This is a genomic window from Aliinostoc maniaoense, from assembly GCF_058172895.1.
On the sequence record NZ_CP187952.1, the window covers coordinates 5,015,393 to 5,073,063 of the forward strand.

Below are 57,671 nucleotides of genomic sequence, written 5' to 3' on the forward strand. Positions count from 1 at the left end.
GCTAAATGGCAAGTAATTCGAGATGAGTTTAGGGGATTTCTGAATCAGGCAACGCCGGAGGAGTTAAGGTTTACTTACGATGTTTTAGGGCCTAAAAGTAAAACGATTAAAACTAAAGGCAATTCTAAATATAGTGCTTTTGGGATTTTATTCCAAGGTTTATTAATTGAGGAATATATTCAAGTACATCACATTCAATATCCAGATTATGGAACAGATGAGGCGGCAGCTAAAGCATTGGCTTTAAGAAAGAAATATTTCCCTAATTTGGCTGAAGTTATTCAACAGGTGAATTTAATTGATGATGGGGTAATTAGAAATGTTTATTTTGGAACATTTCATCCGGGTTTAGATATTAAGCTTCATGTTAACTATAACCCGCACATGAATCGGGGTTATTTGGGGTTAATTGTGCCACAGGGTGATGTGGCTATGAAAATATGTCATGAACAGCTTTATTGGTATGAAGGGGAATTTATGGTTTTAGATCATAGTTATCCCCACTGTCCTCATAATTATACTGATTGCGATCGCACTGTTTTAGTTGTTGACTTTTTTAAAATTGATCAGTCAAGGGAGGCAGTGATGGGTTTTGAACAGGCGCAGGTTGCGGAACGTATGCGGGATAATCCTTATAGTTTAGGGGTTTTTGGGAAAAGTGATCAGGCGAAGGAGGAGGATTTTATTAAGTATGGTTTGGCGCATCAGTTGGAGTGGGATAAGTCTTTATGAGTTTTTTTAACGCAGAGTGGCGCGGAGGTTAACGCGGAGGAACGCGGAGGTTTTTTTGAGGTGTTTTGAAGATGCAAGGTTATAGGAAGTTGGTTGCTAAACGGCTGGCTCAAGATTTTAAATCTGCTGTTGAAATTGTAGAAGTTTCTATTCCTGAAGTTGGGAAAGGGGAGGTGTTGATTTGTAATAAGTTTGCGGGGATAAATGCGGGGTTTGATACTTTACTCTGTCGGGGGGAAGTTCCATATGTGAATTTGACACCGCCTTTTGATTTGGGTGTGGAGGTGGTGGGGGAAGTGGTGGCGGTGGGTGCAAATGTCTCTGATTTTCAGGTGGGTGATGCTGTTATCACTACTTTACGGGGTGGGGGTTATCGAGAATATCAGGTGATAGATGCTAGTCTGGCTGTGAAGGTGCGGGAAGCTACGCCGGAGGTTCTCAACCTTGTTCCTACTGGTGTTTCCGCTTTGGTGGCTTTGGAACAGGTGGGGGAAATGCAAGGCGGTGAGGTGGTGTTGGTGACGGCTGCGGCTGGTGGTACTGGCCATATTGCTGTACAGTTGGCGAAGTTAGCCGGAAATCATGTTATTGGTACTTGCAGTTCTGGGACGAAGGAAAAGTTATTACGGGAATTAGGTTGCGATCGCATTATCAATTATCATACAGAAAATCTCGCTCAAGTCCTCAAGGATGAGTACCCCCAGGGAATTAATTTAGTTTTTGAGTGTGTGGGTAAACAGGTGTTTGATACCTGCGTTGATAATTTAGCTATTCGGGGACGGTTGGTTAGTATTGGCTATATTTCTGAGTATGCCAAAGATGTGGAACAGGTGATGCAACCGCGTATTTATCACCAATTATTTTGGAAGGCTGCTTCTGTGCGGGGTTTTTTAATGCCACATTATCAAGAATATATCCCAGAGGCGCGCGATCGCTTATTAAATCTTTTCTACGCAGGTAAACTGAAAGTATGTGTAGACTCAACTCAGTTTCAGGGTTTAGAATCTATTCCCTCGGCGGTAGAATATCTGCTTAGTGGTCGTAATTGTGGCAAAGTAGTTGTCAAGTTTTAGTATTTTAAACACATGACACAAAATGCAGAAAATACTTTAAAAGTAGCTCACCAAGCATTCGAGCATTTTACCCAAGCTTTAGCTACGGGTGAATGGCAAGCTTTTCTAGATATGCTCACAGATGATTTTAGTTTTTGGTTTCCGGTAGGCAAGTTCCACGGTTTAAATCAAGGTAAAGCACGCGCCAAAGAGTTTTTTGAATATGTGTCTGCATCTTTTCAGCCGGGAATTAAACTAGTATCTTTAGATCACATTACTAGTAATGAGACAACTGTAGTCTTTGAATTTCGAGATGAAGGACTTTTATTGGGAGAACCTTACAAAAACCGGATAGCTGTTTCCTTTGATGTACGAGGAGATAAAATTTGTGGCTATCGAGAATACTTTGGTAGTGATGGTAAGTCTTATTGAAGATATTAGCAAAATTTAGGCTGCATCAGTATGAATAATTCTCGATATAGTTAGCTTTGATTGATTTTCTGGTGTTCCCTGAAAATTTTGATTTCATGTCCTAGAAATATTGATACTGATTCACTGATGTTAATTATTTTCGGCTTTTATTGTTTGGATTTCTTTGCACTTACTTGTGGCTGCTTGATAGGCTGCTAAATATTCCTTGCCTCCCAACATCACATCACCATAATATTCATAAGGTGCATCCCCATAAATAGGTAAGGGATCATCTTCTGGGTAATCTTCTTTTGATTCTTCTATGATGGCTTTTAATTTTTTCACAGTTAAACTTTGAGCCGCAAAATACCACATTTCTTGGTGGTTTTTCTTGATGTGGGGTAAGTTAGGGTCAATAATTTTATCTTCTACTTCAATCCAACTGTGTTCTAGTGGTTTGTATGGTTTACTTCCCGCTACTAAAAATCCTTGCACATATTTAGCACCCTCTGTAGCTAAGGCTGCTTTATAAGCATTATCAAATGGCTTTTTAGGTTTGCTTTTGATACTTTCGGCAGTTTTGATGGAAAGTTCTTGATCTAATACTTTATTCATGTACCAATACTATTAAAAGCACTATCTTTAATATAATATCATTTTATCAGTTAGCTGTTAATTTATCACTGCCGATAAGGATTTATATAACGTATTTCAAAGCGGCTCTGTTCCCAAAGTGGTAACAAAGCTTGTTTAGCAGCATTTAATTGAGCTTGGGAGTAGCTAGTTCTGCCATGTTCTATAATCCAAATAAAGGTTCTTGTCATTAAATCTGCTTGCCAGCTTTGTTCATATTGATAATTACTTATCCTACCTACTTGAGCATCTAAATAATACAGAATATCTTTAAAATTCCATTGAGTAAAATTACTTCTCATTCTATCTTTAGTATTACCTGCTTCCATTAAAGTTAAGTTACGGATGAGATAGTCCATTCCTGCTATTGATGAGTCAGTATTCCGTAATAAATTCGTGAATGTTTGATAATATGCTCTCAAAATCACCGCCGGAATATTTGCTAAATAATTATGTAACCAAGATTGTATATCTTGCAGATACGGGACTAATTCTCTAAGATCGTGAATTGCTGTAATTGCAGTATAATTGCTAGCATCATCAGTAATATTTCTCTTTAACTGTGACGCTGATAAATTGTGTTTTTCTGCGTAGTAATCAATAACTTTAGGAATAAATTTTTCTAATAACCATTGTTTTGTGTATGTAGCTGTCCAAGTACCTCGCGGGCCAATATCTTGTTTCCATGAATTAATTTCTCCGGTTTCTAAAGACTGGAGGTGAATATGATTAATTTGATAAACTATATTAATTATGCCTCTGGGTAATAAAGATAAATGATTGACAGGTTTAGGTAAAATAAACGCATGATCACGGATGCCTCTACTGATACGAATAGAGGTTTCCTCTTGCTGAAATAAGTGCCATTCTGTCTTACCCTTTACATAATTAAATTCATGGGCAAAATCGTACATCAATTGCCATAATTTAGCATCTACAGACAATAGATTTACACCACGACTACCTAAAAATTCAACAAATTCAAAATCCCAAGTTTGTAAAAGATTTTCGCATTCAATAATAGACTGTTTATATTCTTGGCAAATTCTATCAATACACAAACATAAATCTGCCGTTTCTAAATCAGATAAAATAATTGTTGTTTGACCTAAAGTAATTTCAAAAGCATTTTCATCAATATGTTTGATAAATCTGCGACATCCCCATTCAGGGCGTGTGTTTAACCCGGTCATTAATTGAGCTAAAATGTCCTGATGGTTGAGTTTAATTTTACATCCTCTTAAAATCACACCACTAAATTGAATTTGGCAATCTCCCTCTCTAAATGCCTTGGGTAAGTTGCATTCTATGACAACTTTAGGTTTAACTACAATTAGGCGATCGCCTGTTCGCAAAATTGCTGGGATAAAATCAGTTTGGGCGATAATTTCTTGTAAATTATGCCGTCTGAGAGATTTTTCAAGTAAGTTATATTGACTATATTTTAAGGTATTAATTGCATTTTTATTAATATCTTTTAGAATAAAATAATTAAATTTTCTATAAAAATCTAAAGCTATGTTATTACCCTTGAGGGAGTAAATATTTTTGTCAATAACACACTCTTCTCGGTGGTAACTTAAATATTTAAATAATTTTATTTGATAACCATTAGTAATAATAAAAAATAAAGGCTTTAAATAAATACTGTAGAATCTAGCTTGAGCGATCGCATCTTGAAAATTATTCGAGTTTGGCGGTAAATTAATCACAATTATTAATGCCGTGTCAGCATTTTGCTGCACAACATCATCAGTAGAAAAATATATTTGGACATTTTCTAATTGATTTGTCTGGTTACTATTTTTTTGAGAATTTAAACTAGATTTTTGAGAACAACATTTATCTGGATAACAAAGATGCTGAAACATTGGTGTAGTAAACTCAGTCTCAACATCATCCTGGTTGCGTAAAACCCGATAATCAAAAGATTGTATCCATGTTATAAATCTCTTTTCCGCATCAGCAGGTAACATTTGATCATCCAAGGGAATAAAGCTCTAATAAAATTAACTATACAGACTCAATTTATCTATGTCGCCTGGAGTTAACCTTCCTCAGCAAAAAAATGAAATTAATTTGAATTTTGGGCATGGGGCATTGGGCATGGGGCATTGGGGAGGCAGTGCGTTGCGGAGGTTTCCTCCGTTGTAGCAACTGCCGTCATCGGGCATTGGGGAGGCAGTGCGTTGCTTTGGTTTCCAAAGTTGTAGCAACTGCCGTCATCGGGCATGGAAAAGTAAAGATATATATAAAGGCACAGTTAAACTGTGCCTCGATAATTGTGGAAATATCATGACCATGCAAGTCAAATTTATGTCAAAGCTACTACCTTTTCTAGTAAACCTTGAAACAATCTCAAGCCGTCATCACCACCCAGCATAGGATCAGGTGCCCTTTCTGGGTGTGGCATCATACCAACAACATTACCCTGACGATTGCAAATCCCAGCAATACGATTAAGTGAACCGTTGGGGTTTGCACCTGCATAACGTAACACTACCTGCCCATGATCTTCAATCTGAGATAACGTTGCCTGATCAGCATAAAATCTGCCTTCACCGTGGGCAATAGGTAAAGTAATCAGTTCACCACTATTGTAAGCGCGCATCCAGGGACTATTGTGATTTTCCACTATCAAAGGGACGCGATCGCAAATAAAATGCAAATCCCGATTCCTAGTGAGTATTCCCGGTAAAAGTCCAGCTTCCGTCAACACCTGAAAACCATTACAAATCCCCAAGACTAACTTACCCTTTTGGGCATGGTTGACTACTTGCTGCATCACAGGCGAAAATCGAGCGATCGCACCACAGCGCAAATAATCACCGTAGCTAAACCCCCCAGGGATGACAATGGCATCCAAATCATCAATATCCGTCTCTTGATGCCATACCATACGAGTTGGCTGTCCTAGCAAATCTCTAGTGACATAAGCAACATCGCGGTCACAATTAGAACCAGGAAAAACTACAACACCAAATTTCATAATTAGTTAATAGTCAATGGGCATGGGGCTAATCAATTCAAAATTCAAAATTCAAAATTCAAAATTAAAGAATTTTGGGCATGGGGCATTGGGCATTGGGAATGGCTCAGGGTGTGGGAGGTGTGGGAGGTGTGGGAGGTGTGGGAGGTGTGGGAGGTGTGGGATGGTGGAGAACAAATCTTTCCCCCCACACTCCCCTCTCTCCCCACACTCCCCTCTCCCTTGTCTCCCTGCCCCTGCCCCCTGCTCCCTGCCCCCCACTCCCCACTCCCCAATCTCTAAAACACCCCCGTTTGGGTTTCTACTTCAATTAGCTCAAAACGGTAATTTTCAATGACAGGATTTGCTAACATTTGGTCACAGATGCGATCCATGTCTTGGTATGCCTTAGCTTCTTCATTGGAAGTAATGGTTAATTCAATATACTTACCAATGCGGACATTTTCTACATTATCGTATCCCATTTGCTGGAGGCCAGATTGGACAGCCACACCAGCAGGATCTAAAACTGAAGGACGAAGGGTAACGAAAATTTTGGCTAGATACTTGGTTTGCACGGGCTTTTGCTGAATGCTGCGATCGCTATACTATAACTTTCTGTTCCAACTAAGTAAGAATAAGATTATAAAGCCGTTAAAGTTGATTTATTAATTGATGTGTCTAACAAGCTTGTACTATTAAACAAATGTCTATGAGAGCCATCCGCACCCGCAGCCAAGAACGAATTTTAACCCTGCTACAAACTATCAAGCAAGGTATTTCCGCCCAAGATATATATGTAGAACTCCGAAATCGTAATCAGAGCATGGGTTTGGCTACGGTTTATCGCTCTCTGGAAGCTCTAAAATTAGAAGGGCTGGTACAAGTACGGACTTTAGCTAATGGGGAAGCTTTGTATAGTTTGGTACATCAAGATAAACACCATCTAACTTGCTTGCAGTGTGGTGCTTCGATTCCCATTCATCAATGTCCTGTCCATGATTTAGAAGATCAGCTACAAACTACCCATAAGTTTAAAATTTTCTACCACACTTTAGAGTTTTTCGGTTTGTGTGGTAAGTGTCAGATGAATCATGGTCATTAAGTTAACAGCGAAAGTACAGCACCTTCACCAAAACGTTTGGTGCGTTACGGCTTACACCTAACGCACCCTACATATACTAATGATTTTTGACTGACTACCTACCATTAACTATGGAATCAGTGGGATTATCGGAAACTATCGAGCGTATACCTTCTAAAGTAGCGGGGATAGTGCGAGGATCGATAAACATTACCTTGCTACTATCGCTCTTACCGATGGTAGAACCCATATCAAGATAACCCAAAGCTAACAATACCTCTAAGGCTGGGCGAGCGGTAGAATTGGTGTTGATTTTTTGGGCAATAATTTCTGCTGATTCTGCGATCGCTTGTGCTTTGAGAACTTGCTGCTGACGTTCCGCCTGTGCTTTCAAAACTATGGCTTTTTGTTCGGCTTCTGCTTGTAAAATTACCGATTTTTGTCGAGCTTCTGCATCTAAAATTTGCGCTTCGGCTTTACCTCTAGCACTATTAACAGCCGCTTCTCTCTCACCTTCAGAATTTAAAATTGCTGCCCTTCTGCGGCGTTCTGCTGACATTTGTAATTCCATTGATTCCCGCACCGCCTGAGAAGGAATAATGTCTCGCAGTTCTACCCGTGTTACCTTCACACCCCAAGGATCAGTAGCAATATCCAAATCTCTTAATAAAATTTCATTAATTTGAGCGCGAGCGGTGAAGGTTTCATCTAATTCTAATTGTCCCATTTCTGAGCGAATTTGAGTTAGAACTAAATTGGTCATTGCTGATTGTAGATTTTCTACCTTATACCAGGCTTTTTCCATATCAACAATCCGCCAATAAATCACCGCATCTACTTCAATACCCACGTTGTCACGGGTAATACATTTTTGTGGGGGAATATCTAAAACTTTTTCCCGAATAGTTTGTCTGTAGACAATTTTATCTAAGAAAGGAACGACAAAATTTAGCCCTGGTTCGAGTTTTTTGTTGTAACTTCCCAGTCTTTCTACTAAAGCTTCATTACCTTGGTTGACTACTTTCACAGAGCCAGCCACAGCAGAACCGCCTAATGCCAAAAATACTAATAAAAAAAATTGTTCCATTTTATTGATGCTCCTGAATATTTAACTCTTATTGACTCCGCAACAAATTTTCTGGCATCACAATCAATGTAGTTCCTTCCCTTCTGACAACATACACTCTTTCATGAGATGCGATCGCCAGGTGTTCATCATCGCACAACGCCCGCCAAGAATTGCCCTCGTATAATACACGCCCAGTTTTCCCGGCAGGAATTTCCGTTAAAGTCTCCGCTATAATTGCATCTTGAATTTTTGACTTGCGTCGTCGTGGTTGCAAAAACCGCCGAGACATGACAATCAATAAGGTAGAAAGCAACAGCCAAGCTACAACCTGCATCCATAAAGCCAAGCCGAATTGGGAGAGTATCGCCACAATTAAGGCACTAATCCCCATCATGAAGGCGACAAAAGCCGATGGTAAAAACAGTTCTGTTAAACACAAAGCTGCTCCTGCAAGTAGCCAGATTAAGGTAGAAATTGGCATATCGCCATCCTAGACACTACATTTACAACATACGTTTCTAAATATCTCAGAGTGGATACATACCGACACTAGCGGTTTACAGAAAAATTGACTGTTTTTAGGAAATAATTGTGATTAAATTCAGTAACAATCTCTAGTCAAATGTATACAAGTCCAGTCTATTCTAGCCGCTCTATATTTACTAACATTTGCTAACAAATACTTCTTGCTTCACCCTAGAAGTGTCGGCACTATCTAGTCCACAAGCTGTCACGGTCGAACTGACCGCCATCTTCACGCCACTTGCTACAACCAGGGAAACCCCGGCAACGCAGTGGCTCAAATTAATTGCCGCATTCAAATCTCTATCACACTCAAAACCACAGTGTTCACACCTGAAAACACGCTCTTGAAGTGACAGAGACTCTTTTTTTGTTCCACAGTGGGAACAGGTTTTACTGCTGGGATAAAACCTGTCTACAACTACTAACTGACTCCCGTAGAGTTGAGTTTTGTACTCCAACTGACGACGCAACTCATAAAAGCCCATGTCAGCTATAGATGCGGCTAGCTTCCGATTTGCTAACATTCCAGATACATTTAAATCCTCAACTACTATCACGCCGTGGTTCTTGGCTAAATACGTAGTGAGTTTGTGCAATGTGTCTTTGCGAATATTGGCTATGCGTTGATGTAACTTAGCAATTTTGATTTGTGCTTTGTTCCAGTTAGCTGAACCATATTGTTTATGACGATTGAGCCACTGGAGTCTGGATAGTTTCACCTTTAGTCTACGGTAGGATTTTGCCCCCTCAAATACCTCCCCAGTGGAAAGGGTAGCCAGTGATTTAATGCCTAGGTCAACACCTACAACATCAATTGTTTTAGGTGTATTATTTGGTTCTACTTCCATGCAAAATGAGATATACCAACTCTTAGCACTGCGGCTAATGGTGACTGACTTTGGTTGGACTTGCGGCAAGTCTTCATAGGTTTTCAGTACCCCTAGCCTGGGAAGTTGTATTTTGCGTGTCCCGCAGATTTTAATAGTTCCGTCTAACTCGAATGAGTCACTCTTGCCTTTTTTCTTAAATCTGGGAACACTCGCAACTTTCTTGAAGCATCTATCCCACGCTGTCCGCAAGTCACGTAAAGCATACTGCGGGGCGCACTTTGACACTTCAAAATACCAAGGATGTTCAGGCTTTACTAGTGCTACTAACCATTTATGTAAGTCAATTGCGGTAGGGAATTTAATTTTCTCCTCTGGCTGAGTTTTGTTGTGATTAAGTATTTGCTTGGTTAATGCTAATCCCCAATTCCACGCGTGACGCGCTACGCCACAGTGTTTTAGCAAGTCTGTGCGTTGCTGATTGTTGAGTTTGAGTTGTGTTTTAAATCCTAGTAACATTCGCATATGATATGGCATATCACTAGATATTGAAATATGAATGATAGCTGACTCTCAGGATTTTAGAGAAAAAATTGGACTCAACAGAGGCATAATTCGTGGGTTGTTAAGGAAAGTGAGCAACCGTGAGTGATTGTTAGCTTTTTGGCTACTGTTGATTAACCCTCAAGTGTTTGACTGCTAAATTTAATCGAAATTCACGAGTCGATTTATTTTTAAATAAATACTTTTATGATTTCTACTGAAAAAATAATTTATTGTATAAATAGTAACTGCAATAATCCGATAAATCCTGTAGGCGATGTTATCTGTGCCAGTTGCCAAACACCCTTAGTTTACCGTTATCTCTGGGCTACTGGCTCATTAGCGAATCAATTTCAGTCTGGTATAAAAATTGCAGATAGATATGAAGTGATAGCACCTCAAGTCTGGCTAGACACTCAGCCAAGACTATCCCCAGATATACCAGAAAAACTACCACCCGTAGTAATTCCTTATCTTCGCTTATATCCACAGCGTTTACATCTCCCCCAAGCCTATGGATTTGTTGCCTCTGGAGAGGATGAAAAAGTAGGGGAGCAGGGAGCAAGGGAGCAGGGAGAAAAATCACTCACACAGGGTGTTAGAGAAGGGGAACGTAGTTCGCCTTTAGTTCCCCATGCCCCCTGCCCTTCTCTACGAGAGGCTACGCCAACGGGTTCGCAGTCGCTCATGGGGGAAACCCCCAAGACCGCGCTGTCTCACCCCCTGCCCCCTGCCTCTTATCAAGAGGATATTCTGTTACTAGAGAATGTCCCCATTGATGAACAGGGAAATCTTTATCCTGCTCTGAGTACAGCTTGGGATGAAGCTAAACCAGTCAGACAAGTTTATTGGCTCTGGCAAATTCTACAACTGTGGACACCTTTATCAGAATTGGGAGTGAGTCAAAGTTTACTCATCCCAGAGAATTTGCGAGTTCAAGGTTGGTGTGTGCGACTGTTGGAACTCCACACCACCAAAGATACAACCCCGCCTAGTTTGCAAGATTTAGCTCATAGTTGGCAGCCTCTCATCACATCCGCCAATAAGTTAATCGCCCCAGCATTAAACAACATTATCCAGCAAATGAATAACTCTCAAGTAGAGTTAGATACCATTGCCAATCAACTCAATGCCTTATTACTCTCAACCGCCGCAGAATTACCCTTAACTCTCCAGGTAGTGGGCGCAACTGATACGGGAATGCAGCCTACACAAAATGAGGATACTTGCTTTCCTCAGAGTCTGGATGATGTGAATGATTCCTTGTTACCAAAGTTAGCAATTGTTTGCGATGGTATCGGGGGACATCAAGGTGGCGAGGTTGCTAGTCAATTAGCAGTGCAGTCTTTAAAATTGCAAATTCGGGCTTTGTTAACAGAGGTAGCCCAAGAATCAGCAATAGTACCACCCAAATTGTTACAAGAACAACTAGAGACTTGCTTGCGGGTAGTGAATAACGTAATTAGCTCCCGTAATGACGAACAAAAACGCCAAGGTAGAGAAAGGATGGCGACAACTCTCGTCATGGCGTTACAAATCCCCCAACGAGTATTGAAATTATCTGGTGGGCAGTCTGAAAATGCTCATGAATTGTATTTAGTAAGTGTGGGTGATAGCCGTGCTTACTGGATAACTCGTGACTATTGCCAACAGCTAACAGTAGATGATGATGTTACTACTAGGGAAGTCCGGTTTGGCAGGAGTTTGTATCATCAAGCACTGCAAAGGCCAGATGCTCACGCCTTAACTCAAGCCTTGGGCAGTCGAGATGCTGACTCTTTGCGTTTTGTGATTCAACGCTTGATTTTAGAAGAAGATGGCATATTATTACTCTGTTCTGATGGTTTGAGCGATCGCAATTTAGTAGAAAAATCTTGGCAAGATTACGCACTACCAATATTAACAGGTGAACTATCCTTAGAAGATGCGGTTCGGCAATGGATTGAGTTAGCCAACCAAGAAAATGGTCATGATAATATCTCCGTGGTATTAACTCTCTGCCGTCTCAGCAAAGATTATTTAGTCCCGATTCCTAAACCACAACCTCTAGCAGAGATTCCCCAAGAATCCGAAATCCCAGAAATCCCTCCAGAAACATCACCACCAGAAGAATACGCCTTAGCAGCAATCGAAACCGAATCAAGTTTGGCAGAAATAGAACCCCCATCAACTTTAGCCGAAAGTTCTCAAGCTCTGTTAGATTTAGAACTCACACAAGAACCCAGCCCAGCCCCCACCCCACCACCCAAACGCCAGCGTCAACCTTTATTAATGCTAGGTGTTGTAATAGTTATGTTAGTGGGTAGTACTGGGTTAGCATTATTAGCTTTGTCGCAAATATACCCACAACCTTTTCAACAAGCGTGTCAAAAGTTACCCCAGAGTTTACAGCAGTTATGTCCACGACAACAGTAATTTGTTGAGCTTTCCTCTTTCTGAATCAGGAGAGGGGCAGGGGGCAGGGTGCAGGGTGCAGGGTGCAGGGGTGCAGGGGAGCAGGGGAGCAGGGGAGCAGGGGAGCAGGGGAGACAAGGGAGCAGGGGAGCAGGGGAGACAAGGGAGCAGGGGGAGTAAAACTATTTAATTTTGAATTTTGAATTTTGAATTTTGAATTGATATGCCCAATACTGAGTTTTGAGTTTTGAGTTCTGATTGTTGTAGAATTGAATCTATCATTAAAAGCGCAAATCAAGAGTAAAGTCGGTTTTTCCTGGACTGTTTGCCCTTCTCTCCTCAAAAATGTGCTTCTAAGAAACCTTAGAAGTCAATAACTGCATTGAGGAGAAAAAAGTAGTATAGAACTGCTGCTTGGCAACAACTAGCTAACCTACAAGTAGCCGCAAAAGCTTTGATGTAGTTTGGGGCTAGTTGTGATCAGAGACTAGGAAATACAGGGTTTTTCTACGTATACCTGTGAAGAACATTATAAGTCTAATCAGAAATTCTGATGTTTCTGACTAATCACCCTAAAGCCTGCATAGGCAGGCTTTGTTTATATAACAGGTAAAAAACGTGAAATAAAGCATCTTTAGAGATTCGCGCCAGAGGAGTTATTGTAATTCAGAGAGGGTTGTTCGTGGAGACACTTGTGGAACAGCAAAAGCAAGGTGTAAAGGTTGATATGAAAGTAGGCGATCGCATTCGTGTAAAAGAGTCAGTGGTAGTGTACCATCATCCTGAGCATCGCGGTAAAGCTTTTGACATCAAAGGCACAGAAGGCGAAATTGTGGATATTGTCACCCAGTGGCAAGGTAGACCTGTAAGTGCTAATTTCCCGTTTTTAGTCCAAGTAAATAAAAAATTTAAAGTCCACTTACGCGAAAGTGAAATAGAACTAATTTAAGATGATGAGCGGCGAAACCACCTCAAAATATTGACTTCGCCGCGCATTTTTTGCAAGTCTTGGCGATTTTGTTCCGCAGTGACCGCGTACCATTCACAATAACGCTCAAACTCTAAGCGGCTTTGCACTTCATGATAAAATTGCTTAGTTGTTTGGTATACTCCAAAACCTTCTTCTACTTGGGGTGGTGGGGCAGGTAAGATGTGGGGGAGGTGTTGGGACATGATTTGTAATTCGTAATTCGTAATTCGTAATTCGTAATTCGTAATTCGTAATTTGTAATTAAGAAAGTGTGAAAAAATCCTTATTTCTCTTGGCGCAGCCTCTGTCTACGACACGCTCCGCTAACTTAGAGGATGTTTGGAAAGTCTAAAAAAACTCCAGTAACTGTATTCTGTCAGTAGATAAAAAAGCGACAGGGTTACTAGAGCAATGTCTACATCATATCCAACAGACCTGACAGATGAACAATGGGAATTGTTATCAAATCTGATACCGCCTGAAAATCTAGGGTGTCGTCCTCGTTGTGTTGATCTACGTGGGGTGGTTAGTGCTATCTTTTATATTCTTTGTGCGGGTTGTGCATGGCGAATGTTGCCGCATGACTTTCCGAAGTGGCAAACGGTCTACTACTATTTCCGCAAATGGCGAATGGATGGTACATGGGAAGGTATGAATCATAAGCTACAACAATGGGTGCGGGTTGTGGAAAACCGAGAAGCTAATCCCAGTGCGGCAATAGTCGATTGCCAATCTGTGGAGAATGGAACAATGGTGTCAAAGGATGTTGGTTTTGATTCAGGTAAGTTAGTAAAAGGACGTAAACGCCATTTGCTGGTTGACACCCTGGGATTGGTCTTAATGGTTGTAGTGACCTTTTTTAAATTCAAAATGCAAAATTCAAAATTCAAAATGAAGAAAACAAATTATTTTGAATTAATTAATTCGCTCGTTCAAGCCCCCGCTAAATTGAAAATTTAGCGGTCTACCCTTCGGGTTCTCCGCAGGAGTACAATTAGTGGCGGGTTCAAGCCCCCACTAATTGTCTTTAATTTTGAATTTTGAATTTTTAATTTTGAATTGGAGCGAAGCGACTTGACACGGTTAGTTTGTATTTGGGTTGATGCTGGATACCAAGGTGAGGGATTTATGAAATGGGTGATGGACACTTACCATTGGATTTTAGCGGTTGTACGTCGTCCAACTGATACCAAAGGCTTTGTTCTACTGCCAAGACGTTGGGTTGTTGAGCGCAGTTTTGGTTGGTTTAATTGGTGTCGCCGGTTAAGTAAAGACTACGAAATTTTACCGCAGACCCATGAAACATTTGTACAAGTCGCAATGATTCGGTTAATGCTGAGAAGACTTGCTTGATTGATTAGTTTCATACTTTCCAAACATCCTCTTAGAGAAGGTAAGTAGAAACTCCACAAAAAAGTGGGTGGTTGTATTTAATGCCAGAATTTGGAATTGATTCACAACCAACCTCTTACCCAATAAACAAAGCTGCCAATATATTCTTTGAGAGCGTTAGTGAATTGGTGTAAATTGTCAGTGTCGGGTAATAAATTTAAAATGGCGGCTTTGGGGGTGCTAGTAAGTTCTTGGAGTTCACCTTCACTAACTATAAAGTCTGTGGGTGCGGGGATGGCATTAATACCTTGACGTTGAAAAATTTTCAGCGATCGCGGCATATGTAATGCTGAAGTTACTAAAAGTATTTGGCGAATCCCGCGAGATTCTAGAATTTTTTTCACATTGACGGCATTTTGATAAGTATTGAGGGAATCTGGTTCTTGAATCAGTGCTGTAGATGGAATACCAATAGATGTGAGAATATCCACCATATCTGCTGATTCCGGTGAACCACTACCACGCCAATCAATTCTGCCGCCACTAAGTATGATTATAGGAGCTTTTTTTTGGCGATAGAGTTGCGCCGCATAAATCACGCGATCGCCTGCTTCACTCAAATCCACTGTCGGTCTAGGTGGAAATGCTGATTTGGTTGCTCCACCCAATACCACAATCGCCTCAGCATTAGGTAACTGCGGAGGTGGAATATTTTGCCATTCTAGCGATCGCACCAGAGACTTAGCAACCCAAGCATTACCAGATAATAATAATAAAATCAGCGACCAAGAAATAGCGATCGTAGCTATACGAGGTCGTTTCCACAAAGTGAATAAAGCAACTACTAAACTGACACAAGCCAACCCCAAAGGGTAAAAAAATAAAGGTAGTAACTTAGAAAGATATAAAAACATATTAGGGGAAGGTGACAGGTGACAGATGAGATTTTACCCCAATGCCCAATGCCCCATGCCCAATGCCCAATGCCCAATTCCCCATGCCCAAAATTCTTTAATTTTGAATTTTGAATTTTGAATTTTGAATTTTTATTGCCCCATTTTCACTTATCCCAAAACCTAAAACTGAAACTACCCGGTGTCCGACGATACCGACGGCTAGGTCTTCTTTTTTGCTGTCTGGTAATTCGACTAGTAGACTGTTGACCTTCTTCATCTTCTAGAGTTGCAACTGGTAATTGAGTTCTAGTTTCTTCCTTACTTCTCCACCAAGCAATAATCCAACCTCCACCGACAGCACCTAAACCACCAAGTAAGATGCTCATCAGTGCTGGATATCCCAAAAAGCCCAAACCGAGCAAGAAAAATAACCAGTATTTTAATCCGGCATCAATGCCATCAGAGGAGGGGACAGTGGGAGGTTGAGGGCTATTTTTATTGGCATTGGTAAACCAACCCAAAATGAACCAACCGAGAATACCGAAGAAAATACTTAGAGATATAGGTGTTCCTGTTGTGTTCAAGATAAATACTATAAATGCCCCAAATATAATTTGAGATAAGGAATCAGGAGAGAAATTGAATAAGTTGTTTTTGTTTGCTGCCATGAGAGAAATAGGGGTGTAAGGGTGTAGGGGTGTAGGGGTGTAGGGGGAAGTTGCCTTTACACCCTTTTCTGAATCAATAGGCTATGAGTTAATTGTTAACAATTGTGTTTGTAGTGGTTGAGTTGTGTCCCAAATGTGTAAGTAGGGTTTTTCCCTATCAGTAAAAGCTTCTGTTTGCTTGAGTTGGGAGGCTAATAAATCAACTGTCGCATCAGCAATATCACCAGTGCGGTTAGTCAGACGTTCTTGTATGACTTCTAAAGGTGCTGTGCAGTAAATAATTTGCAGGGGTAGTTGGTGTTTTTCGGCTTGAGCGATCGCTTCTTGTCTCAGTTCTTGTTTATCATACTTAGCATCTAAAATCACGGTGTTACCTTGATTAGCTAGTATAATCCCCAAATCCAATAACCGCGCATAAGTTTTTTGTGTCATTTCTGGGGTATATAAATCATTGCCTCCCCGCTCATACAGGGAAATTCCCCCTAGATGTTTTCTAACTGCATCCGAGCGAATGTGAATAGCTCCGGCTTGTCGTGCTATGTATTTAGCTGTCGTACTCTTGCCTGAACCAGACAAACCCGACATTAAAATCAGTTTTCCCTGTTTGGGTTTGGTGTATTCCCAGGCGAGTTTGTAGTATTGTGCTGCTGTTTTGCTGGCTTCTTCCTTGACTGCGGTAGGCACACTAGGATCATCTAACAAAAATGATGTCACCTTTGCGCGGACATAGGATTGACGATTTAAATATATTGGTAATACCTCTAATCCTTCCCAATCGCCAGTCTGTTCTAAATAAGTATTAAGATAAGCATTACTCAAATCAGGACGTTGCTGTGCTTCCAAATCCATCACCGCATAAGCAACATCAAACATCACATCGACAAAGCGAAATGGTTCGTTAAACTCAATACAATCGAACAGCAAAATTTTATCGTGCCACAGACAAATATTTCTCAGGTGTAAGTCGCCGTGACACTCCCGAATATAGTTATTTGCAATGCGGCGTTGAAATAAATCTTGTCTTTCAGCAAAGAAACGGTCAGTATAAGCTTTAGTTTCGTCAAATTGCGCCTGAGTTTGCGGGCCACCGATGTATTTTTCTGTTTGTTGATAATTTTCATCAAAGGCGGCTCTAACTTGAGCTACTTCCCCAAAACTGCGGATGTAATCATTGGTTTCTGTTTTGGCGTGGTATTGAGCTACTACCCGTCCTAATTCTTCTAAATCAGTTTCGTTTAACTTACCCTCAGCAAATAGTGAACTAAGTAGAGTATCTTGAGGAAACTGACACATTTTAATTGCATATTCCACAGCCTCACCCGTTCCTGCCAGAATGTATTGCTCATCCTGCAAAGTGATAGGTAAGACTTCTAAATACAATTCGGCTGCGCCTCGTTGGTTTAACCGTAGTTCTTCCTGACAAAAATGTTGGCGTTTTTCTAGGGTGGAGAAATCCAAAAAACCAAAATTAACTGGTTTTTTCAATTTATACACATACTCCCCAGTCAGTAAGACGTAAGAAACATGAGTTTGAATGAGTTGAATCGGTTCTTGTACAGGATGGGGATAGAATCCCGGCTGTAACATTTGTTGAATTAAGGCTGGAAGAGTTGCTTCGGTCATAATAATTTTGAATTAACCTGAGTTCAGGATCAGCTAAAACCTTGATTATGGTACTATTTTTAACAGTGTTTAAGCCTTATTCTTTGCTTCCAGTATTCAAATTTTAGTTAGAGCCATTTATAAAGTAAATATTAAGTAGTAGGTGGCAAGACTAAAGTAGTGCAATAAGAGAAGTTCTATCCGCGTTTATCTGCGTACCCTGCGGATACTCCTTTGCTACGCAACGCTACCGCGAACGGAGAACTCGTAGAGTAGCAAGCTACATCTGCGTTTAATTATATCCAAATTTGACTACTCCCCATGCTGAAGCACGGGGATTCTAAACTGTGACAAAAAGCGAGGTTAAAACCGTCGCTTTTTGCGTTTTACAGTTTTTTTCCCAAAGAAAGATCCTTGGCGGGACAGTCAAAAGCCCCCTAACAACCTTGGCTAAATCTAATTTTAGTTTTAGCTGTGTCGATGCTTTAATGAGCATATTCGCACTGGCATTAAGATCGGCTGATACTTTTTTACCAGTTGCAGTGACAAACAAACCACGTTTTACTCGTTTTCCTGAAGATACCCAACGCCAGTCGCTACAATGGGGGGAACCCCCACAACGCGCTGGCTCCCCTTCCGGTTTCTCACAGAATTTAGGTATTGTATCACCATCTAAAAACGAAGCAAGGCTTGTATAGCTCTCCTCAACCTCATGAAATTTGATCCTGTACAGTTGACATAGTTGTTTAATCCTCTCTTTTAGTCTTGCAGTTGGTATCTGTACGATAGTTTGATTATTTCTTTTACCTAATTCAATACTGTCTTTATGGCGTTGATTCCAGCCAAAAACTACATTACCAATCTTGTTTTCTAAACAGTGATTGATGACGATTCTGGCTGCTTTATTTACTGCATCTCGGATTTGACGGTTACGTTTTTCTGTGATGTGTGCAAGTTTTTTGCTCCAAAAACCTTGAGGTTGATTTGTTTTTAATCTGGCTACTTCTTTGTTGTACCATTGGTTTAAGCTTTTAACTTTGCGCCCATCTACAATCAAGCTAGTTCCTGCATTAGAAATACAAGTTAGCCAATTATCTATCCCATGATCTATCCCCAATGCTAACGTGTAGTCTAAATCGGGTTTTGATGGTTCTAGCTTGTAGACAAACTCAGCATAAAAACAACCGTTACGGGGCAATATCCGTAATTCTTTGATTTTTAGATAATCTAAATTACTGGGCATTGGTATGGTGAATGAATCAATACCAAACCAAGTTTTTACTAGATTGCCCAAGGGTATGCGAATTTGCCCGTTAATCAGTTTTAAGTGTTGTTTGGGGTAAGCGACTAGAGTTAAGCCACCTTTTTTTCTATAGTTAGGTAATCTAGGTCTTTGCTCTAGCTTACCTTCAAAGTGAGCTTTCTTGAGTTGTTTGAATGATTGAAATGATTCCCCTACTGTGGTTAATACTTGCTGTGCTGCTTGTGAATACAACGCCTGAAAGTGTTTATTTTGCTTGTATTCTTTGTGCAAGTCAAATTTAGTGATGATTTTACCAGTTTTTAGAAATACTTGTCTTGCCAAATATATGCCGCAATTAGTGAGTTTATTTGCCTCACTACAAATAAACTCAAGGATTGCAGCAAGTTCATTACTTGGCTTCATTAAAACTTGCTGGCAACCGTACATATTATGCAATTATCTCTAATTGTTACTACGCGCATATTTTCTGTATGTCAACTTTACAGCAATATCACAATTCTACAATATAGCAATGTATGATGCTACGGGCGGGTTAAAACCCGCACCTTCGCTTATATCCCCCACTTAAAAGACGTATGAGGTACAAAACTTATTGGTTTTGTACCTCATACTTGGGGGCTTTACGCATCACTCAGGTAATGCAACATTTAAGCCTTGTCACGCAACTACCTATCTACGTATCTACAAATCCTATATCAGAAGCTCCTCAGGTGTGGATTAAAATCTTGCGAATACATAGATATTTGTAGGGGCGGGTTCACCAAGATCAAAAGTTAATCATGAATGATGTTTGTTAACCCGCCCCTACTATTGATTGGATAGGTGGCTTTCCTAATTCACATCAGGCGTAAGTTATGGTTATTTACTCATTACTCATGAGATGACACCAAAACTGTATGAATCCAAAATGGTTGAGTTTTTGAGATTCATGTTCGGTTGCGCTATGCTTAAGCCAACCTACATCTAAGACTTACGCCGATCTAGTTATAGTAAATGTTATGGTTCAAATTCAGTCTGAAGTCGAACGCGCTCAAGAACTGCGCCAGTTGTTGCAACAAGCTAGCTATGCTTATTATGTCTTGGATGCACCAATCATGGAAGATGCTGTCTATGACCAGCTGTATCGAGAACTGCAACAATTAGAAATTCAATATCCACAGTTAGTATCACCGGATAGTCCGACTCAGCGCGTGGGGGAAAAGCCGGCTACACATTTTACTTCTGTACGTCATAATATACCGTTATATAGTCTAGAGAACGCTTTTAATATAGATGAGTTGCAAACATGGGAGCAGCGTTGGCGTAGACAAGTACCGCCAACAGACTCAGCTGAATATGTGACGGAACTGAAAATTGATGGTTCGGCTTTGGCTTTGACATATGAAAATGGCATTCTGGTGAGGGGTGCAACTAGGGGTGATGGGGAAATGGGGGAAGATATCACCCAAAATGTGCGGACTATTCGCTCTATTCCCTTAAAGTTAAATTTTGATGGCTTAGAAAATATTGCCAAAATAGAGGTACGGGGTGAAGCTTTCTTACCTCTGGAAGTGTTTCAATATATCAATGAACGCCGACAAAAAGCGGGAGAACAGTTATTTGCCAATCCTCGCAACGCCGCAGCCGGAACACTCAGACAATTAGATTCTCGCATTGTGGCACGGCGACGGTTAGATTTTTTCGCTTATACTCTGCACATTCCTGGGATGGATGACGCTAGTATTGCCAATACTCAATGGGAAGCTTTGGAATTATTGCAAAGGTTGGGTTTTCGGGTGAACTCTCAGCATCGCCTTTGTCGTTCTCTGGGGGAAGTGGCAGACTATTACAAATACTGGGACACAGAAAGACTCAACTTACCCTACCTGACTGATGGGGTGGTCGTCAAATTAAATTCTTATAAGTTGCAAGAACAGTTAGGTTTTACCCAGAAATTTCCCCGGTGGGCTGTGGCTTTAAAGTATCCGGCGGAGGAAGCACCCACCCGTGTAGAAAATATTGCAGTGAATGTGGGCAGAACCGGAGCTTTAACGCCTTTAGCAGAGATGCGTCCCGTGGAATTGGCGGGAACTACTGTATCAAGAGCTACTTTACATAATAGCGATCGCATTTCCCAATTAGATATCCGCATCGGTGACACCGTTATTGTCCGCAAGGCTGGAGAAATCATCCCGGAAGTAGTACGGGTACTCAAAGAACTACGTCCCCCTGATACTCAACCCTTTATTATGCCTAGCCATTGTCCAGTGTGCGGACAGTCTGTGGTTAGGGAAACTGGGGAAGCTGTAACTCGCTGTGTCAATGCTTCCTGTGCGGCAATATTAAAAGGCTCAATTGAACATTGGGTAAGTCGGGATGCTTTAGATATTAAAGGTGTGGGGGAAAAATTAGTCCATCAACTTGTGGATAAAGGGTTAGTGCATTCCGTTGCAGATTTATATGAATTGACAGCAGAGCAATTATGTAGTCTAGAACGCATGGGACAGAAATCAGCCCAGAAATTAATAGAAGCGATCGCCCAATCTAAAAATCAGCCTTGGTCTAGAGTATTATACGGTTTAGGCATCCGTCATATTGGCAGCGTCAACGCTCAACTATTGACTGAAAATTATCGCACAGTAGAACAGTTAGCTACAGCCAAGCAATCAGATATTGAAGGCATTTACGGCATAGGTGCAGAAATTGCTCAGTCTGTTTATCAATGGTTTCGCATAGATGCCAATCAAACATTAATAGAGCGTTTAAAAGCAGCAGAGTTACAATTTGCCAGCACACAAACAGCATCAACACCTAATAATATTAATCAAAAGATAACAGGTAAAATTTTTGTAGTCACAGGAACTTTACCGACTTTAAAACGTGATGAAGCTAAAGCATTAATTCAACAAGCCGGCGGCAAAGTAACAGATTCCGTGAGTAAAAAAACCGATTATTTAGTCGTGGGTGAAGATGCAGGCTCTAAGTTAGCTAAAGCACAATCCTTGGGAATTGTACAGTTAACAGAGGCACAATTGTTAGAAATGTTAGCTAATTAGATATAAGTAAGTCGGCGAGAAAAAAACAAACTACATTAAGTAATGTAAAATTTAATTAAATTAGCTTGTAGTAAGGGCTTTAGCCCTTAAGAGAGGACTAAAGTCCCTACTACAAACCTTGAATTATTCACGCCGTTCTACTTAAAGGTTGGGTTTCCTTACGTCAAACGCTACTCGCCCCAAGCCGGCAGACCCGTCCAAGGCGGTGGCTTCCCAACCTACAGTTTTTTGGTATTTTGTATTGCAACATTTAAGGCTTGCCACGCCACTAGGCATAAATATTGTAATTCGTAATTACAATTTCAATGGTTTTCTTTTTTTCTCCACGGCCAATGTTTCTTGATGATATTCCATATTTTTTGCCAGAAAGAAACTTTAGTTTTTGTCGGTGACTGGGTTTGAATATTGTCAGGTAATTTACCGCCAGATGTGAGTTTTTCTAGAAATTGGTTGTTGTCGTAGTAGTGTTCTAAAGAGAGAATTTTCATGTCTTCTCTAAGGCGAACTACACTAGTACCAATAATTTCAATAGTTTCTCCTGTGGGTGCATAATCTTTATATGCACCTGTAAAAGTACCCCAGTGTCGCCATTTAAAAACAATATTTGGTGGTGTGGAATAAACTGCTATGACTTCCCATAAAAAACCATCAGGGAATGCTGAATGAAAGAGATTAGTTGAAGTTTCAAAATTTTCTTCGCTGGCTTTGTAATGTTTGTTATCACCAATTAGGAGTTTATAAGTACCCGAATTAATCAAATCAGTGATGGTGTAACCATAACTGCCATTGGTACTCATGCGAAATTGATCTTGTACAACAGTTAGCCACTGCGCCGGATTAGTCTTAAAATTTGCCTCAATATCAAAGGCGCGTACTAAATTTTGAACTAATCTTTCTAGGGAATTTTCAGGATGATTTTGGATACTTTCTGCGGCTAGTTTTTCATTAGAACGGGTATAGTCTGGCTTTTCACCATAACGCCATTCTACATCGTTGCTATATTCCAAGACTGTATCTCTATCTTGTACCCAAAGATGAAGTTTACTGATGTCGATGAAATTCATAAATACCTACGCGCAAAGGAACTAGGAAGTAACTGTAAATTAAGATGAATGGCAGAATTTTGCAGCGATATCGCCCTCTAATTTAGCAGCAGCTTATACAGTTTTTTTCGGTGATCTTCATCAATGACCATTTGCTAGCACTAAAGCTTGAGAATTACTCATGTAGCATCTTCTATCATTATGCCAATCATGAATCAATGATGTTCGTCAACCGCAAATTTTATATTTTTAATAATTTTTGAATAATAAATAGACTTACCAACTGTCATATGTTTGATGTAGATGTAGGTTGTGTGACGCTGTGAAAGTATTTAAACGTAGTCATAAAACTGATAGCGTCACGCACCAACCATCGCGCTAAGTTGGTTGATTTGCGTCTAGCCAAGCAAATAAATCAGCGATCGCACTAAAATCTAATAAAGCTTCCCCTAGTGCTTCGAGTTGTTCTAGCGTCAGAGTTTGAATGCGTGCTTGAACTTCTGGGGGTAACTCTCCTACTCGTTTTTGTATTTGTCGTAGGATAAGTGTTTGCTCACCTTCCTGTTTACCACGTTCGTAGCCAATGCGCTCACCTGTTGTAATGTAACTCATGCTACGCTCCTGCTCAAATTGTTTAAACTCTTGCCAAAATTCTGTTTCCAAGTCTTTTGGTAAAATCATAACCCAATCGATAAAACGGTAGAGATTACGAATATCTCTTTCTTGCAAACCTTGTTCATATAATCGCCGAATTAAGCTAAATTTCCAAGTTTTGCGTTCTCCTAGCTGTTTAGTGGTTTGCTGTGTCTTGAGATGCGCCATTACCACTGTTGCAAAGGGGTTATTACTGGCTGCTAATTCTGCCCAGCGATTTTGATAGTCAAGTAGTTTGACTGTGCCAAATTTAAAGTCCAAACTACAGTCAGGATAATTATAACTGTATTGATTGGGTCGCCAATTTGAGTCGGTGTCACACAAAATTGCTAGACTGATGGCGGGTTGACCAAATTTGTCAAAGATTCGCAGGTTGTAACAAAACATTCTTTCGGCAAAGTTATCTTCTGGTTTGGCTTGAATTTCGACGTGAATTAATAGCCAAATTTCTTCTCCTTGCAGCAGCCAAACTTTAACCAATTTATCGGCGTATCTTCTTCCTAGTTCTGCTTCTCGTGCTATTTGTTGAAATTCTTTGTCGAGAAATTGGTGTGGGCGTTCCCAATTAATTAGGGCGGCTGTTTGGGGAAAGAAAAAGTGCATTGCTTGAGGAAAGTATGCTTCTAAAATTTCTTTCCACGGTGAATCATTATCGGCTCTTTGAAGTTCTTTTGTCATTACTTGATTTTAGCTGGGAAGGAGAGAGGCTTTAAAACCTTGATTTTTCCTTGATATATCATGCTTTTTACTCCCCTCTCCGCGTCGGAGAGGGGTTGGGGGAGAGGTCAGAAAAGACTTGTCGAACTCACGTTGAAGTAGATTCAAGCATCCTCTAATAAAGCTCTCCCTGCCCCCTGCCCCCTGCCCCCTGCCCCCTGCCTCTTACTCCCGCGCCTTTGCCTCTGGGTCAAATTGCAAACTCTTATCCCACTGCTGCGCCTGACGGAACTTAGCAACTGCGCCGGAAATATCACCATCTCGCGCCAACTTCTCACCTTGGATGACTAACACCGTTGCGGCTGCAACTAACCGCGCAGGTGTTTGGCATGATGATAACTCGTGTAACACCTCTGGATGGGCGATGAGGTAATTGTTGAGCAAGTCGCAACCACTGCGTAATAAATTATCGAAATCTAAATCCCAAATTATGATGGTGTTGTCCCAACTAGCGGAAGCTAAGTATTTGCCATCGGGACTGTAAGCAACACTATAGACCTCACGACTATGACCCTTGAGAGTATTGACAGCTTTACCTGTGCTGATATCCCAGATAATGATTGTGTTGTCTCTACTTGCAGAAGCTAAGTATTTGCCATCGGGACTGTAGGCAACACTCATGACCTCACGGCTATGACCCTTGAGAGTTTGAACACCTTTATCTGTTCTGATACCCCAGATCATGATTGTGTTGTCAAAACTTGCGGAAGCTAAGTATGTGCCATTGGGACTATAGGCGACGCTCATAACCCAACCGCTATGACGCTTGAGAGTATTGAGAGCTTTACCTGTGCTGATATCCCAAATTATGATTGTGTTGTCCCGACTGGCGGAAGCTAAGTATTTGCTATCGGGACTGTAGGCAACACTATTGACTGAATCGCTATGACCCTGGAGAGTTTGAACAGCTTTACCTGTGCTGATATCCCAAATTTTGATCGTGTTGTCCCAACTGGCGGAAGCTAAGTATTTGCCATCGGGACTGTAGGCAACACTATAGACACCACCGTTATGACCCTGGAGAGTTTGAACAACCTTACCTGTGCTGATATCCCAAATTTTGATGGTGTTGTTCCGACTGGCGGAAGCTAAGTATTTGCCATCAGAACTGTAGGCGACGCTAATGACCTCACTGCTATGAGCCTTGAGAGTTTTAAGAGCTTTACCTGTGCTGATATCCCAGATTTTGATGGTCTTGTCACTACTTGCAGAAGCTAAATGTTTGCTATCTGGACTGTATGCGACACTCCATATCTCACTGCTATGACGCTTGAGAGTATTGAGAGCTTTACCTGTGCTAATATCCCAAATTTTGATGGTCTTGTCATTACTGACGGAAGCTAAGTGTTTGCCATCGGGACTGTATGCGACGCTATTGACCCCACGGCTATGACCAGAGAGAGTTTTGCTGACTTTTTTGGTGCTGATATCCCAAATTTTGATGGTGTTATCTCTACTTGCGGAAGCTAAGTGTTTGCCATCGGGACTGTAGGCAACACTCATGACCTCACGGCTATGAATCTGGAGAGTTTGAACAGCTTTACCTGTGCTGATATCCCAGATTTTGATGGTGTTGTCCCAACTAGCAGAAGCTAAGTGTTTGCCATCGGGGCTGTAGGCGAGGCTATTGACTGCATCGCTATGACTCTTGAGAGTATTGAGAACTTTACCTGTGCTGATATTCCAAATTTTGATGGTCTTGTCCCTACTTGCGGAAGCTAAGTATTTGCCATCATGGCTGTAGGCGAGGCTATTGACTGCATCGCTATGACCCTTGAGAGTATTGAGAACTTTACCTGTGCTGATGTCCCAAATTTTGATGGTCTTGTCCCAACTTGCGGAAGCTAAGTGTTTGCCATCGGGACTGTAGGCAACACTATTAACCGAATCGCTATGACCCTTGAGAGTATTGAGAGCTTTACCTGTGCTGATATCCCAGATTTTGATGGTCTTGTCCCAACTGGTGTAAGCTAAGTATCTGCTATCGGGACTGTAGGCAACACTATTGACCTCACTGCTATGATCCTTGAGAGTATTGAGAGCTTTACCTGTGCTGATATCCCAAATTTTGATGGTCTTGTCACTACTGGCGGAAGCTAAGTATTTGCCATCGGGACTGTAGGCGACACTATTGACCGAATCGCTATGACCTTCTAAGGTATTAACTTCAACGCTACGATTTTCTTTTTTCTCGTTTGGTTTTAAATAAACTGCTTGCTGCAAGGTTGCTATCGTTCGCATTTTGGCATAGCTTTTTTCTTCCTTCCAAGCTGCGCGTTTTAGGTTGTCACCTGCTCTTAATGCTTCTAGCAAAGCATCTGGGTGCTGGTTAGAGGCAAGAAATGCGTCTGAAGAATTATTTAAGGCATTAAGTTCATTGGCTTCAGCCTTTTGTTTTTGTCTTTCTGCCTCATAAGCCGATCGCACTGCTAAAGTAGTCACAATGGCCAGCCCCATACCTGCGGCTACCGAGCCAAACAAGGCGCGTTTGAGAAATTTATTCAGTTTAGCTTCACTAATCTTTCGTTGTTCTCGCTCTTTTTCCAGTTCCGCCATTACCTGTTTTAACTTCGGTTCTTGTTGCTGGCGGATAAAGTTGGCTAAATAGTCATGTACCAGTTGATAACGGTCGGCTGGGGTTTCTGGTAACAACACCACTAAGCCTGATTTGACAACAATCTCTAATACTAAATCTAAAGACGTTGTGTTTTGTAGGTTGGGTTGAGGAACGACACCCAACACTTTCGCCCCTTTGTTGGGTTTCGCTTGCGCTCTACCCAACCTACTGTTTTTTGATGTCTCTACATTTGATATTTCTACACCCAAACTCTGCAAATCCCGTTCTAACTCCACGCGAGTCTTTAAAGGACGTGTCCCTTTGTCATCAGTCAGCAAAAACAGCACAAATTCCGCTAACTGCTGATGTTCTTCCCCGCAGTCATGAATAACTTCATTTAAATAATGCTGCACCAAGTCTTGTTTAGTGCCGAACTGCCGATATTTTTCTAAATTAGTAATATTCTCAGCTTGCAACTGCGCCCCCATCACTTGCAACTCAATGGGACGCACTTCACCCAACTCTCCGGCTAAGTCCTCTACGAGTGCATCAACTAAATCAGGCTCTAATTGAAAGCTAGTATTTGCAGTTAAACGCTGAATAATTGATTTTGCATCCTGGGGGGAGAAGTTACCCAACTTATAAAGCATACGCTGACTGAGAATATCATTACCAATAATCTGAAAGCTAGGTAAATCATTACATTCCAGCAAGTAAGAGATGTAATCAACCCGCAAGGATAAGATAACCTTCGCTGATAGAATCTCTAAACATGACCCCAGAAACTCAAAGAACCGCTTACGTTGTGTTGGCTCAGTGTAAACAAAGAAAAATTCCTCAAATTGATCGAAAACTAGCACCGTGCGGAGGTTGTGTTGTTCTTTTTCGCGCAATGAGTCGAGGAGAGAAGAGGGAAGTAGGGGTGTAGGGGTGTGGGGGTGTAGGGGTGTAGGGGAAGAATTAAGGTTTGAGTGAGAATGTTTCGGTTCTAAGTGAGAACGTTCGGGTTCTAAGTGAGAATGTTTGAGTTCTAAGGGAGAATGTTCGAGTTCTAAGGGAGAATGTTCGAGTTCAGAACTCGGAGTTTGAGGTTCAAAACGAGAATCTTCAGGTTCTGAGGCTGAACTGTCAACCTCTGAACTCGAAATGTGAGCCTCTGAGGCTGAACTGTCAACCTCTAAACTGGAAACGTCAACATTCCCATGCCCCATGCCCCATTCCCCATGCCCCATTCCCAATAACCGCCCCAACTCCTCTACCCAGTTGGTGTAAACCCGCATAACGATGACTAAGTTATCTTTGCCGCGAATTGATTGTTGTTGCAAGGCTGGAACTAAACCGGCGTTGACAAGGGAACTTTTACCAACTCCAGACTGACCATGAACAACTATTAATTTATATTCATCATCATTGAGGCGTTCGATTAATCTTTCTACATCTAATTGACGACCGGAGGCGGAAATTTCTGGGGATATATTTGATGTTGTATGTAACGTCTCTAGCAATGTTTGTCGTCTAGCTTCTAATCTCCCTGCGCCAACAAAAGCCCTTAAGCCAAATTGTTGTTCTATCGAGCGTCGTTGCTGTTTAATTTTGTAAGCTTTGAGATATGCTTTTTGTTCAAAATAAAATTTGTGTAATTGATTGAAAATCTTAATATAAAGTCTGACATCTTCTTGGGGATTTGCCCCGTCTTTGGCTATTTCTAATGTACTAATTGCTTCTTGAGTGTTACCCAAATAATATTGAGCGCGACTCAAGATAAATTTATATAAGTTTAAGTCGTAAGTTTGTACAGATTTGACTAATCTATTATCTAAAGAAGTCTGGGGAATTGTGGGGATGATTGCTAATGCTTGTTTAACTAAGTCTATTGCTTCTTGCCAGTGTGATGCAGCTAAAGCCACTTCCGCTAAAAATCCATAATCTCTAGCTAATTCCCGTTGCTGGTTGTTATTTTTATGAATAGATAAAGCTTGCTCGGCAAAGGTTTTTAATTGTTGCCAAAGGTTTAATTCTTGGAGAACATCACCGATTTTTTCTAGAGAATTAGCAATGATACCTGGGCGGTTAATTTGAGTGCTTAGTTGAATATATTCGTCAATATATTGCTGTGTTGCCTGCCAAGTTGGATGTTTTTTGTCTTGTTGTTTAATTGCTTCGAGATAAGCACAAAAGGTTTTTTCTCCTAGGATTTTTACTTGCCATTCTAGGTTATTGTTTTGCTGCCACAGGGTTAAAGCTGTGTGATAATGCTGAATGGCGGCATCTTTTTTATTGTTGATTTGCTTGGTTAAACCTAATAATGATTCTATATAAGCATTAAGTTCTGAGGATTGACCTAACCCCCTAACCCCCTTCCCTACAAGGGAAGGGGGAACAGGAAAAGCCTCTCTCCTTGTAGGGGAGAGGTTTGGAGAGGGGTTTTCTTCATCTATTAGTTCTTTTTGTGCGGCTGTTAATTCAGTTTCTAACTTCTGGTATTCATAGAAATTCAAATTGAGTTGATTATTAAACCATTGATGAGCAGTTTTGATAATAAAATCTATTAATTCTTGGCTGTTAATTTCAAAGCTTTTAGTAATTGCCCAACTTTCTAAATCTGGTGCAATTTGCATGAATTGTTGATAAATGGCATCATCAATCCACACCACCAAGGGAAAGTTAAAATGCTGCCGAAATTCTTCTCTAACTTGATTAGCAGCAGTTAACATCTGGGATAAGTTCTGCACAGTCTCTAAGCCGACAACTGTGACACAGCCAGAGATGTTTTCGCCAAAGGTTTCTTGAATGGCGGTGAACAGAGTTCTGTGAGACTGCTGAACTATCAGAACTTGAATATCTACTTGGCAGACTTCCCGTAATCTAGCAATCAAGCGATCGCGCAATTTACTATAATTACACCGTGCCAAAATCAGCTTGAACTGTCCGACGCTATTTTCAATCGCCCAAGCCAATTGTACAAGAGAGCGATCGCTATTTTCTTGGTTATTAGTCATGAGTCAATAGTCATTAGTCAATAGTCATTACTCATTACTCATTACTCATTACTCATTACTCATTAGTTTTTCTTCCCCTGTCTCCCTTGTCTTCCTTGTCCCCCCACACCCCCACACCCCTACACCCCTACACCCCTAACCATTCAACTCCCTCGCCTCAGCCAAAATGGGGTTAACATCAAACCACGACTCGCCACTATCTCGATATTCAAACACAAAGCGGCTACGAATTAATTTTTGATATCCGTCGTCGTCGCTGACTCTTTTATTCCGCTTGACATCCCTTAATAATTGCCATTCTGACTCGGAAATTGGCAACATCATTTCATTGCGGCGAGAACGTATGACTTTTTCTAAAGTTTGGCGGCTCAGGGGAAGTGACATTTCCTCCATAATCCAGCTATTCAACAGCCTGAGCAAGTCCCGCACATGACCACCACTCATAATACATAAACGCTCTAGGGTGCTAACACTGTCAAAAATTTCGGTAATCTTTTCTAACCGTGCTGCTGGTTCTAAGTCGGGAAAGGCTCTGGCTAATACCATCTGCTGCATTAACCCCATCCCCTCTTGATGGATACTGCCATCAGGATACACTAGAGACACCATTGGTAAGACTTTGGGGTCGTCGTGAAATCGCTGGGTTAATGTGCCGTAATCATTGGAAAACTTCAGGGACAATGGCATAGTGTAGACTACATGACAGTTGAGCTTGGTGAGATATTCACCTTGGTCTACAAATAAATATTCCTGTTGTGGTCTTCCCCAAGGTTTGGGACTATTATCTATGCGGTCAAGGTTATCGACAATGACGACTAGTCCTTGTTTACCTTGCTGCTTGAGTTTATTAATAGCCGGCTGCAATAATTCTTGATTAATAGCGTCTAATAGCTGAATTTTCTGGGGTGCAAGATATTGATTGATTTTCTCCCGCAGTTTAGGATCGCTTTTAATCTTGGTGGTGATTTCCCCAATACCCACGGATAGGGAGAGTTTTTCTTTCTCTGCGCTAAAACCCACATCCCCAACTACGGGAACTTTCGCTTTAACTCCCGTCACCTCAGCGTTAAGCAAGTTCAACGCACCTTGCAACAGAGCATTAAATTTGTTGGTATCTTCCAGGATAATTTTATCGAGACTTTGACTAATGCGGCGTGCGATCGCCAACAATACGTCACTAATACCGACATCAGTAATTTCTAAGTCATCGGTAGATTCAAAATACACCACATGAAAGCCTAAACTCTCCAATTCTGCCTGGAGTCTAATCAGTTCCGTCGATTTCCCACAGCCAATATGTCCAGTAAATAAAGTGCAGGTAGGCTCATCTGGCTGAAAAAAGGTAATCCTTTTCTTGAGGGTTTGAATAATATCCCCACCGCGCACCGATGAAAAGTCAATATAAAACTTACGATCTAAACTATTTTGAATAAACAGAGTGCGGCTAGGATCTGTTGCCTTAAAGAATCCTCGTAAATCTATTGCCATAAGTCTGGTAATCTAGCTGACTTTACAGCCGTGAATATCCTTAGATTACCAGAATAAAACTTTTTACGCTATTTTGCTGAAATTTTCCGGTTTTTCTAGGTTTGAGTGGGGTTTTTCGGTTTTAGCTCAAAGCCCCTGGTCAATTGCGGTTGAAGCACTTTTGTCAAGTACACCATGATGGGTAATTTTAAAGTTATTCATAAGTTTGACTATATGCTCAGATTTTCCTCATTTTTCAGTTTTAAATTAGTTGATCTACTGGTTAATACTGCAATTAATATATCTGTACTACAAATTTTACTTCAGTAAATTTTTCAAATTGTTAAAATATGGTAGCTAATTATACATTTAAACAACGGCAGTATAACCAAAACCAACAGCAATATTATATATCTAGAGAGTCTAAAATCTCGATGTTTAATGCTATATCTGACCCAATTTTTGTCAAAAATCGCCAACATAGATTGATATTGGTGAATGATGCCTATTGTCAATTAATGGGATATACTAGCGAACAATTAATTGGCAAATCTTATAATGATTTTATGCCATCCTCACTAGCTGATATCTTATGGGAACAGGATGAATTAGTTTTTAATCAAGATATTAATTTAGAGTATGAAGAAAAACTGATCGATACATATGGTATAGCCCATTGGATTGTTACCAAAAAACGTTTATTTGTAGACCAAGCCAACAATAAATTTCTAGTTTGTACAATTAATGACATCACTAAGTACAAGCAAATAGTAGATGAACTCCACACTTCCAAACAGCTATTACAAACAGTCATAGATGCTATTCCCCAAGGAATTTTTTGGAAAAACCGTGATTCTGGCTATTCAGGTTGTAATCAAAAATTTGCAGAGGTAGTGGGCATAAATTCCCCTGATGAGATTATCAATAAAAGTGACTATGAACTACCTTGGATTAATGAAAGCTGTGATTGGTATCAGCAGTCGATACGGGGAGCTTGTGGGCAAGACTTGCAGCAATTGATGTATTCTAATACTTCAAAATCGGAAATTTTTGAGTATCAAAACCCTGTAGATAAAAGATTATTATGCTTGGAAACCAATAAAGTTCCCCTCCAAGATACTGAAGGTAATGTGGTAGGAATTTTAGGAACATTCCAAGATATTACTACTCGTAAACAAGTAGAGGCAGCATTAACAGAAAAAGCATCTTTAGCAGCTTTTCGGGTAGAGATAAATCATGCAATTACCCAAAGTCAGAGCCTACAAACAACTCTCAAATACTGTACTGATGCAATGGTGAAGCATTTAAATGCTGCCTTTGCCCGTATTTGGACACTGAACGAAGCAGAAAACGTCTTGGAACTGCAAGCTAGTTCAGGAATATATACTCATATTGATGGCGCGCACAGTCGTGTGCCTGTGGGTATGTTCAAAATCGGATTAATTGCCCAAGAGTGTCAGCCTCACCTCACTAATGAAGTTTTAACAGATCCCCGTGTCGGTGATAAAGCCTGGGCAAAAGAGCAAGGTATGGTTGCTTTTGCTGGCTATCCCCTGATTTTGGATGGTAATTTAATTGGTGTAATGGCAATGTTTTCTCGTCAAGCTTTGCCAGAATCAGTTCTAGAAGCATTAAATTTAGCTGCTAATGAAGTGGCTTTGGGTATCAAGCGCATACAAACTAAACAAGCTCTAGAAGCCAGTGAGAGTAAGTATCGTAACTTAGTAGAAACTTCCCAAGATGTAATTTGGTCACTAGATGCTCAAGGATACTGGACATTTGTGAATGCAGCCGGGAAAAATATCTATGGTTATGAGGCGGAGGAAATGATGGGTCATCATTATACCGAGTTTGCTGCACCAGAACAAGTTGACCAAGACCTAGAGATTTTTCCTCGCTTACTAGCACAAGAGTCATTATCTCATTTTGAAACTGTGGTATTGGCAAAAGATGGGACTCGGCGGCATTTATTATGTAATGCGATCGCCTTAAAAGATGAAGATGGCAAAATTATAGGTATCACTGGGACAGCTACTAACATTACTCAAATGAAGCAAGCCCAAGCAACCCTGCGGCGGACTAATGCTCTACTGCAAGCCCAACAAGAAGCGGCGATTGATAGTATTTTGGTGATAGACGAAAACCGCCAAATTGCTGCATACAATCAGTGCTTTTGTCAATTATGGCAGATTCCAGAGGAATTAATGCAACGAGGTAGCGATCGCCAACTTTTAGGATGGCTACTCAACCAACTGCAAAACCCAGAAGAATTTTTAGCCAAGGTAGAGTATCTCTATGAACATCCACAAGAACGCAGCCATGATGAAATCAAGCTGAAGTCTGGCAGGATTTTTGAGCGATATTCAGCACCTGTCTGTTCTCCTGGAGGGGAGTATTACGGCAGAATTTGGTCTTTCCGCGATATAACTGAACGCAAACAAGCAGAACTAGCCCTGCGTGACTCAGAAACCCAATTACGCCGACAAGCGCGAGAACTTAAACAAGCACTCAAAAAATTGCAAGATACCCAAACTCAGTTAATTCAAAGTGAAAAAATGTCTAGTTTGGGTCAATTAGTGGCTGGGGTAGCCCATGAACTTAACAACCCTGCCAACTTTATTTATGGCAATCTCACGTATATTACTGATTACACACAAGAACTCATTTTACTACTAGAACTCTACCAAAAAAATTATCCCTCCCCTGTTAAAGAAATTGAGGATTTTGCCGATTTTATTGAACTAGATTTTTTGTATTCAGACTTACCGCGACTACTTCAATCTGTCAAATATGGAGCAGAACGCATCCGAGACATTGTCTTGTCTTTGCGAAGTTTCTCCCGTTTAGATGAGGCCGAAATCAAACCTGTAAATATCCATGATGGTATTAATAGCACTTTGATGATTCTACAAAGTCGCCTCCAGGGTAATAGTCCCGAAATTGAGGTCATTAAAGAATATGGTGAAATTCCTCTAGTTGAGTGTTATCCTGGGCAGTTAAACCAAGTGTTTATGAATATTCTCATCAATGCTATTGATGCTTTGGAAGAGTCAATCATCAAAAAGAATCTCGAAAATAAAATTTTGACTCCACCACAAATTCATATTCGCACCCAGCTAATAGACTCAAATCAAGTCCAAATTAGCATTACAGATAATGGATTAGGAATATCAGAGGCATTAAAACAGCAAATATTTGACCCTTTTTTTACTACTAAACCTATAGGCAAAGGTACAGGTTTAGGGTTAGCAATTAGCTACCAAATTATTACAGCCACACATAGCGGCTCACTGCAATGTTACTCAACCCCAGGAGAGAAAACTGAGTTTGTGATCTCGATCCCTTTAAGTCAATATATTTCTACTGATCAATGATAATTAGATATATAGGAATCCGATTTGATTTCTGAAAAAATCTAAGTATGTGTAGGGTGTGTTAGGCGTAAGCCGTAACACACCCTACATATACGGAACAATGTTAAATGTTCACTTTTTGATCTTAAATATTTTTACTGATAATTCATAAATTTTGGATACTTTGTGATGATGAGTATTATTATTAAATAATCCAATTTTCATGATTTAGTCTATATTTCGTAAGTTGAGATTTTATATAAATTTAATATAATTTCTAAAATAATTAATACATCACCTGGGAATAATAAGACTTAAGCTTTAAGTATGTAGTAATATGGCTACCAATCAAATCAATATTCCCGGATACAAAGTTAGCGAAGAACTATATCAAGGTTCTAGAACTCTGGTTTATCGAGGAGTTCGAGAAAGTGACTCCTTACCTGTGGTGATTAAACTGCTGAGGAATCCTTATCCCAGCTTCAGTGAGTTGTTGCAGTTTCGGAATCAATATACTATTGCCAAAAATCTTCAGCAACCAGAAATTATTAAGACTTACAGCTTAGAAATATACAAAAATACTTATGCTTTAGTAATGGAAGACTTTGGGGGAATATCTCTCCAGGAATGGATAGAAAATTACGAGAAAAATCTATCTCTGAGCGATTTTTTACAATTAGGGATATCTTTGTGCAGTATTTTAGATATTCTCTATCGTTCTCGGATTATTCATAAAGATATCAAACCCAGCAATATTTTAATTCATCCTGAAACTAAACAAGTTAAATTAATTGACTTTAGTATTGCATCTCTGCTCCCACGGGAAACTCAAGGTTTAATTAGTCCCAATGTCTTGGAAGGGACACTAGCTTATATTTCACCAGAACAAACGGGTAGGATGAATCGGTGTGTGGAATACCGCACGGATTTCTATTCTTTGGGTGTGACTTTTTATGAATTACTGACGGGAGAATTACCATTTAAGTCAGAAGATGCAATGGAATTGGTACATTGTCAGATTGCGAAAGCAGCACCTGTAATACATGAAATTAATCCTAAAATTCCATCTGTATTATCAGAAATTGTCAAAAAATTGATGGCGAAAAATGCTGAAGACCGCTATCAAAGTGCATTGGGTCTGAAGTATGATTTAGAAAATTGCCTACTTCAACTGAAGGAAACTGGCGAAATTGTAGACTTTCCTATTGCCCAAAGGGATGTGTGCGATCGCTTCATTATTCCTGATAAACTATATGGTAGAGAAACCGAAGTAGAAACCCTACTGCAAGCATTTGAGCGTGTCAGTTTAGGGACAACAGAAATGATGCTGGTGGCTGGGTTTTCTGGAATTGGGAAAACTGCGGTTGTTAACGAAGTTCACAAACCCATTGTCAGACAACGCGGTTATTTTATTAAAGGTAAATATGACCAATTTAATCGCAATATTCCCTTTTCGGCGTTTGTGCAAGCCTTTCGGGATTTAATGGGGCAATTGTTAACAGAAAGTGATGCTCAAATCCAAGTATGGAAAAATAAGATTTTAGGGGCTGTTGGTGAAAATGGTCAGGTAATTATTGAAGTTATTCCCGAATTAGAAAGAATTATTGGTCAACAACCACCAGTAATTAAATTATCAGGAACGGCTGCCCAAAATCGCTTTAATTTATTGTTTCACAAGTTTGTAGAGGTGTTCACTACCAAAGAACATCCTCTAGTAATGTTTCTAGATGATTTACAGTGGGCTGATTCGGCATCTTTGAAGTTAATCGAGTTACTGATCAGTGAATCATCTGGGGGATATTTATTATTAATTGGAGCTTATCGGGATAATGAAGTTTCAGCCGCCCATCCTTTGATGTTCACTTTAGCAGAAATTAAAAAAGCCCAAGCTACTATCAATACTATTAACTTGATTCCCCTCAGTCATTCTAGTTTAAATCAACTAGTAGCTGATACCCTGAGTTGTTCTACAGGCATTGCTCAACCATTAACAGAATTAGTTTATCAAAAAACCAAAGGCAATCCATTTTTTAGTACGCAGTTTCTCAAAGCACTCTATGAAGATGGACTGATTAAATTTGATGGGGATGAGAGAAACTGGCAATGTAATATTGTTGCTATTAAAGAGTTATCGCTTTCCGATGATGTTGTACAATTCATGGCATTACAATTACAGAAATTGCCAGAAACAACCCAGGAAATTTTAAAATTTGCTGCCTGTATTGGAAATCAATTCGACTTGGTGACATTGGCAATTATCTGTGAAAAATCGGAAACTGAAACCGCTACATTCCTCTGGAAAGCGTTACAAGAAGGACTGATATTACCCCGGAGTGAAGTTTACAAATTTTATGTCGGGAGGGAAAGCGAGGATGGGGTAAAAGGTTCAGAAATTGTCACCTATAAATTTCTGCACGATCGCGTTCAGCAAGCTGCATACTCATTGATTCCAGCAGAGCAAAAGCAGTATACACATTTTCGCATTGGGGAATTGTTGTTGCAAGGGTTATCTCAGGCGGAACAGGAGGAGCGGATTTTTGATATCGTCAACCAATGGAATATGGGACAAGCTGTTATTCCTACGGATGAGCAAAAACAAGCACTGGCGCATCTCAACTTAAAAGCTGGACAAAAAGCCAAACTTTCGGCAGCTTATCAAGCGGCTGAGGATTACTGCACTATCGGTATGACTCTATTATCCCCAGAGGCTTGGCAGACAAACTATACACTTATGTACAGTTTACATCGGGATGCTTCTGAAGCAGCTTATCTGTGTAGTCACTTTGACCAAGCTGAATCTCTGTATGCCAAGACACTTAGCTACGCGCAAACTCCCCTGGATAAAGCGGTAATTTATCGCGTGCAGATGACTCAGTACCAGCTTCAGGGACGCAATGCTGAAGCGATCGCAATTCAACGACAAAGTTTACAATTGCTGGGGTGGACAATGCCCACAGAACCAGAGATCATCCAAGCTAGCCTCGATGCAGAAATCGTCACGGTGCAGCAATTTGTAGAGCAGCATACCATTGCATCCATTCTCGCTGCTCCCAAAATGACTGATTCCAGCATTGCAGAAATACTGCGAATTTTACAAATTCTGTTCTATGCGGCGTGGCTTGATGGTCAAACGACTTTAGCATTACTAGCGATCGCTAAAATGACCACACTGTCATTAAAGCATGGTAACAGCGATATGTCTCCCTTTGGCTATGTCGGCTATGGCTTAATTGCTAATGGTGTACTCAAGGATGCGGCTACTGCTTGTCAGTTTGGGGAAATGGCGGTGCAGCTTTGTGAACAATTTGATAATGCTGACGTGCGCGGAATGACGAATTTCCTGTTTGCGGCTGATGTGCATAGCTGGAGTCGTCCAATACGGGAGGCGGACACATACTATAACAACGCCTACAAATATGGGATGGAAGCCGGAGACTGGCTGACAGTAGGATTTATGATGATGCAGAGTGGCTCTGATCGCCTGACTTATGGTAAAAACTTAGAAGATTTGTATGCGATCGCTCAAAATCACGCTGCTTTTCTAGAACAAATCAAAAGTTTAGATAACCTGGATGCTTTACGAGTCGGGGTAATTCAACCAATACGCCAACTTTTGGGTTTAACCAAAACGCCGTTTACCTTTGATGATGACAACTTTAGTGAAGCACATTATTTGCAAAAATATATTAATGCTCCCTATCACTTATCTTGGTTTTATTCCGTCAAAATTCGCCACGCTTATTTATTAGAAAATCCAGCCGCATACCCTGACTTAATTCCGTACTTAAGCATCATTGAAAACACGATTTCCAGTCATGCCAAAGTCCCTTCCAGTGTTTTTTATGTGGCATTAATGCACCTTACTCTAGCTGAAACTGTCATTGAAGATTCTCAGCGTCAACACCATTGGCAAGCACTGATTCCCCTAGAAGAACGTTTAAACCGTTGGGCAAAAGCTTGTCCTGAAAATATCCTGCACAAATGTCTACTCATCCAAGCAGAAAAAGCGCGGTTAAACAAAGAAAAAACCGACGCAATTGAACTTTATGAGCAAGCAATTACCCAAGCGAAAGTCAATCAATATGGTTACGAAGAAGCCTTAGCCAACGAACTAGCGGCTAAATTCTATTTAGAATGGGGCAAAGAAAAAGTTGCCGCAGGTTATATGCAAGAAGCTTACTACTGCTATGCTCATTGGGGTGCAAAAACCAAAACCGACGATTTAGAAAAACGTTATCCGCAACTATTGCAACCCATCCTGCAACAACAAGCAATCAGTTTCAATGCTTTTGAAACCATACCTACTATTATTACTACGTCAACTTCTGCATCTACTTGTGCTTTCAAAAATGGTCTTTCTGATGTCCTAGATTTTACGTCAGTCCTCAAAGCTGCTCAAGCTATTTCCAGTTCTCTAGAATTAGACGAATTAATTGCCCAATTGACTCGCATCATTTTAGAAAATTCTGGTGCAAAAAAATCTGTAGTTATTCTTCCCAAAAATAATCAATGGCAAGTCCGCGCCATTACCTTTATTGATCACAAACCAAAATCTCGGAATCATGTAAAAACCATTCTAGAAGCACAACCACTAGATACTTGTGAAGATGTCCCTAAAAAACTCATCAATTATGTCAGGAATACAAAAGAAACTGTCATTATCAACAATTGCCAAACAAATATTCCTGGTGTGATTGCAGATTATATGCTGAAACATCAACCCCAAAGTGTATTATGTACACCCATTCTTAACCAAGGGCATTTGTTAGGGATTATCTATTTAGAAAACAAGTTAACCAGTGGGGTATTTACTAACGAAAGACTACAACTAATTAATCTACTTTCTTCTCAAGCTGCCATATCTCTAGAAAATTCTCAACTTTACCAACAAGCACAACAAGCTTTGCAAGATTTACAAACAGCACAATTACAAATTGTGCAAAGTGAGAAAATGTCTGCATTGGGTAACTTAGTTGCTGGGGTAGCCCATGAAATGAATAATCCCTTGGGCTTTATTGCTGCTACCTTGCAACAAGCTCGTCCTAGTTTAAATGATATTGTGGAACATTTAAAGCTATATCAAGAAAACTTTCCCGAACCAGGTAAAGAAATTCTCAATCATGCCGCAGATGTTGACTTAGATTATAGCTTAGAAGACTTACCCAAGATGATTGAATCCATGAAAATGGCTTGCGATCGCATTTGCAATATTAGCAATAGTTTACGCACTTTTTCCCGAATTGATAAAGATTACAAAGTACCTTTTAACATTCATGAAGGTATTGATAGCACAATTTTAATTCTCAAGCACAGACTGAAAGCTAACGAACAGCGTCCAGCTATTGAAGTCATCACAAATTATGGTGATTTAGACGTAATAGAATGCTTCCCTGGGCAATTAAATCAGGTATTTATGAATATTTTAGCCAATGCCATTGATGCTTTAGAAGAATCAAATATTGGGCGGAGTTTTAGAGACATTGAAGCCAATCCCAACTGGATTACAATTACAACATCAATTGTAAATTCCCAAGCCAAAATTCAGATTGCTGATAACGGTAAAGGGATGAGCGAAGAAATCAGAAACAAGATTTTTGAGCATTTATTTACTACAAAGGGAGTAGGTAAAGGCACAGGTTTAGGACTAGCTATAGCCAAGCAAATTGTTGAAGAAACTCATCATGGCAAGTTGAGTTGCAATTCTATTTTGGGTGAAGGTACAGAATTTGTAATTGAAATTCCAGCATCTTAAATCAGGCGTAGGTTGGGTTAACGCAAGGAAACCCAACATCTTCTGATACCGTTTCTTGATGAAATACTGTAGAGACGTTGCATGCAACGTCTCTACAGTATTTATTTGGCGCAGCGCAACTTCATAGAGAATTGGTATGAGTTATCAGTTATCAGTTAAAGTGGCTTTTGAGTTGGTACACCGACAGCACGGGGAAACTTAGCAGGTGTGGTTGCTATTTTTCGCAAATATAAACAGTGGCGAATGCTATTACTCAGAGGTGTAAAAAACTGTTCTATTGATTCAATCTCACCACCTAGTTCATTAACCGCATTTTGCAAAGCTGTATTTTCTTCTTCTGTCCAAGTACCGCGATAAATTACAGCTAAACCGTTTTGTTTGAGTAAAGGCAAAGTATATTCAGCACAAACTGAGGCATTACCAACAGCACGAATTAAGGCTAGATCATACTTTTCTCGGTGCTGTGGTTGCTGTCCAATTTCCTCGGCTCTACTCACAAGAGTTTTAGCATGATTAATTGCTAATTCACTCAAGATTTTATCAATAAAAGTAATCTTTTTGCGGGTGGAATCTACAAGTGTAATGTAAGAATTAGGTGCAATAATAGCGATGGGAACACCAGGAAAACCCGCACCTGTACCAATATCAATTACAGATGCACCTGTTTCCAGAGACGAGATAAATTTTTCCTGTGGTGCAATTCCCCGCAAAGAATCCCAAAGATGTTTTTCCCAAAACTCTTGAGGTTCAGTAATGCGAGTTAAATTTAACTGACGATTCCCTTCTAAAATTAATTCATACAACTGCTGAAACCGCGCTTGCTGTTCATCAGTAGGTTGCCAATTTAAGGTTTGCTGCCAAATTTCTACCATTTCTGGCAATAAGTTAGTCATTAGTTAATAGTCATTAATCTTGGGCATGGGGCATGGGGCATGGGGCATTGGGCATTGGGGTAAAATCTACCTTGTCTACCTTGTCTACCCAGTCCCCAGTCCTTCTTTAATTTTGAATTTTGAATTTTGAATTTTGAATTTATCTCAGACTGCTGCTTGAGGTTCTTTGACTTTAGCTTCCAGTACAGCAGGATCTACAGACTCTAGTTCACCATGATTGAGTGTCCAGCAACAGTCTGCGATCGCTAGCATATCACCTGCATCATGTGTTACTACTAACAATGTCCAGTCTTGTTTGAGTTTTGCTAATAAACTCACTAATTGCCGACGCATTGACCAATCTAAGCCTGCTGTCGGTTCGTCTAATAATAATAAATTAGGCTGGCGAATTAGTTGCACTGCTAAGGCTAAACGGCGTTGTTGTCCTCCACTTAAAGCATGAGGCGCAGCAGAGAGGGATAAATGTTCTAACCCTACCTCGCTTAAGGCGTGTCTAACTCGTTCTGTTCCTAGTTCGGGATGTCCTAAACGCAATTCTTCTAAAATCGTACCGCCGCAAAAGTGCCGTTCTGGAAACTGAAATACTAAGCCAGCTAACTGTTGTAGCTGTTCTGATATCAGTTCTTGTTCTCGCCAAAACACCGCGCCTGATGTCGGTTCAGCTAGTCCAGACAAAATCTCTAGTAAGGTACTTTTACCTGAACCACTGGGGCCGATAATCAAGCCTAACTGTTGGGGTGGTAATTCCAAGTTAACGGATTTGAGAATTGCTGTTGGGCAAGCTGTGGGATGATAAGTTAGGTTTCTAAGATAGAGCATTTGTTAAGATTACCAAAAATTTGGTGATGAGTGGGGATTGGGGATTGGGGACTGGGGACTGGGGGTAAATTTATAGATAAATCCAAGTATTATAAATAAATTCAAATTTAACAGTTAAAATCCGCTTTTTTCCTATTGTGGCAATTTTATCCATGAGTAATAGCTACAACAAATATGGGAACTTGAAAAAATTACTACAGTCTTCTTGGATAGAGTATTTTAGCCATAAAAGATGCGATTTCTAGTTACTTGTTTTCTATATATTAAGTAACATATCAAACTATTTAAACCGCAATTTTTCTGAGGCTCGTAATGACTAAAATTTTCCTGTTTCCCCCAATGCTGAGATTTTCCCGATTCAATAAACTAGCACAGATAACATTTGGTGTGGCGATCGCGCTCAATCTTTGGGTTAATCCCACTTTAGCTGGTGATCCCTTCCGTACTAATGAACCTCGTAAAATTGGCGACAACACAGAAGCCGCTTTTAAAGCCGCATTTTACAAAGGCGATTATCCATCAGCAGAGCGTTATCTCAAACAAGCAGCCTCTAGCGAAGCCGATGAGCCTCTAGTGTATGCAATGAAGGCATCTTTAGCCTACATTAATGGTGATTTAATGGGATTAGACAATTACAGCCGCAAAACTTTAGAAACTGGGCGAAAATTACTGTCTAAAGACGAATTACGCGGAAATATTTACACTGCTGTTGGGCATTTTTTAGAAGGCGCAGTGATTATCACCCGTGAAGGGACAATCAAAGGCGCGCCCAAAGCTTTAACTCGCCTGAGACAAGTTTATCAACACCTGAATCAAGCCGAAGCAATTTCCGCCCAAGATCCAGAATTGAATTTAATCAAGGGTTACATGGATTTGATGCTATCCGTGAGTTTACCCTTTGCTAACCCCGATGAAGCCATTGAACGCCTAGAAAAAAATGCCGCACCCGAATACTTAACCAATCGGGGAATTGCGATCGCCTATCGTGACTTAAAACAATACTCCCAAGCCTTAGATTACGTTAACCGTGCCATAAAAGTTGCAGCCGACAACCCAGAGTTGTATTATCTAAAAGCCCAAATTCTCAAAGGACAGGGTACAAACGACAACAATCAGCAACTAATTCAAGAAGCGATCGCCAATTTCGACAAAGCCTTAACCAAAAAATCTCAACTCCCCAGAGATTTAGCCAGACAAATTGAACGCGAACGCAATAGTGCTGTAAATAGTTTAAATAATGCAAGCAGGTAAAGAGGGCAGGGGAGCAGGGAGCAGGGGGCAGGGGGAGAGAAGTAAGACAAGGTAGACAAGGTAGACAAGGTAGAAATATTTACCCTAATGCCCAATGCCCAATGCCCAATGCCCAATGCCCAATGCCCCATGCCCAATGCCCCATTCCCCATTCCCTATTCCCCATTCCCATTAAATAATATGTACATTCAATTTCGTGAATTTAACCCTTTTGATGTTTGGATCTGGCTGAAATTTAGTACAGTTCCTTCTGAGCGCGAAAAACAGTATATAGAAGAAGTATTTAACTCCTGGTTTTACTTGGGAAAATTAGGCGGGTTTAATGCTGAAAATCTGCAAGTTCAAGAAACTGGATTAGATATCAGCTATATGGATTATGACTCCCAAGGTTATGATAAAAGCCTACTCGCTCTCATGCACAACATGGGAGAATTTGAGTATGAAGGACAATGGGCGCGTTGTTGGTTTGACTTGGGAACGAGTGATGCGATCGCCTTAGATATTTTAATTAATGCCCTCACTCAACTCAGTGAAGAATACGTCACTATTGAATCCTTATATATTGGCGGCGAAAATGAAGATTGGCCAGTCGAAGATAGTGAAAGTCGCGCTTACTCTATTTATGATAATTAATTACAAAAATGGGTAAAAAACGTGATATTAGGGTAATAGCTTTAGGACTAATTCAGGATGATCAAAGAATTTTTGTCTCCGAAGGTTATGACCCTGTAAAACAATCAACATTTTACCGCGCCTTGGGTGGTGGTGTTGACTTTGGTGAAACTAGTTTAGAAGCTTTAAAACGAGAATTTCAAGAAGAAATTCAAGCTGATTTAACTAATATTCGCTACTTAGGTTGTATAGAAAATATATTTATATACAACGGTCAATCAGGACATGAAATCATTCAATTATATAAGTGCGATTTTGCTGATACAAAATTCTATCAATTAGAAAGCCTAGTATTTTCTGAAGGTGAGCATCATCAACATACAGCATTGTGGATAGATATTGCCCGTTTTAAATCTGGTGAACTTATATTAGTACCAGAGCAGTCTTTTAATTATTTGTAAAGTCCGCTAAGACTACGGCAGCCGTGCATTTTGATTTATTGAGAATTAAGTCAGGACTTACTACGCAAGTGTCACAGTCGATTGTTGGTGAGTGACGCTTAGATTGTATAGAAAATATATCTAAGTAGAACGACTTGAAAAAACCAAACTATGTAAAGTAATGTAAAAAATTGCATTTAGTTCGTAGTAAGGACTTTAGTCCTCTCATAAGGACTAAAGTCCTTACTACAAACCTTTAATTATTTACACCGTTCTACTTAATTGCGAATGGCTAAATTTCTTCAATGCCCAATGCCCCATGCCCTATTCATACCTATACTTTCTTGATTTAATCACTTCAATAACATCATCATGACGCTGACCTTCAATGATGTCATTTAAATGAATTTTACCTTCAATATATTGCAAATGAATACGCCATCCAGATAATTTATCTATATCGGCACGGTAAATTGCTTGTTTAATTCCCTTAACTTTCCGTAGTCTGGTTTTGGGAAAAGTTCTAGTTCTATGACATTCATTATCTTCTAATTCTGCCAAAGCTTCGAGAAAATCTATTTTGAGATTATCCGGTAAAATCTCCATCGCTTCATGAATCACACCATGCTCATCTAAGAGGGGTTTAATCCGTGACATTAGCTGGAACTAACCTCAATTTCTTGGTGTTTGATGCTAAAGTCTTGGTAGAGAGACTCGGCAACTGAATTATATGCTTTGGAAGCATCTTCAGTGTTGACAACCCTGAATAATGTAATTACTGTAGTGTCAAAAATTGGATCATCATCAATAGTCACAATTAATCTGATGTCTTTATCAATTATTAAGGCATAAAGTGAAGAATCATAATCATCACTCAGCTTAATTTCCTTGAGTTTAAAAGCTTGCTTATCTAAAAATGTTTTGTTTTTTGAGAGTAGTTCAACGTAGCGGTTTAATTTTTTAACAATTTTAAATTTTTCTTTATTTTTAAATCTCTCTAAATCTTGTTCAAAATCCTTGGTTGACTCGATAAGTATTTCCATTTAACTGATTCCAAAACTGAAATCTTGACCTAATCTCAAATTTAACTTATAAATAGCAGTCTTTGAAGTCTTTCAGGTATATTCATTGAGAACATCAATGATATTTATAGATTTGCCATTATAGTTGAGTTTTGTAGGTAAATTATAGGTGGCGATCGCCTTCAGAAATCAGTTTAACTACAGTTGTATTTAGCATAGGTTATTTCTACCACTCAATTTCTTATGTCCAATAAATTAACATCATCTTTATTTATCATTCTATTAGGGCTAACTTTGACTACTACTGCTGGATGTGCTAATCCAAAAAATAATTCAGCCGTTGCTCAAAATTCACCCAAACCAGAACCGCAAATCATCGTTCAACCTGGAGAAATACGACCTTTACCGGGCAAGTTAGATAATATCCCTGTATTTAATAGCAATAGCCCAGAATGGATTAAAACCGAGGGGATTTTACTGTCTACTTTCCCTACCAGTAACAAGAAAACCCCAGGCGCGCACCTCAATTTCCCCTTTCAGGGAAGGTTTGATTTATTTGCTCACCACTATACTCACACCCCCAAAGATTTACAAACTTTATATATAGGCATTATTATTCAGAATCCTGGTAAAAAACCTGTAACAGTTGATACCCTACAAGCAGCCAGTTATTTAATGCAGGATGCACCCTTTGTCACCTTATCCCCTTACCGAGAAAACAATGATGGCAAAGTCTACTCCGGGCCAGGGGCTAGGGCTGTGGCTGATGTGCTGCGGGGTATGCGCCAAGCTGACTTTCCTAGTAAGTTAGTCATTCCCCCAGGACAAAGCCGGATGTTACTAAATCACCCTATTCCCGTGCGGAACTTGGAAAGACCTGTCAACGGTCGGTCTACCTTTATGCGCCTGCGGAGTAATGGCAAAGTGTATGCGGCGAGTTTAGCCATGTTTGCCAAGAAAAACGCTGATGGTTCTGACCGTGCGCCAACTCAGGCGGAATGGCAAGCTTTACTCAATAACGGTAACTTCGCCAGGCCAAGGGATAAAACTCCCACTCCTCCTAATGTTACTAGCGGGGCGTTAATTTATGGACGGGTGGCTGGTGTTTCCCAAGGTTCAAAATGGCAAGCCAACTTAGTAGATAACCCCCAAGCGACAACACTCACCATTCCTCAAGCTGGGAAAGGAATTTCTTATCCCTTAGTTACTTTGCGGGGTGGACGTTTAGGTACTGAACAAAACCAAACCGCCAAACTGTTGGTGCGTTATCCTGATACAGCCTATGAAGCGCATGGTAATTATGGCGTGGAATATAATCTCAGTTTGCCCTTGAAAAATCATACTAATCAAACTCAAAAGGTAACTGTCACTTTAGAAACACCTTTAAAAGAAGATAAATTATCTCAAGGTGGCGTGCGTTTTCGCAAACCATCCCAAGATTTTCCCTTTTTTAGAGGTACAGTGAAGCTGAGTTATTTTGATGACCAAGGCAAACAACAAACCCGTTATGTTCATCTTTGGCACAGAACTGGTCAAGTTTTAGAACCTTTGGTACAGTTTGTTATGCCACCTGCAACTAGACGCAATGTGCAGATAGATGTGATTTATCCCCCAGATTCTACTCCACCACAGGTTTTAACAGTGAGAACTTTGTAGCGATGCCTACGGCTGGCTGCGCCTACGCCTACTCTGATCATTACAGGCGATCGCCCCTCGCTGGTAAAATCTGACAAGCGATGCCTACGGCTGGCTGCGCCTACGCCTATTCTCATCATTGCAGGAGATGTCTGGGTTTAATTTAATTAATTCGCGTCTGCAACCAAGCCTGCAAATCAGCTACATTACTAAAATCCAGCAACGCCTCTCCCAACTCTTCCAGCATTGGTAATTGTAAACCCACTACCACAGAAAGCACATCTTGGGGAATTTCCCCCAATCGCTTTGTTAACTGTCGGCTAATCATGTTAGCCATTGCTTCTCGTCCTTCCTCTAGTCCTTCTTCCTTAATTTCTCGATAAACTCGTGTTTGTTTCAATGTGATGTCTAACATTGACTCCACCTCCCTTCGACTTAGTTGCTCAAACCGATAAGCGATGATCGTGGTATGTAGAAGTGGTGCGTAGGCCTAGCCTACGCACGAATTTACTTACCGCCGTAGAAAAAGGCGATATCTTTTTCTTTTAGGGGTGCAAAGCCTGCTTCTATCAGCAATTGATCAAGTTCTGCTTGAGGAATATGTTTTGCACCAATACGGATGATGCGCGATCGCATAGTATTAGATACACCACTACGTTGTCTGTTTGCTTCTAATGCCATGACTTTGGTGTACAGTTCTAGCTTGGCAGGGGGAATGGGTGTACCATCAAAATCGATGCCTTTAGCGATCGCTTCATCAATAGCATCAGCACCCTTTGTTGTGGATTCTACTTGGTTAGTCTCAGCCATTATCGTAATTTTCTGTTAAATTTCTCAGTATATTTTACCAGTCAAGCTAATCTTAAACACAAAGTATTAAAAGAATAGACAGCCCATAGTACAATACGGGTTTGCTGAGGCAGAAAATTATATGTGTCTATAAAAAGTATAGTAAAATTGATAATATCTATTGATTATTTTCTAATAAATTAGATTGGAAAGGTTGTAACAAAATCCCTATAATTTTTTCAATTTCATTAATGTAATATTCAACAGTATCAATGTATAATTGATTGTTTTCTAATAGTAAAAATCGCCAATTAGTCCCAGTAGTGACAACACCATATATTTTGATGACTTGTTCTTGATTATTTTGATTAAAAGATTGCGCTCCTAGCATTGTAGCAATACATTCTCCTAAACCACTATTCAAGTTTTCATTTCTTGCTACAACAATTGTGATCACAGGTGCTTTAATGTAAAACTGTTCTTCTGAATCACAGAGAATAAAATCACAAATTCCATGTAATCCATTACTGTAATCTACATCGAAGTCTGTTCCTGAAAATAGAGCAATTTGATAGCCTAATTGCCGTCTAACTTCTCCCAGAACTTGCATAATTAATAATTCACAACGGGCTTTCTCTGTATTGATGGCAGTTGCTAAGTGGATATATTCTTTTAAAAGTTTTGTTAAGGTGGCTGACGGTTGTATAGGTACTACTTCTCTAAAAAGATTGTGTTTTTGATCAATAATCAGTGTAAATTTTTCTTTGATTGTAGCTAGGATAAAATCACTATATGCCATGAGGAATAAGTAGGTCGGCGTAAATAATTATTGTTGGAATAAGGCAGGGGGCAGGGGGCAGAGAGCAATGCGATCTTGGGCTTTGCCCAAGTGGAGCAATTGCGGAGGAGCAGGGGTAGAAAGAGTTTGAGCCTTATTTACTTTTCTTCACATAGTTTGGTTTTATTGCACCGACTTACTTAGATTGCAATTTGCAATTTATAATTAGTAATTTATAATTCTGCCACATAAGTTTTAACTCATTAGTAATGACTATTCAGTAATAACGCTGTTTACGGATTATCAAACCACCAGCAAAAGCACCTAATATTGTTCCTGTCCAAATACCTGTTGTAGTCCCTTGCCATATTGCACCGGGTGTTATCCAAGCTTGGCACATTTGTTGTAATGCCCAAGATTGATTTTGACACTTTTGGCTATGGAGGGTTACAGTCATTTGTCCACCCATGTAACCGCCAAAAAATCCTGATGCTAGTGCTACAGATGTACAAAGTAAAATAGGATTTTTAGTCATAGCTATTTATGAAACAGCAGGGGGGCAGGGGAGCAGGGGGGCAGGGAGCAGGGGAGCAGGGGAGCAGGGGAACAAGGGAGACAAGGGAGACAAGGGAGACAAGGGAGCAGGGGAGCAGGGGAGACAAGGGAGACAAGGGAGAAATATTTACGCCAATGCCCAATGCCCAATGCCCAATGCCCAATGCCCAATGCCCAATGCCCAATGCCCAATGCCCCATTCCTTTTATCAACCTGTATTTCTCATTCCTGCTGCAATGCCATTAATGGTTAAGAGTGCGCCTCTGAGTAATTCACCTTTGCTGTAACGCGAATGAATTACGCCAGGGGTAGCAATATTTTTTGACTGGCGCAGACGCTTGAGGAGAGAAACTTGAATAAAACCTAGGGGAACAATCGTACCGTTACGTAATTGTACAGAACGTTGTAGGATTGGATCGCCGTCTAAGAGGCGATTATGAGCAGTAATTTTGAGAATTAAATCCCTAGTGAGATAAAATTCACTGGCGATTTGTTCAAATACTATCTCAAATCGAGGTTTGTCTTCTGGGTTAGATAATTCCTGGACATAGTGACGTGCCATTTGCATATCTACTTTTGCCAAGGTCATTTCTACTTTGGAAACTACCATTTTAAAGAATGGCCACTTGACATAAAAGTATTGCAGTAATTTGAGGTGTTCTTCTGGTTCAGCACTCAAAAATTCTTGTAAGGCAGTACCGACACCGTACCAAGAAGGCAGCAAAAAGCGGGTTTGTGTCCAGCTAAATACCCAAGGGATGGCGCGCAAACTACTTAAGTCTTTTTTACCAGAGGGACGACGGGCGGGACGGGAACTAATTTGGAGTTGGCTGATTTCTTCGATGGGGGTGACTTGGTGGAAGAAGTCGATGAAATCGGGCTGTTCATAAATTAAAGCACGATAATGCTGCCGCGATCGCGCTGCTAATTCTTCCATGATTTCGTTCCAGGGTTCGATGTCATCAAACCCTGTGCGTAGTAAGCTGGCTTGAATTACTGCTGTAGTAATGGTTTCTAGGTTGTATAAAGCTAAGTCCAGTAAGGAGTATTTGGAAGCGAGAACTTCTCCTTGTTCGGTAATTTTGATCCGTCCGTTGATACTATGGCCTGGTTGTGCCAAAATCGCTTCGTGAGCGGGGCCGCCACCTCTTCCTACAGAACCGCCGCGCCCGTGGAAAATTCGCAGGTTTACGCCGTATGTTTCAGCAATTTTCTGCAAGGATTTTTGGGCTTTGTGAATTTCCCAGTTACTACTTAAAAAGCCAGAATCTTTGTTACTGTCAGAATACCCCAGCATCACTTCTTGTAAGTTGGGGGTGAGTCTGAACTGTGGGCTAGATTCAGCAATATCATAGCCGCCGGCTAATAAGGCACGATATAAGGGAAGTTCAAACAATTGCCGCATAACGCTGCGGGAGCGTTGTAAGTCTTCGACTGTTTCAAATAATGGTACAACTTGAATTGTCCCGACTGCGATCGCGGGGTCAAATAATCTGGCTTCCTTGGCTAAGAGCAAAACTTCTAGTACGTCGCTGACTTGGCGGCACATACTGATAATGTAGGTTTTGCAGATGTTTACCCCAAATTCTTGCTGTAGCGATCGCACTACTCGGAAGGTTTTAATGACATCATTAGTCTTGTCAGAAAATGGTAATTCTGACGAAATTAAGGGGCGACGGGTTTGCAGTTCACTGGTTAACCACTCAACGCGCTGTTCTTCCGTGAGGTCATTGTAAGCTTGGGGGAGAATTTGCAGATATTCCAGAATCTCATTTAACGCGTCTGAGTGTCGGGAAGATTCTTGGCGGATGTCTAATTGGGTGAGGTTAAAGTCAAAAATTTCAACTTGACAGATGAGATGATCTAATTCTCGGCAACTTAACCCGGTTTCCGTCAAATTATGCTGAATCAAGCGCAATTCTGTCAAAAACTCTGCGCCAGAACGATACATGGGGCTATCTTCGTTGGTGGGAGTTTCGCCCTTGTATAAAGCTAAATTGCGATCGCGGGTATTTTCTAACCGCTTCAACACGTAAGATAGTTTGAGACGATAAGGTTCTTGGCGATATCTTAAAGCCAATGCGTCGTAAACTTCACTTAACTGGGATTGATCTAACTCTAAAGATTCCAGCAAGTCTGGTAACACATCACTCCAGTGCATGGAAATACTCATCAGTTCAATCAATTGCTTGACTGACTTGATATATCTCTCCAGCACCATTTTGCGCTGATAGCAAGCTGTTTGCCAGGTAACTTCCGGTGTCACCGAGGGATTTCCATCTCTATCTGAACCCACCCAAGAACCAAAAGAACAAAAATCTGTGCTGGGTGGTTCTAGCCAAGGAAATGTTTTCCCCAAAGCATACTTGAAGCGTTTATATAGTTGGGGAATACCATCAAATAAAACTTCTTGGAAGTAGTGCAGGGCATAATCTACTTCATCTAACACCGTAGGCTTAAACTGATGCAGTTCATCAGTGCGCCACCACAGGCGAATTTCTTCTAGGAGTTTTTCCCGGACTTCTTGAGATTCCCAAGGATAGCCGCCGCCATTATTCTTACGTGTTTCTACTGCATCCAATTGTTGCAATAATTTCACAACTTGCCGTTGTTTATCGCGGATGGTGTGGCGGACAATTTCTGTGGGGTGAGCTGTAAACACCAACCGCACATCTAACTGGGCAATTAACCGTTGAATTTGTTGGGGTGGCATATTCAACTTTTGCAACAGAGGAAACAGGGCGGCGAATGTTCCTTTTTGTCTGTTTTGTTCTCTAGAAGAACCATTTTTAGTTAACCAATCCATTCCTCCTTTACCATTGAAGGTCATATCCCCTTCATTGTGGTTAGAAGAATAAATAATATTGTGAGAATTGTCTTGATGGGCTGGTTCTGGTTCGAGTTCCGAATAGCGAGTTAATTGCTGCCGTTGTTCGTATTCCTGCTCTATGATGTTGATCAGCTGAAAATACAAAGCAAAACCTCGTGCTGCGCGAATTGCTTCGTTAATATTTAACTGTTCAATCAACTTGACAGCAGAAACAGCTTGGTCTTTTGTGGCTTGTCCTTCTGGTGAACACAAATCACGTAACTGCCGCAACAGATGCACCATATTTTGCCCACATTCTTCCCGGAGTACGGACTCCCACAATTCTTCTACAATTTGCAGACGGTGGCGCAAAAATAATTCTGAGGCGGGGTACGAATTTGCAGATTCAGATAAAGAGTATAAAACAGAACTCATATTTGCTTCTCTTGTAAGGCTGATCGCTGTCCAACTGTGTACTGCTATGCGTAAGCCACAATTCAAAATTCAAAAGTCTTATCTAGGAAGGTTTTTGGTCGTTTTGAATCATGATTCTGTTGACACCGCGTTGAGCAGTTTTTGATAAGTATATTTTTTAACTTTTGATTGCTGGGTGCTGGGTAGCGGTAAAGAGGCTTTAAGACTCAAGTTATTCTTCCTCTGCTCCCTGCCCCCTGCCCCCTGCCCCCTGCCCCCTCACCTCTCTAATTCTGTCTCATTAGGAAAGGGAAGAATCGGCAAGCGATCGCCTCGAAATAATTCTTCACTGGCTTGTCCTATAGATTCTAGGGCTTTTACTGAAACTTGCCCAGTGGTAAGCAGCATTAGTATAGACGCTGAACCTATTTGTAAGAGGAGAGATTGGGGAATGCTAAACAGAACCAAATTCAATCCTGAGTCAGTTATGGACTGTTGGGTAGTAGGAGGCATTGTTTATTGTTAATAATTGGTCAACGAGTAGAATAAAACGCAAAACTCAAAATCTGTATGACTGGCAACCTTATAAAACTATTTTGTCTCAGTTAGCAAGCCAAAAAGGTAACAAATGTGTTAACAAAAAACTCCAAAATGTGATAGACCTATGGTTTTAGTTTACAAGAGGAGTCATTTACTCATTAACCTGAGTTCTCCCTCCCCTGCTTTTTTCTCCCTGTGTTCCTTTAGAGTTAACTGCCCATGAAAACATTAATCTCAGATAGCCAGCAATCCTTATTGCAATGGGTAAGCCAAGCAACAGGGATTAACACTTTAGGGGTGAAAGTCCGATTAAGGGGAAATGACCTTCATATTTTGTGTGAAGGCTCAGAATGTCCTCAACGTTGGCGAACTTTATCTGATTTGCTGCACGCACTCCAGCAAACAGATTTAGATGCCCTCACCAATTACGAACAACCCTCAATATACCAAGTATTTGTCTACGGACGAAAGAAGGGGGAATATCGTCCCCAGTGGTGTCATAAAGTTTACTTAAATCAGCTAGAACGCCATCTAGAACAGGTAGAAAAAGCCCTGTTGGAAGATGCCACTAAAGCCCCTGGGGGGGCGTTGATTATTTCTAATGAAAGTTTGGCACGCCGGGGAGATCCCAACGCCATAGCCCGTTATCTGAGTGAAACTCTCAGTGCTATGGGAGTGGCGGTACAGGTGAAAGTGAAGCAGATAGAAGCCACTGATGAGAGTCAAGTTGTTTCTAGTCGCCTGTGGATATTTTGCCAGTCTAGCTATCATCCCGATCCTTCTCTACTTGCCGAACCGGTAGCCCACAAATTAAGACTATTGAAACTAGCCGGTTATAAAGATGCGGTGATTGTTTCCCAAGTCAGTGGCGAGACAAAGCATGATTGGCGGTTGCGAATTGATTTAACACCCCCAGAGGTAATGCTCAAAGAATGGGCGCGGTGGGGTGATGTCCAAGCGATCGCTCGGCTGTTAACCGCAGTATTATTAGATTTACAAATTACTGTCCAAGTTTCTTTACAAGAATCTACATTACATATATTTTGTTTACCTGCTACTGACTCCTCTGCACCAGAGAAAGCAGTTTGTATAGAAAAGATATCACAACAATTAGAGGCGATCGCTCCTCAAGGTATCCTTGCCGCCACAGTTTACGGACAAAAAACCAATGACGATACACAGCCAGAATGGATTGATTGGCTAACTTTACCAGCTAAAGAATATCCGGCTTTGGCTACCCCAGCTTTAGAATTGGCGACGGAAGGTGATGAACCTGCAATTATTTTCCTGCTGGAAAGGTTACTTAATCCTAATTTGGATCGCAAGTTAAAAACAGGGGGGTTGCGGGTGCTGCTGTTGCAGAAAGATGATTTATTTCACATCATGTGTGATGCACCTATTTGCCCCAGCCGCAAACAAGTAGCCCCCAGAGTTACCCAGTTTATTCGCCAATTAAAAGTTCCGGGAATTGCTGGGGTGCGGGTTTATGGTAGACGTGCCGGGCATAAAGAACCTTTTTGGCATCATGGTGTAGATTTAGCCCAGCGTCAACGCTTAGTTCCTGAAGCTACTCCAGAATTTGCCGCTACTGCTGATTTTGTAAATGACTTAATTGCCCAAGACGACGAAGAAATTTTGCGCCCTGACTTAACTACAGCAGAAGTGCAAAGTTTCGTTACGGAAGTGGCACGGGATTGGCTAGAAACTACAACTACCACCGTCAAAAAATGGCTGTTGAATACCCAGTTATTTACAGAAAGTGATCAGCCAACTAACCAAATTCCTGATGCTCAAGGTGTGAAAGTTGCCTTAGTCTGGGGGACTTTAGGTTTATTACTTACCCTGCAAACCGATTGGATCTTGGCTTACATGGTAACTCGTACTATACCGAGTTCACCAGAGGTTAACATTGCTGAGACACCATCACCTGCAACTACCCAAGATCAGCAAAACCAAAGAACAGCATTTTTTACTACTAATTCTCAGCCACCAAATGCCGCCTTTAATGGCTCTGGTTTTACACAACAAGACGATAAACCCAAAGATTTAAGAGCTGCACCCCTCAAAGATAAAGCCAATGCTACAGCTATTTTACTGGCGGCGCGATCGCCTATGCCCAGTTTTAATGTCAGACAGTTAGATGAACAATTAGCTTTATACAGACAGCGCATCGCTAAAAATGGCAAACCTGTCGATGTTTTAATTATTGGTTCATCTCGTGCTTTGCGGGGTGTTGATCCTGTGGCTTTATCAAAAGCCTTAGCTCGCCAAGGTTATCCCAATGTTGACATCTTTAATTTTGGCATTAACGGCGCAACCTCCCAAGTTGTAGATTTTGTGATTCGCCAGGTGTTGCAGCCATCGGAACTACCAAAGTTAATTCTGTGGGCGGATGGTTCTCGTGCTTTTAATAGTGGTCGTGATGACTTAACATTTAAAGCGATCGCTTCTTCTCTAGGTTATGAATATGTGTTAAAACAAGCAAAAACATCTGGTGACACCGAGGAATCCTCAACAAATCCAGCTAATTCCTCTCAAGATCCTCAAACCACACCCCAATCGGAGATAAATAACTATCAAGTAATTAATCAATGGTTAAATCAAATGGTTGCTGGTGTCTCCACTAGTTACCAACACCGGGAGGAAATTCAAACTTTATTCCACAAACAACTAGCATCTATACCCATATTCAAAGAACCTGAAAAACCTTCCCTAACCACTCAATCAAATACAGATCATGCTGAAGATGACAGTACATTGACACAAGCTGTTGATTTTGATGGCTTTTTACCTTTATCTGTACGTTTCAATCCTGCTAGATACTATCAAAAACATCCCAAAGTAACTGGCAATTACGACAACGATTATAAAGACTTTCAACTCGGAGCAGAACAAGATGCTGCATTTCAAGATGTTTTGCAATTTACTCAATCTCGAAATATTCCTTTAGTGTTTGTTAATCTTCCACTCACCGCCGAATACCTTGATCAATTTCGCCGCCAACATGAACAAGAATTTCAAACATATATGTTGCGATTGGCGACTAATCCCAACTTTATTTATAGAGATTTAAGTCAACTTTTTCCAAAAGCCAATGAACATTTTTCTGACCCCAGCCACCTCAATCGTTTTGGTGCTTACGAAGTCTCGCAAAAACTAGCCAATGATCCGATGATTCCTTGGCCAGTCAAGTAGATTCGGGACTCTAAATGCAGGGTGAGAATATTCAACACCTAATTAAATATTGATGATTGCAATAATACAATATGAACTTTATATCTATTCTTTATGGACTGTTTTTGCTGAGTGTCTTGGTAATTTACTGGTCTTTGAAAGTCTCTAAGTTTCGCCTATGGATTTTAGTAATTGCCAGCCTGATTTTTTACGCATCTTTGAGTATTCAATATGTCCCCCTTTTATTAGCACTTACTTTTATTAACTTTCAATTAGGGCGGGAAATTGGTAAAAATACTTCTCCTGGACAACATAATTTAGACTGGCAGATTTCTAACGAAGAATGGCAATTTGCTCACGTCGATTGGAATCGTCGCCGCCTCAAATTATTATGGGTAGGCATAGGATTAAATGTGGTAATTTTATTAGGATTTAAGTATGTTAATGGTTTAGTAAAGATATTTTTTGATTTACCAGCGACTGTTTCAGAAAGTCCTTTTAAAATTATCACCCCGTTAGGCATATCGTTTTTCACCTTTGAGTGTATTGCTTATTTAGTAGATGTGTATCGTGGTGCGCCTGCTACTAATCAATTTCTCAAGTTTGCTACTTATAAATTATTCTTTCCTAAGTTAATTTCTGGGCCAATTACCCGCTATCACAATTTAGCAAATCAGTTTAAGTCTCTGGAATTTCCTGGTGCTGATAAAGTGGTGGAAGCTCTATGGCTAATTGCTAGAGGTGCTGTAAAAAAAGGTATATTAGCAGATCATCTGGGCATTTTTGTAGATTTATGTTTTGGTAATCTGCAACGGGCTGGTAGTCATGATTTATGGTTGGCTACCTTCGCCTATGGCTTGCAGTTATATTTAGATTTCAGTGGTTATGTAGATATTGCCCGTGGTAGTGCGTTGTTATTTGGGTTAATACTCCCAGAAAACTTTGATTTTCCCTATTTCAGCACTAGTATTGCTGAATTTTGGCGACGTTGGCACATGACTCTAGGTGACTGGTTACGTAACTATGTTTATTTTCCGTTGGGTGGTTCTCGTCAAGGTTTAACTCGCACCTGCTGGAATTTGTTTATTGTGATGTTAATTGCTGGAATCTGGCACGGTTCTCTGTGGGGCTTTATTATCTGGGGTATTTATCACGGTTTAGCCTTAGTAGTGCATCGACTCACAGATGATATGAGCGATCGCTATGAAAAACTAGCACAATTCTGGCAAAATCCTCTAGGTGTACTCATCGCTTGGTTTTTTACCCAACTGATGGTTTTCACCTCTTGGATTTGGTTTCGTCTGCCTAATCTGCAAGACTCGGCTTGGGTATTTCAACACCTATGGGGTCATCCTGCTGATAGCCAATTTTATCAAAAAGTTTATATCGAAGC

At 40.5% G+C, this 57,671-nt stretch carries 45 protein-coding genes and 2 pseudogenes (2 of these 47 running past the window's edge); 18 read left to right on the plus strand and 29 right to left on the minus strand.

Annotated elements, in window-relative coordinates; all coding sequences use genetic code 11:
* The 3 genes from ACPZ3T_RS21795 to ACPZ3T_RS21805 form a co-directional block, all read left to right on the plus strand.
* Nucleotides 1-732, plus strand: partial view of an aspartyl/asparaginyl beta-hydroxylase domain-containing protein gene (locus ACPZ3T_RS21795; RefSeq protein WP_490271539.1) — the 3' portion only. Its footprint begins 63 nt before the window's first position; only the last 732 of its 795 coding nucleotides appear in the window; the start codon falls outside the window, past its left edge; its stop codon occupies nt 730-732.
* Between the two features lie 71 nt (nt 733-803).
* Nucleotides 804-1,805 carry a zinc-binding dehydrogenase gene (locus ACPZ3T_RS21800; RefSeq protein WP_490271540.1) on the plus strand — a complete coding sequence of 334 codons (1,002 nt, stop codon included), beginning with the start codon at nt 804-806 and terminating at the stop codon, nt 1,803-1,805.
* Between the two features lie 12 nt (nt 1,806-1,817).
* Entirely contained in the window at nt 1,818-2,216 is a 399-nt protein-coding gene (locus ACPZ3T_RS21805) for a nuclear transport factor 2 family protein (RefSeq protein WP_490271541.1), read from the plus strand.
* A 129-nt stretch (nt 2,217-2,345) separates the two neighbouring features.
* On the opposite strand, the gene ACPZ3T_RS21810 is transcribed toward ACPZ3T_RS21805, so the two are convergent.
* From ACPZ3T_RS21810 to purS, 6 genes are all read right to left on the minus strand, one after another.
* Nucleotides 2,346-2,810 carry a hypothetical protein gene (locus tag ACPZ3T_RS21810; RefSeq protein ID WP_490271542.1) on the minus strand — a complete coding sequence of 155 codons (465 nt, stop codon included), beginning with the start codon at nt 2,808-2,810 and terminating at the stop codon, nt 2,346-2,348.
* Nucleotides 2,811-2,875: 65 nt separating this feature from the next.
* The gene (locus ACPZ3T_RS21815; RefSeq protein ID WP_490271543.1) at nt 2,876-4,816 is read right to left on the minus strand and encodes a hypothetical protein; all 1,941 of its coding nucleotides are present in this window, start codon (nt 4,814-4,816) and stop codon (nt 2,876-2,878) included.
* A gap of 86 nt (nt 4,817-4,902) precedes the next feature.
* Nucleotides 4,903-5,061 carry a hypothetical protein gene (locus ACPZ3T_RS21820; RefSeq protein WP_490271544.1) on the minus strand — a complete coding sequence of 53 codons (159 nt, stop codon included), beginning with the start codon at nt 5,059-5,061 and terminating at the stop codon, nt 4,903-4,905.
* A gap of 81 nt (nt 5,062-5,142) precedes the next feature.
* Entirely contained in the window at nt 5,143-5,817 is a 675-nt protein-coding gene (gene purQ / locus ACPZ3T_RS21825) for a phosphoribosylformylglycinamidine synthase subunit PurQ (RefSeq protein ID WP_490271545.1), read from the minus strand.
* A gap of 44 nt (nt 5,818-5,861) precedes the next feature.
* Nucleotides 5,862-6,092 carry a hypothetical protein gene (locus tag ACPZ3T_RS21830; protein WP_490271546.1) on the minus strand — a complete coding sequence of 77 codons (231 nt, stop codon included), beginning with the start codon at nt 6,090-6,092 and terminating at the stop codon, nt 5,862-5,864.
* A 3-nt stretch (nt 6,093-6,095) separates the two neighbouring features.
* Nucleotides 6,096-6,374: a phosphoribosylformylglycinamidine synthase subunit PurS gene (gene purS, locus ACPZ3T_RS21835; RefSeq protein WP_490271547.1), complete on the minus strand. Its 279-nt coding sequence runs from the start codon at nt 6,372-6,374 to the stop codon at nt 6,096-6,098.
* Between the two features lie 134 nt (nt 6,375-6,508).
* Here purS and ACPZ3T_RS21840 point away from each other — a divergent pair, with 134 nt between their 5' ends.
* Nucleotides 6,509-6,901 carry a Fur family transcriptional regulator gene (locus tag ACPZ3T_RS21840; protein WP_490277320.1) on the plus strand — a complete coding sequence of 131 codons (393 nt, stop codon included), beginning with the start codon at nt 6,509-6,511 and terminating at the stop codon, nt 6,899-6,901.
* 94 nt (nt 6,902-6,995) lie between these two features.
* Here the strand turns inward: ACPZ3T_RS21840 and ACPZ3T_RS21845 are convergent, their stop codons facing one another.
* The 3 genes from ACPZ3T_RS21845 to ACPZ3T_RS21855 form a co-directional block, all read right to left on the minus strand.
* A complete protein-coding gene (locus ACPZ3T_RS21845; protein ID WP_490271548.1) occupies nt 6,996-7,967 on the minus strand; it encodes an SPFH domain-containing protein in 972 nt (323 codons plus the stop codon).
* A gap of 28 nt (nt 7,968-7,995) precedes the next feature.
* The gene (locus ACPZ3T_RS21850) at nt 7,996-8,430 is read right to left on the minus strand and encodes an NfeD family protein (RefSeq protein WP_490271549.1); all 435 of its coding nucleotides are present in this window, start codon (nt 8,428-8,430) and stop codon (nt 7,996-7,998) included.
* A gap of 181 nt (nt 8,431-8,611) precedes the next feature.
* Nucleotides 8,612-9,820, minus strand: coding sequence for an RNA-guided endonuclease InsQ/TnpB family protein (locus tag ACPZ3T_RS21855; protein WP_490277322.1), 1,209 nt, complete (start codon nt 9,818-9,820; stop codon nt 8,612-8,614).
* Nucleotides 9,821-10,051: 231 nt separating this feature from the next.
* Here ACPZ3T_RS21855 and ACPZ3T_RS21860 point away from each other — a divergent pair, with 231 nt between their 5' ends.
* The 3 genes from ACPZ3T_RS21860 (at nt 10,052) to ACPZ3T_RS21870 (ending at nt 13,187) form a co-directional block, all read left to right on the plus strand.
* Nucleotides 10,052-12,259 carry a PP2C family protein-serine/threonine phosphatase gene (locus ACPZ3T_RS21860; RefSeq protein WP_490271550.1) on the plus strand — a complete coding sequence of 736 codons (2,208 nt, stop codon included), beginning with the start codon at nt 10,052-10,054 and terminating at the stop codon, nt 12,257-12,259.
* A 1-nt stretch (nt 12,260) separates the two neighbouring features.
* On the plus strand, nt 12,261-12,428 hold the full coding sequence (locus tag ACPZ3T_RS21865) for a hypothetical protein (protein WP_490271551.1): 168 nt from the start codon (nt 12,261-12,263) through the stop codon (nt 12,426-12,428).
* A gap of 486 nt (nt 12,429-12,914) precedes the next feature.
* A complete protein-coding gene (locus ACPZ3T_RS21870) occupies nt 12,915-13,187 on the plus strand; it encodes a ferredoxin-thioredoxin reductase variable chain (RefSeq protein WP_490271552.1) in 273 nt (90 codons plus the stop codon).
* Here the strand turns inward: ACPZ3T_RS21870 and ACPZ3T_RS21875 are convergent.
* Nucleotides 13,184-13,411: a hypothetical protein gene (locus tag ACPZ3T_RS21875; RefSeq protein WP_490271553.1), complete on the minus strand. Its 228-nt coding sequence runs from the start codon at nt 13,409-13,411 to the stop codon at nt 13,184-13,186. The genes ACPZ3T_RS21870 and ACPZ3T_RS21875 overlap by 4 nt on opposite strands.
* Before the next feature lie 208 nt (nt 13,412-13,619).
* Here ACPZ3T_RS21875 and ACPZ3T_RS21880 point away from each other — a divergent pair.
* Nucleotides 13,620-14,561 (plus strand): annotated as a pseudogene (locus ACPZ3T_RS21880) (IS5 family transposase).
* 101 nt (nt 14,562-14,662) lie between these two features.
* On the opposite strand, the gene ACPZ3T_RS21885 reads toward ACPZ3T_RS21880, so the two are convergent.
* The 4 genes from ACPZ3T_RS21885 to ACPZ3T_RS21900 all read right to left on the minus strand — a co-directional run bounded on the left by ACPZ3T_RS21885 (nt 14,663) and on the right by ACPZ3T_RS21900 (nt 19,372).
* Complete coding sequence (locus ACPZ3T_RS21885; protein WP_490271554.1) at nt 14,663-15,454, minus strand: YdcF family protein; 792 nt, start codon at nt 15,452-15,454, stop codon at nt 14,663-14,665.
* A 146-nt stretch (nt 15,455-15,600) separates the two neighbouring features.
* On the minus strand, nt 15,601-16,104 hold the full coding sequence (locus ACPZ3T_RS21890; protein ID WP_490271555.1) for a hypothetical protein: 504 nt from the start codon (nt 16,102-16,104) through the stop codon (nt 15,601-15,603).
* An 81-nt stretch (nt 16,105-16,185) separates the two neighbouring features.
* Nucleotides 16,186-17,727: a bifunctional aminoglycoside phosphotransferase/ATP-binding protein gene (locus ACPZ3T_RS21895; protein WP_490271556.1), complete on the minus strand. Its 1,542-nt coding sequence runs from the start codon at nt 17,725-17,727 to the stop codon at nt 16,186-16,188.
* 319 nt (nt 17,728-18,046) lie between these two features.
* Complete coding sequence (locus tag ACPZ3T_RS21900) at nt 18,047-19,372, minus strand: RNA-guided endonuclease InsQ/TnpB family protein (protein ID WP_490271557.1); 1,326 nt, start codon at nt 19,370-19,372, stop codon at nt 18,047-18,049.
* A 596-nt stretch (nt 19,373-19,968) separates the two neighbouring features.
* Between ACPZ3T_RS21900 and ligA the strand changes: the two genes are divergently transcribed.
* Nucleotides 19,969-22,005, plus strand: coding sequence for an NAD-dependent DNA ligase LigA (gene ligA, locus ACPZ3T_RS21905; RefSeq protein ID WP_490271558.1), 2,037 nt, complete (start codon nt 19,969-19,971; stop codon nt 22,003-22,005).
* Between the two features lie 302 nt (nt 22,006-22,307).
* On the opposite strand, the gene ACPZ3T_RS21910 is transcribed toward ligA, so the two are convergent.
* The 4 genes from ACPZ3T_RS21910 to ACPZ3T_RS21925 all read right to left on the minus strand — a co-directional run bounded on the left by ACPZ3T_RS21910 (nt 22,308) and on the right by ACPZ3T_RS21925 (nt 31,463).
* Nucleotides 22,308-23,069 (minus strand): ester cyclase, encoded by a 762-nt coding sequence (locus ACPZ3T_RS21910; protein ID WP_490271559.1) that lies wholly within the window; start codon nt 23,067-23,069, stop codon nt 22,308-22,310.
* 357 nt (nt 23,070-23,426) lie between these two features.
* On the minus strand, nt 23,427-24,380 hold the full coding sequence (locus tag ACPZ3T_RS21915) for a DUF4351 domain-containing protein (RefSeq protein WP_490271560.1): 954 nt from the start codon (nt 24,378-24,380) through the stop codon (nt 23,427-23,429).
* A 204-nt stretch (nt 24,381-24,584) separates the two neighbouring features.
* A complete protein-coding gene (locus ACPZ3T_RS21920) occupies nt 24,585-29,975 on the minus strand; it encodes a WD40 domain-containing protein (protein WP_490271561.1) in 5,391 nt (1,796 codons plus the stop codon).
* A 135-nt stretch (nt 29,976-30,110) separates the two neighbouring features.
* Entirely contained in the window at nt 30,111-31,463 is a 1,353-nt protein-coding gene (locus ACPZ3T_RS21925; RefSeq protein ID WP_490271562.1) for a P-loop NTPase fold protein, read from the minus strand.
* 329 nt (nt 31,464-31,792) lie between these two features.
* On the opposite strand from ACPZ3T_RS21925, the gene ACPZ3T_RS21930 reads away from it, so the two are divergent.
* Nucleotides 31,793-34,816, plus strand: a complete 3,024-nt coding sequence (locus tag ACPZ3T_RS21930; RefSeq protein ID WP_490271563.1) for a PAS domain S-box protein — start codon at nt 31,793-31,795, stop codon at nt 34,814-34,816.
* A gap of 316 nt (nt 34,817-35,132) precedes the next feature.
* Entirely contained in the window at nt 35,133-40,547 is a 5,415-nt protein-coding gene (locus tag ACPZ3T_RS21935) for an ATP-binding sensor histidine kinase (RefSeq protein ID WP_490271564.1), read from the plus strand.
* 155 nt (nt 40,548-40,702) lie between these two features.
* Here ACPZ3T_RS21935 and rsmG read toward each other — a convergent pair whose 3' ends face one another.
* Together rsmG and ACPZ3T_RS21945 are read right to left on the minus strand one after the other, a co-directional pair.
* Nucleotides 40,703-41,440 carry a 16S rRNA (guanine(527)-N(7))-methyltransferase RsmG gene (rsmG, locus tag ACPZ3T_RS21940; RefSeq protein ID WP_490271565.1) on the minus strand — a complete coding sequence of 246 codons (738 nt, stop codon included), beginning with the start codon at nt 41,438-41,440 and terminating at the stop codon, nt 40,703-40,705.
* A gap of 144 nt (nt 41,441-41,584) precedes the next feature.
* Entirely contained in the window at nt 41,585-42,259 is a 675-nt protein-coding gene (locus ACPZ3T_RS21945) for an ABC transporter ATP-binding protein (protein WP_490271566.1), read from the minus strand.
* A 312-nt stretch (nt 42,260-42,571) separates the two neighbouring features.
* Between ACPZ3T_RS21945 and ACPZ3T_RS21950 the strand changes: the two genes are divergently transcribed.
* The 3 genes from ACPZ3T_RS21950 to ACPZ3T_RS21960 all read left to right on the plus strand — a co-directional run bounded on the left by ACPZ3T_RS21950 (nt 42,572) and on the right by ACPZ3T_RS21960 (nt 44,583).
* Complete coding sequence (locus ACPZ3T_RS21950) at nt 42,572-43,510, plus strand: Sll0314/Alr1548 family TPR repeat-containing protein (protein WP_490271567.1); 939 nt, start codon at nt 42,572-42,574, stop codon at nt 43,508-43,510.
* 180 nt (nt 43,511-43,690) lie between these two features.
* Nucleotides 43,691-44,143, plus strand: a complete 453-nt coding sequence (locus ACPZ3T_RS21955; RefSeq protein ID WP_490277323.1) for a DUF3531 family protein — start codon at nt 43,691-43,693, stop codon at nt 44,141-44,143.
* A gap of 8 nt (nt 44,144-44,151) precedes the next feature.
* Nucleotides 44,152-44,583, plus strand: a complete 432-nt coding sequence (locus tag ACPZ3T_RS21960; protein WP_490271568.1) for an NUDIX hydrolase — start codon at nt 44,152-44,154, stop codon at nt 44,581-44,583.
* Between the two features lie 303 nt (nt 44,584-44,886).
* On the opposite strand, the gene ACPZ3T_RS21965 is transcribed toward ACPZ3T_RS21960, so the two are convergent.
* Together ACPZ3T_RS21965 and ACPZ3T_RS21970 are read right to left on the minus strand one after the other, a co-directional pair.
* Nucleotides 44,887-45,219 carry a hypothetical protein gene (locus tag ACPZ3T_RS21965; RefSeq protein ID WP_490271569.1) on the minus strand — a complete coding sequence of 111 codons (333 nt, stop codon included), beginning with the start codon at nt 45,217-45,219 and terminating at the stop codon, nt 44,887-44,889.
* Nucleotides 45,219-45,605: a hypothetical protein gene (locus tag ACPZ3T_RS21970; RefSeq protein WP_490271570.1), complete on the minus strand. Its 387-nt coding sequence runs from the start codon at nt 45,603-45,605 to the stop codon at nt 45,219-45,221. The genes ACPZ3T_RS21965 and ACPZ3T_RS21970 overlap by 1 nt, the downstream gene beginning before the upstream one ends.
* A 222-nt stretch (nt 45,606-45,827) precedes the next feature.
* Here ACPZ3T_RS21970 and ACPZ3T_RS21975 point away from each other — a divergent pair, with 222 nt between their 5' ends.
* Nucleotides 45,828-47,240 (plus strand): DUF3370 domain-containing protein, encoded by a 1,413-nt coding sequence (locus ACPZ3T_RS21975; protein WP_490271571.1) that lies wholly within the window; start codon nt 45,828-45,830, stop codon nt 47,238-47,240.
* Here ACPZ3T_RS21975 and ACPZ3T_RS21980 read toward each other — a convergent pair.
* The 5 genes and pseudogenes from ACPZ3T_RS21980 to ACPZ3T_RS22000 all read right to left on the minus strand — a co-directional run bounded on the left by ACPZ3T_RS21980 (nt 47,189) and on the right by ACPZ3T_RS22000 (nt 49,321).
* A complete protein-coding gene (locus ACPZ3T_RS21980; protein ID WP_490271572.1) occupies nt 47,189-47,359 on the minus strand; it encodes a hypothetical protein in 171 nt (56 codons plus the stop codon). The two genes, ACPZ3T_RS21975 and ACPZ3T_RS21980, sit on opposite strands and share 52 nt — an antisense overlap.
* A 23-nt stretch (nt 47,360-47,382) precedes the next feature.
* A pseudogene (locus tag ACPZ3T_RS21985) lies at nt 47,383-47,688 on the minus strand (DUF4351 domain-containing protein); the annotation flags it as partial.
* A 38-nt stretch (nt 47,689-47,726) separates the two neighbouring features.
* Nucleotides 47,727-48,032 carry a small RNA NsiR4-regulated ssr1528 family protein gene (locus ACPZ3T_RS21990; RefSeq protein WP_490277325.1) on the minus strand — a complete coding sequence of 102 codons (306 nt, stop codon included), beginning with the start codon at nt 48,030-48,032 and terminating at the stop codon, nt 47,727-47,729.
* A 154-nt stretch (nt 48,033-48,186) separates the two neighbouring features.
* Complete coding sequence (locus ACPZ3T_RS21995; RefSeq protein WP_490271573.1) at nt 48,187-48,807, minus strand: hypothetical protein; 621 nt, start codon at nt 48,805-48,807, stop codon at nt 48,187-48,189.
* Nucleotides 48,808-49,063: 256 nt separating this feature from the next.
* Nucleotides 49,064-49,321, minus strand: a complete 258-nt coding sequence (locus ACPZ3T_RS22000; protein WP_490271574.1) for a hypothetical protein — start codon at nt 49,319-49,321, stop codon at nt 49,064-49,066.
* An 8-nt stretch (nt 49,322-49,329) separates the two neighbouring features.
* On the opposite strand from ACPZ3T_RS22000, the gene ACPZ3T_RS22005 reads away from it, so the two are divergent.
* Nucleotides 49,330-49,587: a hypothetical protein gene (locus ACPZ3T_RS22005; RefSeq protein WP_490271575.1), complete on the plus strand. Its 258-nt coding sequence runs from the start codon at nt 49,330-49,332 to the stop codon at nt 49,585-49,587.
* Here the strand turns inward: ACPZ3T_RS22005 and ppc are convergent.
* Both ppc and ACPZ3T_RS22015 read right to left on the minus strand, forming a co-directional pair.
* Entirely contained in the window at nt 49,550-52,585 is a 3,036-nt protein-coding gene (gene ppc, locus ACPZ3T_RS22010; protein WP_490271576.1) for a phosphoenolpyruvate carboxylase, read from the minus strand. The two genes, ACPZ3T_RS22005 and ppc, sit on opposite strands and share 38 nt — an antisense overlap.
* 258 nt (nt 52,586-52,843) lie before the next feature.
* A complete protein-coding gene (locus tag ACPZ3T_RS22015) occupies nt 52,844-53,077 on the minus strand; it encodes a hypothetical protein (RefSeq protein WP_490271577.1) in 234 nt (77 codons plus the stop codon).
* Between the two features lie 246 nt (nt 53,078-53,323).
* Here ACPZ3T_RS22015 and ACPZ3T_RS22020 point away from each other — a divergent pair, with 246 nt between their 5' ends.
* Nucleotides 53,324-56,299 carry a DUF1574 family protein gene (locus ACPZ3T_RS22020; protein WP_490271578.1) on the plus strand — a complete coding sequence of 992 codons (2,976 nt, stop codon included), beginning with the start codon at nt 53,324-53,326 and terminating at the stop codon, nt 56,297-56,299.
* Nucleotides 56,300-56,370: 71 nt separating this feature from the next.
* Nucleotides 56,371-57,671: the 5' portion of an MBOAT family O-acyltransferase gene (locus ACPZ3T_RS22025; protein WP_490271579.1), read on the plus strand. 199 nt of this gene lie beyond the right edge of the window; the window shows 1,301 of its 1,500 coding nt (coding positions 1-1,301); it begins with the start codon at nt 56,371-56,373; its stop codon lies beyond the right edge, outside the window.

Bases quoted from the DNA above. Each gene is read 5' to 3' on its own strand.
- ACPZ3T_RS21930 (WP_490271563.1), top strand. From the start codon at position 31,793: ATGGTAGCTAATTATACATTTAAACAACGGCAGTATAACCAAAACCAA.
- ACPZ3T_RS21820 (WP_490271544.1), bottom strand. From the start codon at position 5,061: ATGCCCGATGACGGCAGTTGCTACAACTTTGGAAACCAAAGCAACGCA.
- ppc (WP_490271576.1), bottom strand. From the start codon at position 52,585: ATGAGTTCTGTTTTATACTCTTTATCTGAATCTGCAAATTCGTACCCC.
- ACPZ3T_RS21995 (WP_490271573.1), bottom strand. From the start codon at position 48,807: ATGGCATATAGTGATTTTATCCTAGCTACAATCAAAGAAAAATTTACA.
- ACPZ3T_RS22020 (WP_490271578.1), top strand. From the start codon at position 53,324: ATGAAAACATTAATCTCAGATAGCCAGCAATCCTTATTGCAATGGGTA.
- ACPZ3T_RS21855 (WP_490277322.1), bottom strand. From the start codon at position 9,820: ATGTTACTAGGATTTAAAACACAACTCAAACTCAACAATCAGCAACGC.
- ACPZ3T_RS21895 (WP_490271556.1), bottom strand. From the start codon at position 17,727: ATGACCGAAGCAACTCTTCCAGCCTTAATTCAACAAATGTTACAGCCG.
- ACPZ3T_RS21850 (WP_490271549.1), bottom strand. From the start codon at position 8,430: ATGCCAATTTCTACCTTAATCTGGCTACTTGCAGGAGCAGCTTTGTGT.
- ACPZ3T_RS22015 (WP_490271577.1), bottom strand. From the start codon at position 53,077: ATGCCTCCTACTACCCAACAGTCCATAACTGACTCAGGATTGAATTTG.
- ACPZ3T_RS21935 (WP_490271564.1), top strand. From the start codon at position 35,133: ATGGCTACCAATCAAATCAATATTCCCGGATACAAAGTTAGCGAAGAA.
- ACPZ3T_RS21800 (WP_490271540.1), top strand. From the start codon at position 804: ATGCAAGGTTATAGGAAGTTGGTTGCTAAACGGCTGGCTCAAGATTTT.
- ligA (WP_490271558.1), top strand. From the start codon at position 19,969: ATGGTTCAAATTCAGTCTGAAGTCGAACGCGCTCAAGAACTGCGCCAG.
- ACPZ3T_RS21925 (WP_490271562.1), bottom strand. From the start codon at position 31,463: ATGGCAATAGATTTACGAGGATTCTTTAAGGCAACAGATCCTAGCCGC.
- ACPZ3T_RS21920 (WP_490271561.1), bottom strand. From the start codon at position 29,975: ATGACTAATAACCAAGAAAATAGCGATCGCTCTCTTGTACAATTGGCT.
- ACPZ3T_RS21845 (WP_490271548.1), bottom strand. From the start codon at position 7,967: ATGGAACAATTTTTTTTATTAGTATTTTTGGCATTAGGCGGTTCTGCT.
- ACPZ3T_RS21945 (WP_490271566.1), bottom strand. From the start codon at position 42,259: ATGCTCTATCTTAGAAACCTAACTTATCATCCCACAGCTTGCCCAACA.
- ACPZ3T_RS22005 (WP_490271575.1), top strand. From the start codon at position 49,330: ATGAAACAGCAGGGGGGCAGGGGAGCAGGGGGGCAGGGAGCAGGGGAG.
- ACPZ3T_RS21950 (WP_490271567.1), top strand. From the start codon at position 42,572: ATGACTAAAATTTTCCTGTTTCCCCCAATGCTGAGATTTTCCCGATTC.
- ACPZ3T_RS21970 (WP_490271570.1), bottom strand. From the start codon at position 45,605: ATGGAAATACTTATCGAGTCAACCAAGGATTTTGAACAAGATTTAGAG.
- ACPZ3T_RS21805 (WP_490271541.1), top strand. From the start codon at position 1,818: ATGACACAAAATGCAGAAAATACTTTAAAAGTAGCTCACCAAGCATTC.
- ACPZ3T_RS21910 (WP_490271559.1), bottom strand. From the start codon at position 23,069: ATGAATTTCATCGACATCAGTAAACTTCATCTTTGGGTACAAGATAGA.
- ACPZ3T_RS21875 (WP_490271553.1), bottom strand. From the start codon at position 13,411: ATGTCCCAACACCTCCCCCACATCTTACCTGCCCCACCACCCCAAGTA.
- ACPZ3T_RS21955 (WP_490277323.1), top strand. From the start codon at position 43,691: ATGTACATTCAATTTCGTGAATTTAACCCTTTTGATGTTTGGATCTGG.
- ACPZ3T_RS22000 (WP_490271574.1), bottom strand. From the start codon at position 49,321: ATGACTAAAAATCCTATTTTACTTTGTACATCTGTAGCACTAGCATCA.
- ACPZ3T_RS21840 (WP_490277320.1), top strand. From the start codon at position 6,509: ATGAGAGCCATCCGCACCCGCAGCCAAGAACGAATTTTAACCCTGCTA.
- ACPZ3T_RS21860 (WP_490271550.1), top strand. From the start codon at position 10,052: ATGATTTCTACTGAAAAAATAATTTATTGTATAAATAGTAACTGCAAT.
- ACPZ3T_RS21890 (WP_490271555.1), bottom strand. From the start codon at position 16,104: ATGGCAGCAAACAAAAACAACTTATTCAATTTCTCTCCTGATTCCTTA.
- purQ (WP_490271545.1), bottom strand. From the start codon at position 5,817: ATGAAATTTGGTGTTGTAGTTTTTCCTGGTTCTAATTGTGACCGCGAT.
- ACPZ3T_RS21810 (WP_490271542.1), bottom strand. From the start codon at position 2,810: ATGAATAAAGTATTAGATCAAGAACTTTCCATCAAAACTGCCGAAAGT.
- ACPZ3T_RS21980 (WP_490271572.1), bottom strand. From the start codon at position 47,359: ATGATGAGAATAGGCGTAGGCGCAGCCAGCCGTAGGCATCGCTTGTCA.
- ACPZ3T_RS21915 (WP_490271560.1), bottom strand. From the start codon at position 24,380: ATGACAAAAGAACTTCAAAGAGCCGATAATGATTCACCGTGGAAAGAA.
- rsmG (WP_490271565.1), bottom strand. From the start codon at position 41,440: ATGACTAACTTATTGCCAGAAATGGTAGAAATTTGGCAGCAAACCTTA.
- ACPZ3T_RS21885 (WP_490271554.1), bottom strand. From the start codon at position 15,454: ATGTTTTTATATCTTTCTAAGTTACTACCTTTATTTTTTTACCCTTTG.
- ACPZ3T_RS21960 (WP_490271568.1), top strand. From the start codon at position 44,152: ATGGGTAAAAAACGTGATATTAGGGTAATAGCTTTAGGACTAATTCAG.
- ACPZ3T_RS21965 (WP_490271569.1), bottom strand. From the start codon at position 45,219: ATGTCACGGATTAAACCCCTCTTAGATGAGCATGGTGTGATTCATGAA.
- ACPZ3T_RS21975 (WP_490271571.1), top strand. From the start codon at position 45,828: ATGTCCAATAAATTAACATCATCTTTATTTATCATTCTATTAGGGCTA.
- ACPZ3T_RS21900 (WP_490271557.1), bottom strand. From the start codon at position 19,372: ATGAAGCCAAGTAATGAACTTGCTGCAATCCTTGAGTTTATTTGTAGT.